The 55,286-nt window shown below is 72.1% G+C and carries 53 protein-coding genes, 1 tRNA gene and 1 riboswitch (1 of these 55 running past the window's edge); of the genes, 14 read left to right on the forward strand and 40 right to left on the reverse strand.

Annotated elements, in window-relative coordinates:
• Positions 1-83: 83 nt before the first annotated feature.
• The 3 genes from AB0C99_RS18575 to AB0C99_RS18585 all read right to left on the reverse strand — a co-directional run bounded on the left by AB0C99_RS18575 (position 84) and on the right by AB0C99_RS18585 (position 1,611).
• Entirely contained in the window at positions 84-467 is a 384-nt protein-coding gene (locus AB0C99_RS18575; RefSeq protein WP_362476106.1) for a hypothetical protein, read from the reverse strand.
• 91 nt (positions 468-558) lie between these two features.
• Entirely contained in the window at positions 559-1,290 is a 732-nt protein-coding gene (gene rph, locus AB0C99_RS18580) for a ribonuclease PH (RefSeq protein ID WP_362476108.1), read from the reverse strand.
• 87 nt (positions 1,291-1,377) lie between these two features.
• On the reverse strand, positions 1,378-1,611 hold the full coding sequence (locus tag AB0C99_RS18585) for a PTS glucose/sucrose transporter subunit IIB (protein ID WP_018517946.1): 234 nt from the start codon (positions 1,609-1,611) through the stop codon (positions 1,378-1,380).
• Positions 1,612-1,858: 247 nt separating this feature from the next.
• On the opposite strand from AB0C99_RS18585, the gene AB0C99_RS18590 reads away from it, so the two are divergent.
• Positions 1,859-3,160, forward strand: coding sequence for a PTS transporter subunit EIIC (locus AB0C99_RS18590; protein ID WP_362476110.1), 1,302 nt, complete (start codon positions 1,859-1,861; stop codon positions 3,158-3,160).
• Positions 3,161-3,410: 250 nt separating this feature from the next.
• Positions 3,411-4,685: a PTS transporter subunit EIIC gene (locus AB0C99_RS18595; protein ID WP_362476112.1), complete on the forward strand. Its 1,275-nt coding sequence runs from the start codon at positions 3,411-3,413 to the stop codon at positions 4,683-4,685.
• 121 nt (positions 4,686-4,806) lie between these two features.
• Here AB0C99_RS18595 and AB0C99_RS18600 read toward each other — a convergent pair whose 3' ends face one another.
• A complete protein-coding gene (locus AB0C99_RS18600; protein WP_362476114.1) occupies positions 4,807-5,559 on the reverse strand; it encodes an MBL fold metallo-hydrolase in 753 nt (250 codons plus the stop codon).
• Positions 5,560-5,757: 198 nt separating this feature from the next.
• On the opposite strand from AB0C99_RS18600, the gene AB0C99_RS18605 reads away from it, so the two are divergent.
• Positions 5,758-6,234 (forward strand): type II toxin-antitoxin system PemK/MazF family toxin, encoded by a 477-nt coding sequence (locus tag AB0C99_RS18605; RefSeq protein WP_362476116.1) that lies wholly within the window; start codon positions 5,758-5,760, stop codon positions 6,232-6,234.
• 72 nt (positions 6,235-6,306) lie between these two features.
• Here AB0C99_RS18605 and AB0C99_RS18610 read toward each other — a convergent pair whose 3' ends face one another.
• From AB0C99_RS18610 to AB0C99_RS18640, 7 genes are all read right to left on the reverse strand, one after another.
• A complete protein-coding gene (locus AB0C99_RS18610; protein ID WP_362476118.1) occupies positions 6,307-7,257 on the reverse strand; it encodes a cysteine synthase in 951 nt (316 codons plus the stop codon).
• A 5-nt stretch (positions 7,258-7,262) separates the two neighbouring features.
• Complete coding sequence (locus tag AB0C99_RS18615; RefSeq protein ID WP_362476120.1) at positions 7,263-7,595, reverse strand: MoaD/ThiS family protein; 333 nt, start codon at positions 7,593-7,595, stop codon at positions 7,263-7,265.
• 111 nt (positions 7,596-7,706) lie between these two features.
• Complete coding sequence (locus tag AB0C99_RS18620) at positions 7,707-7,823, reverse strand: putative leader peptide (RefSeq protein WP_338058663.1); 117 nt, start codon at positions 7,821-7,823, stop codon at positions 7,707-7,709.
• A 44-nt stretch (positions 7,824-7,867) separates the two neighbouring features.
• Positions 7,868-8,644: an ABC transporter ATP-binding protein gene (locus AB0C99_RS18625; protein ID WP_362476279.1), complete on the reverse strand. Its 777-nt coding sequence runs from the start codon at positions 8,642-8,644 to the stop codon at positions 7,868-7,870.
• Positions 8,645-8,673: 29 nt separating this feature from the next.
• Positions 8,674-9,720 carry an iron ABC transporter permease gene (locus AB0C99_RS18630; RefSeq protein ID WP_362476122.1) on the reverse strand — a complete coding sequence of 349 codons (1,047 nt, stop codon included), beginning with the start codon at positions 9,718-9,720 and terminating at the stop codon, positions 8,674-8,676.
• On the reverse strand, positions 9,717-10,697 hold the full coding sequence (locus AB0C99_RS18635; RefSeq protein ID WP_362476124.1) for an ABC transporter substrate-binding protein: 981 nt from the start codon (positions 10,695-10,697) through the stop codon (positions 9,717-9,719). The genes AB0C99_RS18630 and AB0C99_RS18635 overlap by 4 nt, the downstream gene beginning before the upstream one ends.
• Before the next feature lie 56 nt (positions 10,698-10,753).
• A riboswitch (cobalamin riboswitch) is annotated at positions 10,754-10,828 on the reverse strand.
• A gap of 79 nt (positions 10,829-10,907) precedes the next feature.
• Entirely contained in the window at positions 10,908-11,543 is a 636-nt protein-coding gene (locus AB0C99_RS18640) for an HD domain-containing protein (protein ID WP_362476126.1), read from the reverse strand.
• 72 nt (positions 11,544-11,615) lie between these two features.
• Here AB0C99_RS18640 and AB0C99_RS18645 point away from each other — a divergent pair, with 72 nt between their 5' ends.
• Positions 11,616-12,572, forward strand: a complete 957-nt coding sequence (locus AB0C99_RS18645; RefSeq protein ID WP_362476128.1) for a DJ-1/PfpI family protein — start codon at positions 11,616-11,618, stop codon at positions 12,570-12,572.
• Here AB0C99_RS18645 and AB0C99_RS18650 read toward each other — a convergent pair.
• The 4 genes from AB0C99_RS18650 to clpS all read right to left on the reverse strand — a co-directional run bounded on the left by AB0C99_RS18650 (position 12,569) and on the right by clpS (position 15,780).
• Entirely contained in the window at positions 12,569-12,994 is a 426-nt protein-coding gene (locus AB0C99_RS18650) for a M67 family metallopeptidase (RefSeq protein WP_362476130.1), read from the reverse strand. The genes AB0C99_RS18645 and AB0C99_RS18650 overlap by 4 nt on opposite strands.
• A gap of 96 nt (positions 12,995-13,090) precedes the next feature.
• A complete protein-coding gene (locus AB0C99_RS18655; protein WP_362476132.1) occupies positions 13,091-14,548 on the reverse strand; it encodes an amino acid permease in 1,458 nt (485 codons plus the stop codon).
• Positions 14,549-14,890: 342 nt separating this feature from the next.
• A complete protein-coding gene (locus AB0C99_RS18660) occupies positions 14,891-15,475 on the reverse strand; it encodes a DUF2017 domain-containing protein (protein ID WP_362476134.1) in 585 nt (194 codons plus the stop codon).
• Positions 15,475-15,780: an ATP-dependent Clp protease adapter ClpS gene (gene clpS / locus AB0C99_RS18665; protein ID WP_329420925.1), complete on the reverse strand. Its 306-nt coding sequence runs from the start codon at positions 15,778-15,780 to the stop codon at positions 15,475-15,477. Before clpS ends, AB0C99_RS18660 begins: the two co-directional genes overlap by 1 nt.
• A 100-nt stretch (positions 15,781-15,880) precedes the next feature.
• Between clpS and AB0C99_RS18670 the strand changes: the two genes are divergently transcribed.
• Together AB0C99_RS18670 and AB0C99_RS18675 are read left to right on the forward strand one after the other, a co-directional pair.
• On the forward strand, positions 15,881-17,209 hold the full coding sequence (locus AB0C99_RS18670) for a nicotinate phosphoribosyltransferase (protein ID WP_362476136.1): 1,329 nt from the start codon (positions 15,881-15,883) through the stop codon (positions 17,207-17,209).
• 121 nt (positions 17,210-17,330) lie between these two features.
• Complete coding sequence (locus tag AB0C99_RS18675; RefSeq protein ID WP_362476138.1) at positions 17,331-17,939, forward strand: isochorismatase family protein; 609 nt, start codon at positions 17,331-17,333, stop codon at positions 17,937-17,939.
• Here AB0C99_RS18675 and AB0C99_RS18680 read toward each other — a convergent pair.
• Positions 17,936-18,232 carry a hypothetical protein gene (locus AB0C99_RS18680; RefSeq protein WP_046912208.1) on the reverse strand — a complete coding sequence of 99 codons (297 nt, stop codon included), beginning with the start codon at positions 18,230-18,232 and terminating at the stop codon, positions 17,936-17,938. The two genes, AB0C99_RS18675 and AB0C99_RS18680, sit on opposite strands and share 4 nt — an antisense overlap.
• 144 nt (positions 18,233-18,376) lie before the next feature.
• The gene (locus AB0C99_RS18685) at positions 18,377-20,794 is read right to left on the reverse strand and encodes an immune inhibitor A domain-containing protein (RefSeq protein WP_362476140.1); all 2,418 of its coding nucleotides are present in this window, start codon (positions 20,792-20,794) and stop codon (positions 18,377-18,379) included.
• Between the two features lie 351 nt (positions 20,795-21,145).
• Here AB0C99_RS18685 and AB0C99_RS18690 point away from each other — a divergent pair, with 351 nt between their 5' ends.
• On the forward strand, positions 21,146-21,445 hold the full coding sequence (locus tag AB0C99_RS18690; protein ID WP_362476142.1) for a hypothetical protein: 300 nt from the start codon (positions 21,146-21,148) through the stop codon (positions 21,443-21,445).
• A 21-nt stretch (positions 21,446-21,466) separates the two neighbouring features.
• On the opposite strand, the gene AB0C99_RS18695 is transcribed toward AB0C99_RS18690, so the two are convergent.
• Both AB0C99_RS18695 and AB0C99_RS18700 read right to left on the reverse strand, forming a co-directional pair.
• Positions 21,467-22,186, reverse strand: a complete 720-nt coding sequence (locus AB0C99_RS18695; protein WP_362476144.1) for an RDD family protein — start codon at positions 22,184-22,186, stop codon at positions 21,467-21,469.
• Between the two features lie 106 nt (positions 22,187-22,292).
• On the reverse strand, positions 22,293-23,780 hold the full coding sequence (locus AB0C99_RS18700) for an RDD family protein (RefSeq protein WP_362476146.1): 1,488 nt from the start codon (positions 23,778-23,780) through the stop codon (positions 22,293-22,295).
• 299 nt (positions 23,781-24,079) lie between these two features.
• On the opposite strand from AB0C99_RS18700, the gene AB0C99_RS18705 reads away from it, so the two are divergent.
• Complete coding sequence (locus AB0C99_RS18705) at positions 24,080-24,574, forward strand: SsgA family sporulation/cell division regulator (RefSeq protein ID WP_362476148.1); 495 nt, start codon at positions 24,080-24,082, stop codon at positions 24,572-24,574.
• An 80-nt stretch (positions 24,575-24,654) separates the two neighbouring features.
• Here AB0C99_RS18705 and AB0C99_RS18710 read toward each other — a convergent pair whose 3' ends face one another.
• Complete coding sequence (locus AB0C99_RS18710) at positions 24,655-26,049, reverse strand: FAD-linked oxidase C-terminal domain-containing protein (protein ID WP_362476150.1); 1,395 nt, start codon at positions 26,047-26,049, stop codon at positions 24,655-24,657.
• Between the two features lie 97 nt (positions 26,050-26,146).
• Here AB0C99_RS18710 and AB0C99_RS18715 point away from each other — a divergent pair, with 97 nt between their 5' ends.
• Entirely contained in the window at positions 26,147-27,580 is a 1,434-nt protein-coding gene (locus AB0C99_RS18715; protein WP_362476152.1) for a tetratricopeptide repeat protein, read from the forward strand.
• A gap of 94 nt (positions 27,581-27,674) precedes the next feature.
• Here AB0C99_RS18715 and hppD read toward each other — a convergent pair whose 3' ends face one another.
• On the reverse strand, positions 27,675-28,820 hold the full coding sequence (gene hppD, locus AB0C99_RS18720; protein WP_362476154.1) for a 4-hydroxyphenylpyruvate dioxygenase: 1,146 nt from the start codon (positions 28,818-28,820) through the stop codon (positions 27,675-27,677).
• Positions 28,821-28,941: 121 nt separating this feature from the next.
• Here hppD and AB0C99_RS18725 point away from each other — a divergent pair, with 121 nt between their 5' ends.
• From AB0C99_RS18725 to AB0C99_RS18740, 4 genes are all read left to right on the forward strand, one after another.
• Positions 28,942-29,418 carry an Lrp/AsnC family transcriptional regulator gene (locus tag AB0C99_RS18725; protein WP_362476156.1) on the forward strand — a complete coding sequence of 159 codons (477 nt, stop codon included), beginning with the start codon at positions 28,942-28,944 and terminating at the stop codon, positions 29,416-29,418.
• A gap of 106 nt (positions 29,419-29,524) precedes the next feature.
• Positions 29,525-30,178: a winged helix-turn-helix domain-containing protein gene (locus AB0C99_RS18730; RefSeq protein WP_362476157.1), complete on the forward strand. Its 654-nt coding sequence runs from the start codon at positions 29,525-29,527 to the stop codon at positions 30,176-30,178.
• A 26-nt stretch (positions 30,179-30,204) separates the two neighbouring features.
• Positions 30,205-30,381: a hypothetical protein gene (locus tag AB0C99_RS18735; RefSeq protein WP_362476159.1), complete on the forward strand. Its 177-nt coding sequence runs from the start codon at positions 30,205-30,207 to the stop codon at positions 30,379-30,381.
• 54 nt (positions 30,382-30,435) lie between these two features.
• Positions 30,436-31,758, forward strand: coding sequence for an MFS transporter (locus AB0C99_RS18740; protein ID WP_362476161.1), 1,323 nt, complete (start codon positions 30,436-30,438; stop codon positions 31,756-31,758).
• On the opposite strand, the gene AB0C99_RS18745 is transcribed toward AB0C99_RS18740, so the two are convergent.
• The 6 genes from AB0C99_RS18745 to AB0C99_RS18770 form a co-directional block, all read right to left on the reverse strand.
• Complete coding sequence (locus AB0C99_RS18745; RefSeq protein WP_362476163.1) at positions 31,691-32,491, reverse strand: S16 family serine protease; 801 nt, start codon at positions 32,489-32,491, stop codon at positions 31,691-31,693. The genes AB0C99_RS18740 and AB0C99_RS18745 overlap by 68 nt on opposite strands.
• 89 nt (positions 32,492-32,580) lie before the next feature.
• The gene (locus tag AB0C99_RS18750; RefSeq protein WP_046912351.1) at positions 32,581-33,222 is read right to left on the reverse strand and encodes a helix-turn-helix domain-containing protein; all 642 of its coding nucleotides are present in this window, start codon (positions 33,220-33,222) and stop codon (positions 32,581-32,583) included.
• A gap of 456 nt (positions 33,223-33,678) precedes the next feature.
• Positions 33,679-35,469 (reverse strand): DEAD/DEAH box helicase, encoded by a 1,791-nt coding sequence (locus tag AB0C99_RS18755; protein WP_362476165.1) that lies wholly within the window; start codon positions 35,467-35,469, stop codon positions 33,679-33,681.
• A 98-nt stretch (positions 35,470-35,567) separates the two neighbouring features.
• A complete protein-coding gene (locus tag AB0C99_RS18760; RefSeq protein WP_362476167.1) occupies positions 35,568-35,945 on the reverse strand; it encodes a type II toxin-antitoxin system death-on-curing family toxin in 378 nt (125 codons plus the stop codon).
• Positions 35,942-36,130: a hypothetical protein gene (locus AB0C99_RS18765; protein WP_362476169.1), complete on the reverse strand. Its 189-nt coding sequence runs from the start codon at positions 36,128-36,130 to the stop codon at positions 35,942-35,944. Before AB0C99_RS18765 ends, AB0C99_RS18760 begins: the two co-directional genes overlap by 4 nt.
• A 391-nt stretch (positions 36,131-36,521) precedes the next feature.
• Entirely contained in the window at positions 36,522-38,000 is a 1,479-nt protein-coding gene (locus AB0C99_RS18770; protein WP_362476171.1) for an MFS transporter, read from the reverse strand.
• A gap of 180 nt (positions 38,001-38,180) precedes the next feature.
• On the opposite strand from AB0C99_RS18770, the gene AB0C99_RS18775 reads away from it, so the two are divergent.
• A tRNA-Cys gene (locus tag AB0C99_RS18775) sits at positions 38,181-38,255 on the forward strand.
• A gap of 71 nt (positions 38,256-38,326) precedes the next feature.
• Here AB0C99_RS18775 and mycP (AB0C99_RS18780) read toward each other — a convergent pair.
• The 13 genes from mycP (AB0C99_RS18780) to AB0C99_RS18840 form a co-directional block, all read right to left on the reverse strand.
• Entirely contained in the window at positions 38,327-39,595 is a 1,269-nt protein-coding gene (gene mycP, locus AB0C99_RS18780; protein ID WP_362476173.1) for a type VII secretion-associated serine protease mycosin, read from the reverse strand.
• 17 nt (positions 39,596-39,612) lie between these two features.
• The gene (locus AB0C99_RS18785) at positions 39,613-41,202 is read right to left on the reverse strand and encodes a hypothetical protein (RefSeq protein WP_362476175.1); all 1,590 of its coding nucleotides are present in this window, start codon (positions 41,200-41,202) and stop codon (positions 39,613-39,615) included.
• A 57-nt stretch (positions 41,203-41,259) separates the two neighbouring features.
• A complete protein-coding gene (locus tag AB0C99_RS18790) occupies positions 41,260-41,769 on the reverse strand; it encodes a hypothetical protein (protein ID WP_362476177.1) in 510 nt (169 codons plus the stop codon).
• Positions 41,770-41,947: 178 nt separating this feature from the next.
• Positions 41,948-42,646 (reverse strand): hypothetical protein, encoded by a 699-nt coding sequence (locus AB0C99_RS18795; RefSeq protein ID WP_362476179.1) that lies wholly within the window; start codon positions 42,644-42,646, stop codon positions 41,948-41,950.
• Positions 42,643-44,967, reverse strand: a complete 2,325-nt coding sequence (locus AB0C99_RS18800) for a hypothetical protein (RefSeq protein ID WP_362476181.1) — start codon at positions 44,965-44,967, stop codon at positions 42,643-42,645. The genes AB0C99_RS18795 and AB0C99_RS18800 overlap by 4 nt, the downstream gene beginning before the upstream one ends.
• A 6-nt stretch (positions 44,968-44,973) precedes the next feature.
• Entirely contained in the window at positions 44,974-45,390 is a 417-nt protein-coding gene (locus AB0C99_RS18805) for a hypothetical protein (RefSeq protein WP_362476183.1), read from the reverse strand.
• 346 nt (positions 45,391-45,736) lie between these two features.
• Positions 45,737-47,014, reverse strand: a complete 1,278-nt coding sequence (gene mycP, locus AB0C99_RS18810; RefSeq protein ID WP_362476185.1) for a type VII secretion-associated serine protease mycosin — start codon at positions 47,012-47,014, stop codon at positions 45,737-45,739.
• 154 nt (positions 47,015-47,168) lie between these two features.
• Positions 47,169-48,518 (reverse strand): type VII secretion-associated serine protease mycosin, encoded by a 1,350-nt coding sequence (mycP, locus tag AB0C99_RS18815; protein ID WP_362476187.1) that lies wholly within the window; start codon positions 48,516-48,518, stop codon positions 47,169-47,171.
• Positions 48,519-48,559: 41 nt separating this feature from the next.
• Complete coding sequence (locus AB0C99_RS18820; protein WP_362476189.1) at positions 48,560-50,077, reverse strand: hypothetical protein; 1,518 nt, start codon at positions 50,075-50,077, stop codon at positions 48,560-48,562.
• Positions 50,078-50,158: 81 nt separating this feature from the next.
• Positions 50,159-50,701 (reverse strand): hypothetical protein, encoded by a 543-nt coding sequence (locus tag AB0C99_RS18825; protein ID WP_362476191.1) that lies wholly within the window; start codon positions 50,699-50,701, stop codon positions 50,159-50,161.
• A gap of 238 nt (positions 50,702-50,939) precedes the next feature.
• On the reverse strand, positions 50,940-51,593 hold the full coding sequence (locus AB0C99_RS18830) for a hypothetical protein (RefSeq protein ID WP_362476193.1): 654 nt from the start codon (positions 51,591-51,593) through the stop codon (positions 50,940-50,942).
• A gap of 35 nt (positions 51,594-51,628) precedes the next feature.
• Entirely contained in the window at positions 51,629-53,968 is a 2,340-nt protein-coding gene (locus AB0C99_RS18835; protein WP_362476195.1) for a hypothetical protein, read from the reverse strand.
• 187 nt (positions 53,969-54,155) lie between these two features.
• Positions 54,156-55,286: the end of a molybdopterin cofactor-binding domain-containing protein gene (locus tag AB0C99_RS18840; protein ID WP_362476197.1), read on the reverse strand. 1,161 nt of this gene lie beyond the right edge of the window; only the last 1,131 of its 2,292 coding nucleotides appear in the window; the start codon falls outside the window, past its right edge; its stop codon occupies positions 54,156-54,158.

Consider the following 55,286-nt stretch of genomic DNA (forward strand, 5'->3'; position numbering starts at 1 on the left):
TCGGCGCGGGCCTGGTCCTGGGCGGGGCGGTGCTGCGCGGGGGCCGGACCGGGGCCCGTGGGGTCCCGGCCGCGGCGGTCCGGCTAGCCGGGGGTGCAGACCTTGCCGACCTCGGTGGCCGCGTCGGTGATCGGCTTGATGTCGGGGGTGGCGTCGCCGTTCTTGACCGCCGTGCGGACCGTGTCGACGCCCTTGGTGAGGTCGTCGACCGCCTTGGTCAGGTCCGCGTTGTCCGTCGTGTTCTTGAGGTTGCCCAGCTCCGTGTCGATGCTGTTCAGGGCCTCTTCGATCTGGGTCGGGTCGTTGGAGGCGCTGGAGACGGCCTGCGACAGCTTGTCGACCGAGGTGGCGATGGCGTCGGCGGTCTTGACGCAGTCCATGGCCTTGTCGAGCGCACCGCAGCCGACCAGTCCGGTCAGTGCGGCGGCGGTGGCGACGGCGAGCGCTATGGAGCGGCGGCGCTTCAAGAGTTGGGTCCTCCCCCTCGTACCTGCGTGTGTATGGACGGGGCGCACGGTTCGACCCGTGCGCCCGTATCCAGACAGACGCCCGGGATCCTCAGAGAGTTCCTTCGAGCGCCTTGCGCTGGATCTCGGCCAGTTCGGCGCAGCCGCCGGAGGCCAGGTCGAGGAGGGCGTTGAGCTCCTTGCGGTCGAAGGGCTCGGCCTCGGCGGTGCCCTGGACCTCGACGAAGCGGCCGTCGCCGGTGCAGACGACGTTCATGTCGGTGTCGGCGCGGACGTCCTCCTCGTAGCAGAGGTCGAGGAGCGGGGTGCCGTCGACGATGCCGACGGAGACGGCGGCGACGGTGCCGGTCAGCGGCTTGCGGCCGGCCTTGACCAGCTTCTTGCCCTGCGCCCAGGCGACGGCGTCGGCGAGGGCGACGTACGCGCCGGTGATGGCGGCGGTGCGGGTGCCGCCGTCGGCCTGGAGGACGTCGCAGTCGAGGACGATGGTGTTCTCGCCGAGCGCCTTGTAGTCGATGACGGCGCGCAGCGAGCGCCCGATGAGGCGGGAGATCTCGTGGGTCCGGCCGCCGATCTTGCCGCGGACGGACTCGCGGTCGCCGCGGGTGTTGGTGGCGCGGGGCAGCATCGAGTACTCCCCGGTCACCCAGCCCTCGCCGCTGCCCTTGCGCCAGCGGGGGACGCCCTCGGTGACGGAGGCGGTGCAGAAGACCTTGGTGTCGCCGAAGGAGACGAGGACGGAGCCCTCGGCGTGCTTGCTCCATCCGCGTTCGATGGTGACGGGGCGGAGCTGTTCGGGGGTACGGCCGTCGATACGAGACATGGGACGAGCCTAGCGGGAGCGGACGAAGGGCCCGTTCCCCTGCCGGAACGGGCCCTTCGCCGATGTGTCAGTCGCGGAGGCGACGGCTCACATCATGTCTTCGATGTCGGCGGCGATCGGGTCCGCGTCGGTGCCGATGACGACCTGGATGGCGGTGCCCATCTTCACGACACCGTGGGCGCCGGCGGCCTTGAGGGCGGCCTCGTCGACCTTGGACGGGTCGATGACCTCGGTGCGGAGGCGGGTGATGCAGCCCTCGACCTCTTCGATGTTCTCGATGCCACCGAGCCCGGCGACGATCTTCTCAGCCTTGCTGGCCATGTGTTTCTCCCTGTCCGTTCCGTTCAAAGAACGTGAATCTCGGCGCACCGAAGGTCCGCTTTGTCACGGTAACCCACGGTTGGACCAGTCTCGCGAGCGAAGTCCGCCGTTCTGCCGAAAGATGACGATCACCGGCGGCCTGCCCACGATCGGCCCCGGGGAGCCTACCGCAACTGGTCTACACCAGTGTGAACGAGAGCCGGGTCCGGAATGTTCCGGGGTCCGTGTCGGGTCAGGGAGGACGCCGATGAGCAGTACGAGCGCCGCAGCCGCACCGAAGAAGTCGCATTGGGGCGGCTTCTTCCAAGGGCTGCAGAAGATGGGCCGCAGCCTTCAGCTGCCCATCGCCGTCCTCCCCGCGGCCGGCATCATCGGCCGACTGGGCCAGCCGGACGTCTTCGGCGACGACGGCCTGGGCTGGACGGACGTCGCCAAGGTCATGGCGGGAGCCGGCGGCGCCCTGCTCGACGCCGACCTCGGCCTCCCCCTGCTGTTCTGCATCGGCGTCGCCATCGGCATGGCGAAGAAGTCGGACGGCTCCACCGCCCTCGCCGCCGTGGCCGGTTTCCTCGTCTACCGGGGCGTGCTGCACGCCTTCCCGAAGGACTGCCCGACCGGCACCAAGGACATCGGCGGCGGCTGCCTCGGCGTCGACGACTCCTTCGCCGGCTACACGTACCAGAACCCCGGCGTCTTCGGCGGCATCGTGATGGGCCTGCTGGCCGCCTACTTCTGGCAGAAGTACCACCGGGTCAAGCTGGTCGACTGGCTCGGCTTCTTCAACGGGCGCCGGCTCGTCCCCATCATCATGTCCTTCGTCGGCATCGCCTTCGCCGCGCTCTGCCTGTGGATCTGGCCGCCGATCGGCAACGGCCTGGAGAGCTTCTCCGACTGGCTGGTCGGGCTCGGCTCCTGGGGCTCCGGCATCTTCGGCGTGGCCAACCGCGCGCTGCTGGTCATCGGCCTGCACCAGTTCCTCAACGTGCCGGTCTGGTTCCAGTTCGGCTCGTACACCAAGCCGGACGGCACGGTGGTCCACGGTGACATCAGCATGTTCCTGGCGGGCGACCCGAACGCCGGTCAGTTCACCTCGGGCTTCTTCCCGATCATGATGTTCGCGCTGCCGGCCGCCGCGCTGGCGATCACCCACTGCGCCAAGCCGCACCGGCGCAAGCAGGTCGGCGGCCTGATGCTCTCGGTCGGCCTGACCTCGTTCGTCACCGGCATCACCGAGCCGCTGGAGTACTCGTTCCTCTTCATCGCGCCGGTGCTGTACGCGATCCACGCGGTGCTGACCGGTGTGTCGATGGCGGTGACCTGGGCGCTCGGCGTGCACGACGGCTTCAGCTTCTCGGCCGGCCTCATCGACTACGTGATCAACTGGGGGCTCGCGACGAAGCCGTGGATGATCATTCCGATCGGCCTCTGCTTCGCCGTCGTCTACTACGCGCTCTTCCGCTTCGCGATCACCAAGTTCAACCTGCCGACCCCGGGCCGCGAGCCCGAGGAGCTGGAGGAGGAACTGGAGCGGGACAACACGAAGGCGTAACGCCCCGACAGGCTTTCGCCCCGCCTCCCAGGCCCTCGGACCTCACGGTCCGGGGGCCTTATGTCGTCCGTTGTCCGGCTATGGCTCGGACCACAAAATTCGAAGGTTCCTTATCTAAGTCACACGTGCTACAACTGGTCTACACCATTAATTGGTGTAGACCACGCGGTCCAGACCACCGCGTTCCCTGAGACGCCGCCGTCACCCCCTTCACTGTCCTCTGGCGGCGCCTTGCCCACTGGAGGAAGTTGTGTCCACGGCTAGCGCCGCCCCCGCGGCCAAGAAGAAGGGCTCCGGCGCGATGGCTGTCATGCAGCGCATCGGCCGCAGCCTCATGCTGCCGGTCGCCGTGCTGCCCGCCGCCGCGCTCCTGGTCCGGTTCGGTCAGGCAGACATGCTTGGCAGGGAGTCGTTCCCGGACTTCGTCAACAAGCTCGCCAGCTACATGGCCGCCGGTGGTGGCGCCCTGCTGGACAACATGGCGCTGCTGTTCTGCGTCGGTATCGCCATCGGCTTCGCGAAGAAGTCGGACGGCTCCACCGCGCTGGCCGCCGTGACCGGCTACCTGGTCTTCCAGAAGGTGCTCGCCACCTTCACCGACAGCAACCTGCCGAAGGTCGCGGCCGTCGCCGACGGCAAGATCGTCATGAACGACGCCGCGGTCAACGCCGGCGTCCTCGGCGGCGTGATCATGGGCATCGTCGTGGCCCTGCTGTACCAGAAGTTCTACCGCACCAAGCTGCCGGACTGGGCGGGCTTCTTCGGCGGCCGTCGCCTGGTCCCGATCCTCTCCGCCTTCGCGGGTCTGGTCATCGGCATCGTGATGGGTCTCATCTGGCCGGTGCTCGGCTCCGTCATCCACAACTTCGGTGAGTGGCTGGTCGACTCCGGCGCGGTCGGCGCGGGCATCTTCGGTGTCGCCAACCGTGCGCTGATCCCGGTCGGCATGCACCACCTGCTCAACTCCTTCCCGTGGTTCCAGGCCGGCACCTACACCGACGGCGGCGTGGACTACCACGGCGACATCGCGCGCTTCCTGCACGGCGACCCGACCGCGGGCCAGTTCATGACCGGCTTCTTCCCGATCATGATGTTCGCCCTCCCGGCGGCCTGCCTCGCGATCACCCACTGTGCCCGCCCGGAGCGCCGCAAGGTCGTCGGCGGCATGATGTTCTCCCTCGCGCTCACCGCCTTCGTCACCGGTGTGACCGAGCCGATCGAGTTCACCTTCATGTTCATCGCCCCGGTCCTCTACGCGATCCACGCGCTGCTGACCGGTGTCTCCCTGGCGCTCACCTGGGCCCTCGGCATGAAGGACGGCTTCGGCTTCTCCGCCGGCGCGGTCGACTTCCTGCTCAACCTGGGCATCGCGTCCAAGCCGTGGCTGCTGGCCCTGGTCGGCCTCTGCTTCGCCGCCCTGTACTACGTGATCTTCCGCTTCGCGATCACCAAGTTCAACATCCCGACGCCGGGCCGCGAGTCCGACGAGGAGCTGGCCGAGCTGCAGAAGGCCGAGGCCAAGTAAGCCGGTACGGCCGCCCCGGCACCGCCGGACAGCCGACAGCGAAGGGCCCCGGAACCGACAGGTTCCGGGGCCCTTCCCGTATGTCCGGGCACGGATGCGCCAGGCTCGGACCGTGCCCGGCTCAGACCTCGTACACCGCGCCCGCGTACGCCAGCTCCGCCGGGCCCGGGTACACCGCGCGCGCGTCCGACAGGTTCCGTTCGCCGTCCGTCCACGGCGGGATGTGGGTCAGCACCAGCCGGCCCACCTCCGCGCGGGCGGCCTGGGCGCCGGCCTCGCGGCCGTTGAGGTGGAGGGCCGGGATGTCCTCCTTGCCGTGGGTGAAGGACGCCTCGCACAGGAAGAGGTCCGCCCCGCGCGCCAGCTCGTCCAGCGCGTCGCACACCCCGGTGTCCCCCGAGTAGGTCAGCGAACGGCCGCCGTGCTCGACCCGGATCGCGTACGCCTCGACCGGATGGCACACCTTCTCCGTGCGCACCGAGAACGGGCCGATCTCGAACGAGGCCGACTTCAGCGTGCGGAAGTCGAAGACCTCGGCCATCGCGTGCGGCGAGGGCGTGTCCGCGTACGCCGTGGTCAGCCGCTGCTCCGCGCCCTCCGGGGCGTACACGGGGAGCGCGTCGCAGCGGCCCCCCTCGTGGCGGTAGTAACGCGCGACGAAGTACCCGCACATGTCGATGCAGTGGTCGGCGTGCAGATGGCTCAGGAAGATCGCGTCCAGGTCGTACAGACCGATGTGGCGCTGCAGCTCGCCCAGGGCGCCGTTGCCCATGTCGAGGAGCAGCCGGAAGCCGTCGGCCTCTACGAGGTAGCTGGAGCAGGCCGATTCCGCGGACGGGAAGGAACCTGAGCAGCCGACGACGGTGAGCTTCATGGAGCGTGAACCTCCGTGGACGGGTGCGCGGAGCGCGGGGAGGGGAGGTCGTGCGATCTGTCGAGCGTACGGCGCGCTACCGCCCGTCGCTCCTCCGTGGCGGCCCGTTGTGGGCGAACTCACGGGCGCTGTCACCGGTTCGGATGGATGGCGGGGCGCCCGGGCGGTGCGGGGGCGGCGACGGTACGGTCTTGAGGTATGGACACGTCGTGGTGGCCCGCGCTGGTCGCGGTCGTGGTGCTGGCGCTGATCGCGGCGGTCACCGAGGGGCGCCGCCGTTCGGGCCGCCGGCGTCCGCCGGGCCGGACCCGGCCGCCCGCCCGGCCGACCCGTCCGGCACCGCGCGGGAGGGCGCCCTCGGGGCGGCTGCCCCGGCCGGGTGAGATCTGGTGGGCGGAGGTGCCGTTCGAGGACGGCCCGGGTTCGAAGGACCGCCCGTGCCTGGTGCTCGGGGTGCGCGGCGAGCGGGCGCTGGTCGCGAAGATCACCAGCAAGTACCACGACGAGCGGCCCGGGGTGATCGCGCTGCCGCCGGGCTCGGTGGGCGACGCGCAGGGCCGGCCGAGCTTCCTGGAGACGGACGAGCTGCGGGACGTGCCGGTGGTGGACTTCCGCCGCCGGGTGGGGACGGCGGACCCGGTGGTCTGGGACCAGGTCCGCCATCTGGCGCGCTGAGCACGGGCGGTGCGGGTGGGACGGGCGGTACGGGTGGGGCGGGTGTGACGAGGGGGGATCCGTGGTCGGGCCTCAGGCCCAGAGCTGGTCCTGCACCGCCGCGATCGCTTCCTCCGTCGTCGCCGCCGTGTAGAGGCCGGTCGACAGGTACTTCCAGCCGCCGTCGGCCACGATGAAGACGATGTCGGCGCTCTCGCCCGCCTTGACCGCCTTGTTGCCGACGCCGATGGCCGCGTGCAGGGCCGCGCCGGTGGAGACGCCCGCGAAGATGCCCTCCTGCCGGAGCAGGTCGCGGGTGCGGGTGACCGCGTCGGCCGAGCCGACCGAGAAGCGGGTGGTGAGGACGGAGGCGTCGTACAGCTCGGGGACGAAGCCCTCGTCGAGGTTGCGCAGGCCGTAGACCAGGTCGTCGTACCGGGGTTCGGCGGCGACGATCTTCACGTCGGGCTTGTGCTCGCGCAGGTAGCGGCCGACGCCCATGAGGGTGCCGGTGGTGCCGAGGCCCGCCACGAAGTGGGTGATGGACGGCAGGTCGGCGAGGATCTCGGGGCCGGTGCCGGCGTAGTGGGCGCCCGCGTTGTCGGGGTTGCCGTACTGGTAGAGCATCACCCAGTCCGGGTGCTCGGCGGCGAGCTCCTTGGCGACGCGGACCGCCGTGTTGGAACCGCCCGCCGCGGGGGACGAGATGATCTCGGCGCCCCACATGGCGAGCAGCTGGCGGCGCTCCTCGCTGGTGTTCTCCGGCATGACGCAGACGATCCGGTAGCCCTTGAGCTTGGCCGCCATCGCGAGCGAGATGCCGGTGTTGCCGCTGGTGGGCTCCAGGATGGTGCAGCCGGGGGTGAGCCGGCCGTCCTTCTCGGCCTGCTCGATCATGTGGAGCGCGGGGCGGTCCTTGACCGAGCCGGTGGGGTTGCGGTCCTCCAGCTTGGCCCAGATGCGGACCTCGTCCGAGGGGGACAGCCGCGGCAGCCGGACCAGGGGCGTGTGGCCGACCGCCGCCAGCGGGGAGTCGTAGCGCATGTGGATCAGACCATTCCCACCCGTCGCCCGGCCGCCACCCCGACCGGACGCGGCTCCGCCGCGACAGAACCTCCAGCGACCGCGGGCAGGATCGTGACGCTGTCGCCGTCGGTGAGCTTGGTGTCGATGCCGTCGAGGAAGCGGACGTCCTCGTCGTTCAGGTAGACGTTGACGAAGCGGCGCAGCTTGCCCTCGTCCACGATGCGGGCCTCGATCCCGGCGTGGCGGGTCTCCAGGTCGGCGAAGAGCTCGGAGAGGGTGCCGCCGCTGCCCTCGACGGCCTTGGCGCCGTCGGTGTAGGTGCGGAGGATGGTCGGGACGCGGACCTCGATGGCCATGGGGTGGGCTCCTGTCGGAAGGGGCTCGTACGGGCAGGTGGCGTGCTGGGCGCGCGGCTGGGGCCCCCGCGCGGGGGCTCGTGCTGGGCGGGATGCGCTCGGTCCGGGCTGTCAGAGCGCGGCGCGCGGCGTACAGATCGCGCTGGCGAGGCGGCACAGATCGACGTGCAGGCGCGCGACGAGCAGGGGTGTGCCCGGCGTCTCTTCGCTCACGTCGTGGGAAACCATGCGGTCATCGTATCGATTCCCGGTCCGGGTTCCGGAATGTGATCTCACATGACGGACAGATTTTGACCAACGGGCGGACGCGGCAGATAGACGACGAGCGGCGTGCCGGTGGCCGGATGCGGGATGACCTCGGCTTCCACCCCGTAGACCCGCTTCAGCAGGGCCGGGGTGAGCACCTCGGACGGCGCGCCCTCGGCGACGACCCGGCCCCGGTCCAGGACGTAGAGCCGGTCGCAGTGGGCGGCGGCGAGGGTCAGATCGTGCAGGGCGAGGAGGTTGGTGGTGCCCAAATGGCGGACGAGGGAGAGGACTTCCAGCTGGTAGCGGATGTCCAGGTGGTTGGTCGGCTCGTCGAGCACGAGCAGCGCCGGGTCCTGGACCAGCGCCCGCGCGACCAGCGCCCGCTGCCGCTCGCCGCCGGACAGCTCGGGGTACGGGCGCTCGGCCAGGTCGAGGATGCCGACCCGGTCGAGCGCCGCGTCCGCCCGCTCCCGGTCGCTCGCGGTGTCGCCCTCCCAGAAGCGCTTGTGCGGGGAGCGGCCCAGGGCGACCAGCTCGCGGACGGTCAGCTCGAATTCGAGGGCGCTCTCCTGCGGCACGGTCGCCACCCGGCGGGCCCGCGCCCGGGGGCCCATCGCGCGCAGGTCCTCGCCGTCGAGGAGGGCGCGGCCACTGGTGGCGGCGAGGGTGCCGTAGACGCAGCGCAGCAGGGTGGTCTTGCCGCTGCCGTTGGGGCCGACGAGGCCGACGGTCTCGCCGGGGCGGGCGACGAGGTCGGCCTCGTACAGCCGCCCTTCGTATCCGAGGGCCTCGATCCGCAGGTCGGCCGTGCGGGCCGTACGGGGAGGGGTCACAGGGTCGCTCCGTCCGCGCGGCGGCGCATCAGCCAGAGGAAGAAGGGCCCGCCGGTGAGGGCGGTGAGCACGCCGACCGGGATGTCCTGGGGCGCGGCGACGGTGCGCGCGGCGAGGTCGGCGAGGACGAGGGCGAGCGCCCCGCCGAGGGCGGCGACCGGGAGCAGCCGCCGGTGCGGGGCGCCGACGGCCATCCGGGCGGCGTGCGGGACCATCAGGCCGATGAAGCCGACGGCTCCGCTGGCCGCGACCATGACGGCGGTGACGAGCGAGGCGAGGACGAAGACGGCGGCGCGGAAGCGGGCGGTGTCCAGGCCGAGGACGGTGGCGCCCTCCTCACCGACGAGCAGCAGGTCGAGCGGGCGGGCGAGGGTGAGCAGGACGCCGATGCCGAGGGCGAGGACGGCGGCGGGCAGCACGAGGCTGTCCCAGCGGGCGCTGCCGAGGCCGCCGAGGGACCAGTAGAGGGCCTCCTGGAACTGCTCGGGGCGGCCGGCGAGGACGAGCAGCAGGGTGGTGAGGGCGGACAGGATGTACGAGACGGCGACCCCGGCGAGGACGAGCCGGGCGCCGGTCATGGTGCCGCCGCGCCGGGCCAGTCCGTAGACGAGGACGAGGGCGAGCAGGGCGCCCGCGAAGGCCCCGGCGGGCAGGGCGACGGTGGTGGTGATCCCGCCGGCGACCCCGAGGACCAGCACGCACACCGCCCCGGCCGAGGCGCCGGAGGAGATGCCGAGCAGGAAGGGGTCGGCGAGCCGGTTGCGGACGAGGGCCTGGAGCACGGCGCCGACGACGGCGAGCCCGGCGCCGACGACCGCCCCGAGCAGCACCCGGGGCAGCCGCACGTCGAGCACGATCGTGCGGTACGGGGAGGGCCCGGCCCGCCCGGTCAGGATGTCGAGCACCTGGCCGGGCGGGATGCGGACGGAGCCGAGCGCGAGGGCGGCGACGACGGCCGCGGCGAGCGCGACGAGCAGTCCGGCGACGACCGCCGTGTGGCGGAGCCGGGTCGCCGGGCGGTGGGCCGCCGGGCGGTGGGTCATCGAGCGGCGGGGTGGAGCTGCGCGGCGAGCTTCCCGACAGCGGCGGGGGCGCGGACGCCGAGGACCGCGTCGGAGAGCGGCAGCACGGCGAAGCGGCGGTTCTTGACGGCCGGGACCTCGCGCAGGGCCGGGTCGTCGAGGAGGCGCCGCTTCTTCTGCTCGACGGTGGTGGAGCCGTAGTCGTAGATGACGATCACGTCGGGCTTGCGGTCGACGACCTGCTCCCAGGTGGCGTCGCCGAAGGTCTTGTCGAGGTCGGCGAAGACGTTGCGGCCGCCGGCGCGGGTGATGAGCTCGTTGCCGATGCCCTTGCCGCCCGCGGTGAAGGCGGTCTTGTCGCCGCTGTCGTAGACGAAGACGGAGACGGGCGCGACGCCCTTCACCCGCCGCTCGGCGGCGGCGACCCCGGTCTTCGCCTCGCGGGTCCACGCCTCGGCCCGGTCGGGGACGCCGAAGGTGCGGCCGACCTCGGTGACCTCGCGGTAGACGTCGTCGAGGGCGGTGCGGCCGGAGGGGCAGTACTCGGTGTTGAGGCGGGTCGCGATGCCCGAGCGCCCCAGGTCGTCGCGGGAGCGGCCGGACTTTGCGTCGAAGGCGGAGGAGTAGCCCCCGTACACGAAGTCGGGGTTCGCGGCGAGCAGCGCCTCCTTGGAGGGGTACTCCTTGGCGAGCACGGGGACCGCGTCGTACGCCTTCTTGTAGGCGGGGAGGACCGCGTCGTCCAGGTAGGCGGTGCCGACCAGCGACTTCTGCAGGCCGAGGGCGAGCATGACCTCGGTGACGTGCTGGTTCATGGTGACCGCGCGCTTCGGCGGGGCCTGGTAGGTGGTCGTCACACCGCAGTTGACGACGGTGTACGGGAAGCCGGGGGCGGCCTTCGCGCCCTTGTCGGCGCCGGGGGTGCTCGCGGGGGCGGAGCAGGCGGCGAGCAGGGGTATGAGCGCGGCGGCGGTGAGCAGCGGGCGGCGCCAGGACATGGGCAGACCTCCAGACGGGGATCCGCGTCCCCGGTCGGTACTGGCAGGCGGCAGGTCAGTTCCTGGCTTCCGGCCCTGGTCAGGGGCGGGTCACAGTGGCGGGACCGTGCCGGATTCGCACCGGCTTCCTGGGTCCTGCCGCCCTCGTTTGCGACAGTGTCTCACCCGGTCCCCGCCGGGCTCGGGCGGGCTCCGGCGGACCGGGCGGGCTCAGGACGGCCAGGCGGAGGTCCGGATGACGGTCACGAAGTCGCCGGGCTCGAATCCGGGGACGAAGTGGCGCAGCACGTCGGCCTTGACGTTGCCGAAGGAGGTCTCCGGCTTGGGGGCGATGCCCTCGGCGAAGGCGGCCAGGATGCGGTTCTTGAAGTCGGGGCGCGGGTGGGCGGCGACGACCGCGGCCCGCTCCTCGGGCGTGACCAGGGCGGGGTCGTCGTAGCCGATGCCGAGGACGTCGTACTCGACACCGGCGGTGACCAGGGCGATCTCGGGCTCCATGAACTCCGGGACGCCGGGGGTGGTGTGCAGCGCGATGGCGGTCCACACCCGGCGGACGGCGTCCTCGCCGACGCCGTGGGAACGCAGGAAGGCGGCGGCCTCCTCGGCGCCGTCGACCTCGAAGCGGCGGCCGGAGGCGTGGTGCTCCGCGCCGAGGCCGAGGTCGTGGAACATCGCGCCGACGTAGAGGAGTTCGGGGTCGTACGCGAGGCCCCGGGCGCGGCCCTGGAGGGCGCCGAAGAGGTGCACGCGGCGGGAGTGGTGGTAGATCAGCTCGCCGGCGGTGTCGCGGACGAGCTCGGTGGCGGCGGCGAGGGACGTGTCGGGGATCAGCGTCAGCGGGTTCATGGCTCAAGGTTCGCTCCGGCGGCGGCGCCCCCGCCATGTCCCTGGGGACGGGTATCCCACAGAATCGGACACATGACGACGACGCGCGCGGTGTGGGTGTTCGCCTTCGACGGGGTCCGGCTGCTGGACGTGTCCGCGCCGCTGGAGGTCTTCGCGACGGCGGGCGAGCCGTACGCGGTGCGGGTGTGCTCGCCGGACGGGCGGGACGTGCGGACCTCGTGCGGGCTGAGGATCGGCGCGGACCGGGCGGCGGACGCGGTGCGGGGCGCGGACACGCTGATCGTGCCGGGGGCGGTGGACGTGGCCCGCTGCGTGGCGGCCGGCCCGGCGGTGGCGGAGCTCGCGGCGCGCTCGGCGCGGGTGGCGTCGGTGTGCACGGGCGCGTTCGCGCTGGCGGCGGCGGGGCTGCTGGACGGGCGGCGGGCGACGACGCACTGGGAGCACGCGGCGGAGCTGGCCCGGCGGCACCCGGCGGTGGAGGTGCTGGCGGACGCGATCCACGTACGGGACGGGGAGGTGTGGTCGTCGGCGGGGGTGACGGCCGGGATCGACCTGTGCCTGGCGCTGCTGGAGGAGGACCGGGGCGCGGCGGCGGCCCGTGCGGTGGCGCGGGACCTGGTGGTGTTCCTCCAGCGGCCGGGCGGCCAGTCGCAGTTCTCGGCTGTGTCCCGCACGCCCCCGACGGGCCATCCGGTGGTGCGGCCGCTGCTGGACGCGGTGGCGGCGGATCCGGCCGCGGACCACAGCGCGGCGGCGCTGGCGCGGCGGGCGGGGGTGAGCGCCCGGCATCTGGCGCGCCTGTTCCGGGAGCAGACGGGGGCGAGCCCCGGGGCGTACGTGGAGCGGGTGCGGGTGGAGGCGGCGCGGCTGCTGCTGGAGGGCGGGGCGAGCGTGACGGGGGCGGCGGCCCGCAGCGGGCTCGGCAGCGACGAGAGCCTGCGGCGGGCGTTCGCCCGGCACTTCGGGGTCACGCCCTCCGCGTACCTGGCCCGCTTCCGGACCTCGTCGTACGCCGGGGACAGGGCCTAGGCGTACGCCTCCACGACCCGGACCTCTTCCTCCGTCACGACGCCTTCGACGATCGTGTAGGAGCGGAACTGGAAGGGCCCGGCGCCGTCGGTGTCGGCGGTGGAGACGAGGACGTAGTGGGCGCCCGGCTCGTTGGCGTAGGTGATGTCGGTGCGGGACGGGTACGCCTCGGTCGCGGTGTGCGAGTGGTAGACGATCACGGGCTCCTCGTCCCGGTCGTCCATGTCGCGGTAGAGCTTGAGCAGGTCCGCGGAGTCGAACTCGTAGAAGGTGGGCGAGCGCGCCGCGTTCAGCATCGGGATGAAGCGCTCGGGACGGCCGCTGCCGACCGGACCGGCGACCACGCCGCATGCCTCGTCGGGGTGGTCCGCGCGGGAGTGTTCCACGATCTGGTCGTACAGGGCCCGGGTGATGGTCAGCATGCCTAGAGGATAAGCAGACGGGCCGTCCCGTACCGAGAAGTGGTACGGAACGGCCCGCATGCTGAGACCGCGCAGGTCAGGCCGGGCCGACTCCGGTCAGGACTCGACCGACTCCCGGTCGGTCCGCTTCGCGAAGGCGGCGCCCTCGGGGTCGCGGCTCTTGAGGACCAGGTAGGCGACGGCGAGCAGCAGGCCCCAGACCGGCGCGCCGTAGAGCGCGACCCGGTTGCCGGAGTCCATGGCCATGGTCACGACGACCATGGTGATGAAGGCGAGCGAGAAGAGGCTGAACCAGATGCCGCCGGGTGCCTTGAAGGAGGAGTGCGGGAGCTCGCCCCGGTCGGCCTTGAGGCGGTAGCGGATCTGGCAGATCAGGATGACGATCCAGGCCCACATGCCGGAGATGGTGGCGAAGGAGACGACGTAGTTGAACGCCTCGCCGGGCCACTGGTAGTTGACCCAGACGCCGACCATCATCAGCGCGGCGGAGAAGGTGGTGCCGACCAGCGGGGTGCCCGACTTGGTGAGCCTGGTGAAGACCTTCGGGCCCTGCCCGTTGAGCGCGAGGTCGCGCAGCATCCGGCCGGTGGAGTACATGCCCGAGTTGCAGGAGGACAGGGCCGCCGTGAGGACCACGAAGTTGACGATGGCGGCGCCGATGCCGAGGCCCATCTTCTCGAAGGCGGCGACGAACGGGCTGACACCGGGCTGGAACTCGGTCCACGGGACGACCGACAGGATCATGATCAGCGCGCCGACGTAGAAGACGGCGATGCGCCACGGCACGGTGTTGATCGCCTTCGGCAGGACCGTCTTCGGGTCCTTGGACTCGCCCGCGGTGACGCCGACCAGCTCGACGGCGAGGAAGGCGAACATGACCATCTGGAGGGTCATCAGGGTGGAGAAGATGCCGTCCTTGCCGGCGAAGAAGCCGCCGAGGTCCCACAGGTGGGTGACGGAGGCGGTGTCACCGGCGTCGGAGAAGCCGAGGGTGAGGATGCCGGCGCAGATCAGGATCATGCCGACGATCGCGGTGACCTTGACCATCGAGAACCAGAACTCCAGCTCGCCGAAGAGCTTCACGGAGATCAGGTTGGCGCCGTACAGGACGATGGTGAAGACCAGGGCGGAGAGCCACTGCGGGATGTCCCACCAGTACGTCATGTAGGTGGCGGCGGCGGTGACCTCGGTGATGCCGGTGACGACCCAGAAGAGCCAGTACGTCCAGCCGGTCGCGAAGCCCGCGAAGGGGCCGATGAACTCGCGGGCGTACTCCGAGAAGGAGCCCGACACCGGGCGGTACATGAGGAGCTCGCCGAGCGCCCGCATGATGAAGAAGATGACCAGGCCCGCGACGGCGTACGCGAGGATCAGGCTGGGTCCCGCGATGGAGATGCCCTTGCCCGCGCCCAGGAACAGGCCGGTGCCGATGGCGCCGCCGATCGCGATCATCTGGATCTGGCGGGCGCCGAGCGCCCGGTGGTAGCCCTCGCCGGAGGCGGAGTCCTCGGCCTCATTGCCGTCGTGCTGCTTGTCGACCTGCACTGAGGTCATGGTGGTGCGCCTTTCTCCATGCCGATCCGCGCGACTGCGAGTGCGTCTGCCGCGGATCAGGTCCTGATCCCCCCGGATATGGATGGAGTGCTACCGGCGGTCAGCCGGCCAAAGCGCCCCCGGGAACAGGGGTGGCGTCCCCGGGTGGTCGAGAAGATTTATCACGGCCTTAACCGTGATCGACGGGGGGCACTGTGGCACGAACCACACAAAAAGACGGATAAAAAGGACTCAATGGAGCAAAGACGGTCACTTGGGTAACGTATTCGTTATCCGGATTTGAGCGTCCGCTGAGCGAACGCCCCGGACAGACCCCTGAAAGGACCCCGGAAGGTCCCTCCGCTACGACAGGAGCGTCTCCACGAGTGACTCCTGGAGCGCGCCGAGCCACAGATACGCCATCACCATCGGCTTGCGCGGATCGGAGTCGGGCAGCCGGTACAGCTGCTCGCTCTCGTCGTCGTCCGTGACCTCCAGGCGGGTGCCGATGGTCAGGCGCAGGTCGTTGAGGGTGCCCAGCCAGGCCCGGGAGGCGTCGGGCGCGAGCTTGAGGACCGCGCCGCTCTCCCCTGCCGCGTCGGCGGCCAGCGCGTCGAGGCCGCGGACCACCACGAGGGCGTCCTCGCGCTTGCGGGTGCGCAGGTCGTTCTCGGTGTAGCGGCGGAAGTCGGCGGCGGCCTGCCGCAGCTCGTCGGTGCCGTCCCCGTACGCGTCCGGGAAGAGCCGGCGCAGTGCGGGGTCGGAGGGCGGCTCGGTCGGCCCCTCGGCGAACAGCGCGGCCAGCGGGTCCTCGCCCTCCACCGGCTCGTCGCCGGGCCCGATCAGCTCCAGGAGCTGCACGGCCAGCGAGCGGAGGATGGAGATCTCGACCTCGTCGAGCGCGATGGCGGCGCCGCCGCCGGGCAGCACCTCGAAGCGGCCGGACATCAGCCGCGGTCCTGGGTGAGGGTCGCCCACAGGCCGTAGCCGTGCATCGCCTGCACGTCCCGCTCCATCTCCTCGCGGGTGCCGCTGGAGACCACGGCCCGGCCCTTGTTGTGCACGTCGAGCATCAGCTTGTGCGCCTTGTCCTTGGAGTAGCCGAAGTACGCCTGGAACACGTACGTGACGTAGCTCATCAGGTTGACCGGGTCGTTGTGCACGAGGGTCACCCAGGGCACGTCGGGTTCGACGACGGCGGAGACCTCCTCGGCCGATTCGGTCCGTTCGATCTCGATAGGCGCAACGCTCACTTACCCCATGCTGCCACCCCTGCCGGTCCGCCGCACAAACGGGTGCCCTTCCCGGCACAGTATTCGTCAGAGTGACGAATACTGCGGTAGCATCCTCCGTATGAACGCTGCGGACCTTGGGCTGCCGGTGGACGTTCCGTCGACGGCGCTCTTCACCGATCAGTACGAACTGACGATGCTCCAGGCGGCCCTGCGGGCCGGCACCGCGGACCGCCGGTCCGTCTTCGAGGTCTTCACCCGCCGGCTGCCCGAGGGGCGCCGCTACGGGGTCGTCGCCGGCACCGGACGGGTGCTGGACGCCGTCGAGAACTTCCGCTTCGACGCGGACGTGCTCGGCTTCCTGCGCGAGCGCGGGATCGTCGACGAGCCGACCCTGGAGTGGCTGGCGGGCTACCGCTTCTCCGGCGACATCTGGGGCTACCCGGAGGGCGAGGTCTACTTCCCGGGCTCGCCGCTGCTGCGGGTCGAGGGCTCCTTCGCCGAGTGCGTGCTCCTGGAGACCGTGATCCTCTCGATCCTCAACCACGACTCGGCCATCGCCGCCGCCGCCTCCCGGATGTCGGCCGCGGCGGGCGGCCGGCGGCTCATCGAGATGGGCGCCCGGCGCACCCACGAGCTCGCCGCCGTCGCCTCCTCGCGCGCCGCCTACGTGGGCGGCTTCGACTCCACCTCGGACCTGGCGGCGGGCTTCCGCTACGGGATCCCCACCGTCGGCACCTCCGCCCACGCCTTCACCCTGCTGCACGACAGCGAGCGCGACGCCTTCCGGGCCCAGGTCGACTCGCTCGGCAGCGGCACCACCCTGCTCGTCGACACCTACGACGTGGCCGAGGCCGTGCGGACCGCCGTCGAGGTGGCCGGACCCGGGCTCGGCGCGGTCCGGATCGACTCCGGCGACCTGCTGCTCGTCGCCCACCGGGTGCGCGCGCAGCTCGACGAGCTGGGCGCCCGGGACACCCGGATCGTGGTCACCTCCGACCTCGACGAGTACGCCATCGCCTCGCTCGCGGCGGCGCCCGTCGACGCGTACGGGGTCGGCACCCAGCTCGTCACCGGCAGCGGCCACCCGACCTGCTCGATGGTCTACAAGCTGGTCGCCCGCGCCTCCTCGGCCGACCCCAAGGCGCCGCTGGTGCCGGTCGCCAAGAAGTCCGTGGGCGGCAAGGCGTCCGTCGGCGGACGCAAGTGGGCCGCGCGCCGCACCGACGCCGCCGGTGTCGCCGAGGCCGAGGTCGTCGGCACCGGCCCCGTCCCGGCCGCGCTGGCCGACCGGCAGCTCCTGGTGGAGCTGGTGAAGGGCGGGACGGTGGTGGCCCGCGAGCCGCTGGAGGCGGCCCGCTCCCGGCACATCGCGGCCCGCGCCGGGCTGCCGATGTCCGCGATCCAGCTCTCCCGGGGCGAGCCCGTGCTGCCGACGGAGTACGCGTAGCCGAGGCGGCCCGCCGCGCGCCCCGAGGGGCGCCCGAACGCCGGGGGACGCCCCCTCCCCTCCGGAGGGGGAAGTCTCTAGGCTCACAACCCACCCATCCGACGCGCTAAGGACACCCGCCATGCACCGCGCACTGATCGTCGTGGACGTCCAGAACGACTTCTGCGAGGGCGGCAGCCTCGCCGTGGCGGGGGGCGCGGACGTCGCCGCCGCCGTCACCGACCTCATCGGCCAGGCGGCCGGCGCCGCCGCCTACCGGCACGTGGTCGCCACCCGCGACCACCACATCGACCCGGGCGCCCACTTCTCGGACCGCCCGGACTACGTCGACTCCTGGCCCCGGCACTGCGTGGCGGGCACGGAGGGCGTCGGCTTCCACCCGAACTTCGCCCCCGCGGTCGCCTCGGGCGCCGTCGACGCCGTCTTCGACAAGGGCGCGTACGAGGCCGCGTACAGCGGCTTCGAGGGGCGCGACGAGAACGGCGCGACGCTCGCCGAGTGGCTGCGCGAGCGCGGGGTCACCGAGGTCGACGTGGTCGGCATCGCGACCGACCACTGCGTGCGGGCGACGGCCCTGGACGCGGCCCGCGAGGGCTTCCGCACCCAGGTGCTGCTGGACCTGACCGCCGGGGTGGCCCGGGAGACCACCGGGCGGGCCCTGGAGGAGCTGCGGGCGGCGGGTGTGGAGCTGACCGGGAAGCCCGTCACCCCCGGGGACGCGGCGCTCTAGGCCGCCTTCGGGAGCGAGCGTATGGGGTGCCACAGCTCCTGGGCGGTGATCCGCCAGAGCATCCCGTCCGGGTGGTGCAGGACGGCCGTGATCTCGTCCGGCGTCGGCGGCTCGGTGTTGCCCCGCAGGTAGACCGCCCGCAGCCCCAGGTTCCGCAGCCTGGTCAGGGCGCGGGCCCGGTTCGCGGCGTGCACCAGGAAGCGGACGGTGGCCCCGTCGCCGGCCGGGCTGGGCAGTCCTATGGCGACGACGACACTGCCTCCGGGCAGTCTGCAGAAGCCTCCATTGGGCATACGGAACCACTCCCCCGTGGAACGACTGTCAATAAGGTCAGGCGGCCTTGGCCGTAAGACGCACCTAAACACGATCGGCCGCCGCCCGCTAGAGGGCGACGGCCGATCATGCTTTGACCTGCGACGATTCAGAAAAACTCGCCGTTACTTGGTCGAGGGACCCACCTGGACCGTGATCGTGGAGCCGTCCTTGGCCTCCTTGACGACCTGGATCTTGGTGTTGGTGTCAGTTACCTGGACACCGGAGCGCTCGGTCTCCTTGAACCAGTAGACGCCCTTGCGGTCGTCGAAGGTCGGGTTGCCGGCCTGGGACGGGACCCAGGTGCCGACGCCGGCCTTGTGGAGCTGGAAGCCGTCCGTGCGCGAGATGCTGAACGGCGAGTCGTACGCCTGGATGCGCCCGCGCATCAGGGTGCCGTCGCCCCACTTCAGCGGGGACGGGTGGGCGTCGATCGGGAGGACGCGGCCCACACCCGGGTGCTGGGAGGTGTTGTTGTCCTTCTGGGACAGGTCCCACTTCCAGATCAGCAGGCCGTTCTGGTACGGGTAGTGCTCGACCCAGCTGGCCTTGTCGCCGGTGAAGCCGAAGTTGTACGGGCCGACCTTGAGGGTCTGGTCGTACGAGACGTACTGGCGGTTCTCCGCGATGTAGTACTGCTCGTACTCCTTCGCGAAGCCCTTGCCGATGCGCGAGAAGCCCTTGGCGACCCAGCCGTTGTCACCGTTCTCGGCGTTGTCCGAGAAGACGGGGGCACCGTCGGCGGTCAGCGTGATGGCGTCGGCCGTGAAGCCCTTGCCGCCCGCGCCGCCGTCCGTCTGGTAGCGGAAGCGGAGGTCGAACTTCTTGCCCGCGTACGCGTCGAGGCCGTAGACCAGCTTCTGGTGCTTCTCCGAGGCGCCGGTCAGCGCCGGGGCGCCGGAGGCGTCCTTCTGGAGCGGCTTGCCGTCGGCGGTGCCGTCGAGGGCGTGCCAGTTGGCGCCGCCGTCGGTGGAGACCTCGGCGTACAGGTAGTCGTAGTCCTGCTCGATGTCGTACCAGCCCTGGAGCTCCAGGGAGGCGGACGTCTTGCCGGTCAGGTCGACGGGCCGGGTGAGGGTGTTCTTGAGGTCGTCACCCATGTCGCTCCACCACTGCGTGGCGCCCTGGGCGGGGGCCACGACGTCCGTGGTGACGGACTTCTTCGGCAGCTCGACGACGAGCGCCTGCGGGTTCTTGGTGTTGTACTCCGAGACGCCCAGCTTGTGGGTGGTCTTGGTGCCCCGCTGCCAGTCGTTGACCTTGGCGTAGTTCAGCCAGCCGAGCTGGAGCTTGTCCCAGGCGTTCATGTCGCCGGGGAGGTCGCCGATGGAGTCCTTGCCGGTGCCGAGCCAGGAGCCGGAGGACATGAGGGTCCAGAAGCCCGTGGAGTTCTCGCCGCCGGCGGTGTCGTAGTGGTCCGGCAGACCGAGGTCGTGGCCGTACTCGTGGGCGAAGACGCCGAGGCCGCCGTTCTCGGGCTGCATCGTGTAGTCGCCGACCCAGATGCCCGAGTTGCCGATCGGGGTGCCGCCGGACTTGTTGCCGGCCGGGCCGGTCTTGCCCGCGTCGGTGCCGTAGGCGTACCAGCGGTGGGCCCACAGGGCGTTGGTGCCCTCGGCGCCGCCGCCGGCCGACTCGTCCTCGCCCGCGTGGACGATCTGGAAGTGGTCGATGTAGCCGTCGGGCTCGTTGAAGTTGCCGTCGTTGTCGAAGTCGTAGCGGTCCCACTGGTCGTACTGCGCCAGGGTCGCCTTGATCTCGGCGTCGGTCTTGCCCTTGGCCTTCTGGTCCGCGTTCCAGGCCACCAGGCCGTCGCGGACGGTGTCCCACACGTTGGCGCAGTTGGTCTGGCCGCAGTAGTTGGAGCCGTAGCGGGCCTCGTTGTACGGGACCTTGACCCAGTCGGAGACAGCGCCGTCGACCGAGTAGCGGCCGGACGAGGTCTTCTCGTAGTAGGTCTTCAGGGACTGCTTCTGCTGCCCCTTCTTGTCCTTGCCGGTACCGAAGTACAGGTCCTGGAAGTGCTGCTGGTTGTAGTCCGCCTGCCAGGCCGTGGAGTTGTCGTTCTTCCGGTCCGGCTTGGCTATCGCGTTGTGCAGCGGGCCGGGCGTGCCGCCGTACTTCGGCTTCAGCTCGTCCGTGTCGTCGTCCTTGCGGTCGACCAGGGTCGTGTTGTCGACCTGGTCGCCGAACTCGACGAGGATCGTGAAGATCTTGTCGGTCTTCTCGCGGCCGAGCTCGACGTACTTCTTGCTGTCGAGCTTGACGACCTTCGAGCCGCTCCGGTTCTCGACCTTGCTCTCGCCGCTCAGCACCTGCTCCAGGGCAGCCTTGCGCTGCTGCTCCTGCTGCTTGCTGTACGGGCCGTCGAGGTCGTGGTCGACCGTCGTCTTGTCCACGGAGCGCGCCCCGGGCGCGGACGCGGCCGGCACGGTGCTGTGGTTGTCGGCCCACGCGGTGGTGAAGGTCGAGGCGGTGGCGGCGGTGGCCGCGAGCGCCACGACGACTGCGGACGCTCGGATCGCCCGTCGTCTGTTGGTCACTTGGATCTGTCCTCCCCGGCGCCCCTCGCCGCGGACCGGTGTGGGGTATCCGCCGGCGGGTCTGCGCGTCACAAGTGACGACATTCGACCGGAGTTGCCGAAGAAAAGACAGATCTTGACTTGGACACACCAACTGCACTATGCAGGAGCGGACTTCCGATATCCGAACGCACGCCGAACACCGGGCGAGGTCCCGGTGGCCGTCCGTGCGCCCCTGCGCCCCCCGTGCCTCCGTACCGTGGGTTAGGTCACGCTTACTTCCGGTTCCCCTCGGGCATCCACCGTCGTAGAGTCGCCCATTGCCACGCGCACGTCGCCACGCGCACGCTCGCCCGAGGGACGGTACCCGTCATGCAGCGTCCGACCGCCGCACAGTCCGCCTACGGTTCGGCCACCGTCGTGTTCGCGACCGTCGCCCTGCTGCTGCTCTCCGGCACCACCACGACGCTCGGCATCGCGGCGATCTGCGCCGCGGGGCTGATCCTCGGGGTGCTGGTGGCGGTGACGATGCCGGTACGCGGGCGGCCCGTCAAGCCTTCCGTCACCGCCGCCACCGGGCCCGCCGGCTCCCCCGCCGCCCCCTCGGACGAGGAGATCCGGGTGCCGGCCGCGCGCGTGGGCGCGGGCGCCGACACCCGGATCCGTTCGTAGCCACTCGCCCCCCGGCTCCCGTCACGGGGCGACCTGCACCACCACCGTCTTGGCGGCCTTGTCGTGCAGGCCCTGCTTGTAGGGCTTGTCGACCAGGATCAGGATCAGCAGGAGCAGCGGCCACAGGCAGGCGCAGCAGATCAGCGCGGGCACCCACAGCACGATCGCGCGGATCAGCGACGCGTTCATCGAGGGCGTGGAGCCGTCGTTGAGCATCCCGACCCGCAGCTTCAGCCACTTCTTGCCGAGGGTCTGCCCGCGCTTGGCGGTCATCAGGGTGTCGTAGCCGACGTACGCGACGATGGTGATGAGCTGGAAGACGAGCTGCCCGCCGCCGTTGAGGCTGTTGACCGTGTCCCCGAAGTCGTTCCCCTTCTCGGTGGCCCGCTGGTACACGTCGAACGGGATGCCGAGGATCGCGAGCGGCACGGCGATGATCAGCCAGTCGATGATCCGCGCGGCGATGCGCCGCCCCGACTCGGCGAGCGGCGGCATCCCGGCGAGCGGGTCGGCCCCGCCGTAGCCACCGCCGTAACCGGCCCCGTAGGGCGGCGGCGGGCCCCCCGGCGGGGGCGGCGCGGAGTCGTACGGGTTCCCCGGCGGCGGCCCGCCCTGCGGGGGTGGCGGAGGCGGGGGCGGCGGGGGCGGCGGGGGCGGCGGGCCGGAGTCCGGCGGGCGCTTGGCGAACGGGTCGTCCTCCGGCGGCTGACCCGGGGGCGGCGGCGGCTGATCGTTGCTCATGGGGGCAGTGCACCCCGGGTGCCGGGCCCCCGCAATCGTGCGCGGACCGTTCGGGGGACGGGGGCGGGGGCGGGGGGCGCTCTCACCCCGTCCCCGGCCTGCCGGCCTACCGGGCGACGAAGGTGCGGGCCGCCTTGTCGTGCCAGCACTGCCGCCAGGGGCGGTCGAACAGGCACCACAGGACGTTCAGCACCCCGAGCACGAGCAGCCCGAGCACGCTGTAGACCAGCCAGCGGCGCAGCGCGGCGCCGAAGGAGGGCGGCTCGTGCGCCTCGATGTCCCGCACCTGGATCCCGCACAGCTTCTTGCCGAGCGTGCGCCCCCAGCGGGCCGTGGGCAGCGCCTCGTAGAGCACGCCGAGCACGAGCAGCGCGGCGAGGGCGATGCCGAACTGCACCGAGGTCGTCGAGTCGACCAGCCAGACCTGGACGGTGACGCCGGACTGCCTGGCCGCCTCGATCTTCTCCTCGATGTGCGCGAGGGCGGCGGTGACGAAGGGGTACGCGACGGCCCCGGCCATCGCCCCGAGCACGAGCGTGTCGACCAGCCGGGCCACCAGCCGCCGCCCCAGCCCGGCCGGGCGCGCGGATGCCTGCGCCTGCGCGAGGGAGTGGAAGGGATCCTCGACGGGGGGCTTCCAGGGGACTACGGGGTCTTGGGGCTGGGGGTGGGACTGGGCGTGGGACTGGGGCTGGGGGTGGAGCTGGGCCCGGGGCTGGGGCTGGGATTGGGGCTGAGGCGTCCGGGGCGCCGGGGTGGCCGCTGGTTGCGGCTGCGGCTGCTGCTGCTGGGCTTGGGGCGCCCACGAGGGGGATACGGGCATCCCGCCGAGCCTGGCGGCGGTCCCCGCGGCTCCGGCGGCCCCGGCGGCGCTCGCGGGGGCGGCCGGGGCGGGCTGGGCGGGTTGGGCGCCCTGGCCCGGAAGCCCGGCGGCCCGCTCTTCGGCCGCGCCGCCGGCCGTGGGCCAGACGGGGGCGGGGCCCTGCCCGGGCAGCCCGGCGGACTCCCGTACCGGCTCGGCCCGCGGCGGCTCGGCGGCCGGGGCGCCACCCGCCCGCGGCCACACCGGAGCGGCGGCGGCCCGCGGGTCGGCCGGGGCCTGGGCGGCGTCGGAGGAGGCGGGGGCTCCCGGGGTGCCGACGGCCCCGGCGGCCCCTGCGGTGCCGACGGCGCCATCGAGGTCCTCGCGTCCCCACGACACCCGCTGGTCGCGTTCGCCGCCGAAGCCCGTCTGGACCGAGGTCGTCGCGTGCCAGACCGGGGCGGGGTCGGGGTCCGGGGCCGGAGCCGAGGCCGGGGCCGGGTCGGTGTCGAAGAAGACCGGCCCGGTCTCCTCGACCGCCGGGACGGACGGCGCCACGGGTGCGGGCACCGCCGCGGGTACGGCCACGGGCGCGGGCGCCGGGCTCGGGGCCAGTTGGGGGCCGAGCGCGGCCGGCGGGGCCGGCGGGGCCTCGCCGTCGGCGGGGGCGGGCCGGCTCGTCCCGGGCACCCACGCGCCGCCGTTCCAGTACCGGATGTACCCGGGGATCGACGGATCCGGGTAGTAGCCCGCCCGCGGTACCTCTCCGCCGCCTCCAGGAGGAGTAGCCACTGCCCCGACTCCGTTCAGTCACAACGCCCTTGGTCCGCGCGGTCGCGCCCCGACCGCGCCACGCCCAAGGAGGACAGTAACGAAGAACGCCCCCGAGGGGACAAGGAGCCCGACAGAAAGGCCGCGTTCGGGGGGACGGAACCCGATTTCCGTCACGCAGAGTGATATTCGGGCCCCCACTCACCCGCTCCGGAAAAAATCTTCGGAAACTTCTCCGAAGTCGCGTAATGGATCGCTCCGACCGCGCTCTCTCCTCGTGAAGGCCCGCCCACGGGCCCCACCGAGAGAGGCGGCACGCCATGCAGAACACCGAGAAGAACAACGTCGTCGAGCGCGAGCTGGAGCTGAAGCTGGTGCTCTCCCCCGAGCGCTCCGTCCCGGTCCCCGCGCGCCTCGCGTACCGCGTCGACGACCCGTACGCCGTGCACATCACCTTCCACATCGGCTCCGAGCACCCGGTCAACTGGACCTTCGCCCGCGAGCTGCTCGTCGAGGGCGTGTTCCGCGCCTGCGGCCACGGCGACGTGCGGATCTGGCCGACCAAGGTGGACGGCCGCAACGTCGTCCTGATGGCGCTCTCCTCCCCCGACGGCGACGCCCTCCTGGAGGCGCCGTCCGCGCAGGTGTCCGCCTGGCTGGAGCGGACCCTGCGCGCCGTGCCGCCGGGCACCGAGACCGAGCAGCTCGGGATCGACGACGGTCTCGCCGAACTGCTGGCCGCCGGCGCGATCGCGGACGAGCTGTGGCTGCGCGACCCGTGGCCGTCGGACGAGTCCACGGACGGCGAGCTGTGACCCCGGCCCGCGGGTCCCGGGTACGCGAGTCCCCCGTACCGAGGTCAGAGAGGCCAGAGAGGTCAGAGAGGTCGGAGAGGTCAGAAGAGCTTGCCGGGGTTGAGCAGGCCCAGCGGGTCGAAGGTCCGCTTGATGCCCCGCTGCAACTCCAGACCCACCGGCCCCAACTCCCGCGCCAGCCAATCCTTCTTCAGCACGCCCACCCCGTGCTCCCCGGTGATCGTGCCGCCCAGCGCGAGCCCGAGCGCCATGATCTCGTCGAAGGACTCCCGGGCCCGCCGCGACTCGTCCTCGTCGGCGTGGTCGAAGCAGACGACGGGGTGCGTGTTGCCGTCGCCCGCGTGCGCGCAGACCCCGATGGTCAGCCCGTACTTCTCCGCGATCGCCGTCGTCCCGGCGAGCATCGCGGCCAGCTTGGTGCGCGGCACGCACACGTCGTCGATCATGGTCGCGCTCTTGATCGTCTCCAGCGCGGTGAGCGACAGCCTGCGGGCCTGGAGGAGCAGTTCGGACTCGGCCGCGTCCTCGGCCGGCACGACCTCGGTGGCCCCGGCCGCCCGGCAGAGCTCCGCGACGGCGGCCAGGTCGGCCCCCGGGTCCGGGGTGTCGAAGGCGCACAGCAGCAGCGCCTCGGTGGTGTCCGGCAGCCCCATGTGGGCCAGCTTGTTGACGGCCCGGACGGTGGTGCCGTCCATCAGTTCGAGGAGCGACGGCGTGTGGCCGCGCTCCATGATCGCGCAGACGGCCTCGCAGGCGGCGCCCGCGGAGGGGAACTCGGCGGCCAGCGCGAGCTGCACGGGCGGCTGCGGCCGGAGCGCCAGCACCGCCCCGACGACGATGCCGAGGCTGCCCTCGGAGCCGACGAAGAGCCGGGTCAGGTCATAGCCCGCGACGCCCTTGGCGGTGCGCCGGCCGGTCCGCAGCAGCCGCCCGTCGGCGAGCACGACGTCCAGGCCGAGCACGTACTCCGCGGTGACCCCGTACTTCACGCAGCACAGCCCGCCGGACGCGGTGCCGATGTTGCCGCCGATGGTGCAGGTCTCCCAGCTGGAGGGGTCCGGCGGGTAGTACAGGCCCTGTGCGGCGACGGCCCGCGAGAGCACCGCGTTGACCACACCCGGTTCGACGACGGCGATCCGGTCGACCGGGTCGATCTCCAGGATGCGGTCCATCTTGACCAGGGAGAGCACGACGCAGCCGTCGGAGGCGTTGGCGCCGCCGGAGAGGCCGGTACGGGCGCCCTGCGGCACCACCGGCACCCGCAGCGCGGTCGCGGTGCGCATCACGTGCTGGACCTGCTCGACGGTGCGCGGGAGCACGACGGCCGCGGGGGTGCCGGCCGTGCAGAAGCTCGCCATGTCGTGGGCGTACGAGGCGGTGACGTCCGGGTCGGTGAGCAGCGCCTCGGCGGGGAGTCCGGCGCGCAGTTCCCGGTGGAGCCGCGCCTGAAGATCGTCCTGCTGAAGATCGTCCATGGGTCCAGCGTGGCACCCGGGGCCATCGGTGTGAACCCGCCGGGACCGGCGCTCGTGTGCTCTTCGTACAGCGGCCCGCGGGCGCACAGTGAGCGCCATGAGGAGCGAGAACGTGTCGCGGACGGTGCTGGCCTGCGGCGTGGGCGCGGTGCTCGCCGCGACGGCGTTGCTGTACGTGCCGGAGCTGTTCGGCGGCGAGCCGCGGCGCCCGCCCGGTCCCGCCGAGCGGGCGGCGAACGCGGCGCACGCCGGGGCACGGGCGGCGCTGCCCGACCTGGTCGCGCTGATCGGGGACCGCGAGACGTGGCTGACGTCCCATCCGGGTGACGAGGCGTCCTGGGCGGTGCTCGGCGCGGCCTACACGGAGCGGGCGCTGCGCCGCGCGGACCCGGCGGACCTGCCCCGCGCGGAGGAGGCCCTGAAGCGCTCCCTGGCCGTGCGCCCGGCCGCGCGCGGGAACACCGACGCGGAGCTGGGCATGGCGGCGCTGGCGAACGCGCGCGGCGACTTCGCCGCCGGGAAGCGCTGGGGCGAGCAGGCGCGCGCGGCGGGCCCGAAGCGCTGGTCGGCGTATCCGCCGCTGATCGACGCGTACGAGGGCCTGGGCGACTACAAGGCGGCGCAGAAGGCGACGGAGACCCTGGCCGAGCTGCACTCCGGCCCCGCGGTGAGCGCCCTGTCGGCGCGGCTGTACCGCAACCGGGGCTGGCGCGAGGACGCGGGCGTGGCGGCGGCGGACGCGGTGGCGCTCGCGGAGTCGGACGCGGACAAAGCGGCGGCCCTGGCGCGCCTGGGCGACCTCGCGTGGGAGCGCGGCGAGCCCGAGGAGGCGCTGGGCTCGTACGAGACGGCGCTGCGGCTGGTGCCGGACGACCCGCCGTCGCTCGCGGGCCGGGCCAGGAGCCTGGCGGCGCTGGGGCGCACGGACCAGGCGGTGCACGGCTGGCAGACGGCGCTGGCCCGGCAGCCGCTCCCGGACCTGCTCCTGGAGGCGGGCGAGCTGTTCGAGTCGCTGGGCCGGGACGGGGACGCGCGGACGCTGTACGAGCGCCTGCGGACGCAGCGGCTGCCGCGCGCGGAGGTGGCGCGGGGCCTGCTGGAGGCGGACCACGGCGACCCGGCGGAGGCGGTGCGGCTGCTGCGCGCGGAGTGGGCGCGGGGGCACCGGGAGGTGCGGGTGGCGGACGCGCTGGGCTGGGCGCTGTTCCGGTCGGGCGAGCCCAAGGAGGCGCTGGTGTACGCGAAGCGGGCCAATGACGAGGGGCTGCGCAGCGCGCTGTTCGCGTACCACCGGGGCGAGATCGAGCGGGCCCTGGAGGAGGGCGGCCCGGCGCGGCGGCACCTGGCGGAGGCGCTGCGGATCAACCCGTACTTCTCGCCGCTGCTCGCCCCGCGCGCGCGGGAGGCGCTGGACGCGCTGGGCGAGCTGCCGGACGAACTCCCCAAGGACGTACGGCCGGAGGTGCGGCAGGACGTACGGCCTCAGCAGCCGAAGAAGGCGGCACAGGCGCCGGCCAGGAAGCCCGCATAAGGGCCCGCCAGGCCCGACGGACCCGCCCGCGCGCGGGCGCGCGGGCCGGGGTCCCGGGCGGCCCCCCGTGGCCGCCCGGGAGCTGCGGCGGCCTCTAGAGGTTGCCGCGCTTGTCCTGCTCACGCTCGATGGCCTCGAACAGGGCCTTGAAGTTGCCCTTGCCGAAGCCCATGGAGCCGTGGCGCTCGATCATCTCGAAGAAGACGGTCGGGCGGTCCTGGACCGGCTTGGTGAAGATCTGCAGCAGGTAGCCGTCCTCGTCGCGGTCGGCGAGGATCTTCAGCTCGCGCAGCTCGTCGATCGGGACGCGGGTGTCGCCGACCCACTCGCCGAGGGTGTCGTAGTACGTGTCCGGGACGGACAGGAACTCGACGCCGGCGGCGCGCATCGCGCGCACGGTGGCGACGATGTCGTTGGTGGCGAGGGCGATGTGCTGGACGCCGGGGCCGCCGTAGAACTCCAGGTACTCGTCGATCTGCGACTTCTTCTTCGCGATCGCCGGCTCGTTGATCGGGAACTTGACCTTCTTGGTGCCGTCCGCGACCACCTTCGACATCAGCGCCGAGTACTCGGTCGCGATGTCGTCGCCCACGAACTCCTTCATGTTCGTGAAGCCCATGACGTTGTTGTAGAACTCCACCCACTCGTTCATGCGGCCGAGTTCGACGTTGCCGACGCAGTGGTCGATGGCCTGGAAGGTGCGCCTGGCCGGCGGCTCGACGATGGGCTTGGCGGCGACGTAGCCGGGCAGGTAGGGGCCGTCGTAGCCGGAGCGCTCGACGAGGGTGTGGCGGGTCTTGCCGTACGTGGCGATGGCGGCGAGGACGACGGTGCCGTGCTCGTCCTCGAGCTCGTGCGGCTCGACGAGCCCGGTGGCGCCCTGCGCCACGGCGTGGGCGTAGGCGGCGCGCGCGTCCGGCACCTCGATCGCCAGGTCGACGACGCCGTCGCCGTGGGCGGTGACGTGCTCGTCGACGAAGCGGCCCCAGTCGCTGGTGGCCTTGATGACGGAGGTGAACACGAAACGGGCGGAGCCGTTGGTGAGGACGTAACTGGCGGTCTCCCGGCTGCCGTTCTCCGGTCCGGAGTAGGCGACCAGCTTCATGCCGAAGGCCGTGGAGTAGTAGTGCGCGGCCTGCTTGGCGTTGCCGACGGCGAAGACGACCGCGTCCATTCCCTTCACCGGGAAGGGGTCGGCCTCACGCGCGGTGGTCGGGGTGTGATCGAGGGTCTCAGTCATGACAGCAGAGTCCCGCCGTCCGGCAAGCTGCGCAATAGTTTCTTGTTCCCCTGGTCAATCTGCACAGCGATGGGCCACCATCGGCGTGCGACTTGTACATGATGACCATCGGGAGAGCGGCATGGCGATCGATCATCTGGACGGACGGCTCATCGCGCTCCTCGCCGAGGAGCCCCGGATCGGCGTCCTGGAGGCTTCGCGCCGCCTCGGCGTGGCGCGCGGCACGGTCCAGGCGCGGCTCGACCGGCTCCAGTCCCAGGGCGTGATCCGGGGCTTCGGCCCCCAGGTGGACCCGGCGGCGCTCGGCTATCCGGTGACCGCCTTCGCGACCCTGGAGATCAAGCAGGGCCAGGGCGCGGACGTGCGGGGCCACCTGGCGACCGTCCCGGAGGTCCTGGAGCTGCACACGACCACGGGCCACGGCGACATGCTCTGCCGGCTGGTGGCGCGGTCCAACGCGGACCTCCAGCGGGTGATCGACCGGGTCGTGGGCTTCGACGGCATCGTCCGGGCGTCGACGGCGATCGTCATGGAGAACCCGGTCCCGCTGCGGATCATCCCGCTGGTGGAGCAGGCGGCGGGGGACGGCGAGCGGTAGGCCCCGAGCGGCCCGCCGCACCCCTGCGGCCTCCGACCGTAGAGTTGCAAAGAACTCTCTGCAAAAAACCCTTGCAGAGATCCCTTTGCAACTCTACGGTGGAGTCATGCCCGAGAAGCCCGAGCCGGAGCCCGACACCTCCGCGCCCACTCCAGCCTCCGCCGAAGCCCCCGCCCCGGCCCCCACCGCCGAGCGCGCGGCCAAGGTGCTCGACCCGCGCTCCCTGCGCGGCCTCGCCCACCCCCTGCGCATCCAGCTGCTCCGGGCGCTGCGCCACCACGGCCCCGCGACCGCCTCCCAGCTCGCCGAGCGCCTCGGCGAGTCCAGCGGCGCCACCAGCTACCACCTGCGCCAGCTCGCCGCCCACGGCTTCGTCGAGGACGACCCCGAGCGCGGCAAGGGACGGGAGCGCTGGTGGAAGGCGGCCGTCCAGGGCACCACCTTCGACGAGGCGCTGTACGAGAACACGGACCCGGAGGTCCAGGGCGCCGTCGAGATCTACCTCCACGAGATAGCGACCATCCACACCCAGGAGCTCAGCACCTACCTGGGCACCCGGCACGAGTGGGCCGACGTCTGGCTCGGCGCCTCCGACATGAGCGACTTCACGCTCCACCTCTCCCCCGACCGGCTGCGCGAGCTCGACGGGCGCCTGCACGCCCTGATCAACGAGTACCGGGACACCGAGGACCGCGAGGCCCCCGACTCCCAGCGCGTCCGGATGCACCTGCACGCCTTCCCCCAGCACGGCGAGAACTGACACACCGCGACCCGAAGGGCCACGCCATGCACTCCGACGTCCACCACGTCCTGCACACCCTGACCGCCGCCGAACTCCACGGGGCCGCCGCCACCGCCCCGGCCACCCCGGCCGCCCCGAAGGCCGCCGGCTCCGTGCGCGAGCAACTCGGCTGGAAGCTGGTCGAGTTCGGCCTGAAGCTGGCCGTCGCGCCCGCGCACTGACCGCGCGGCCGGGAGCCGCCGCGCAGCACCGTCATTCGTCAACGGGGGGAAACCGTGCGAGCCCGCACACCACTGGTCACCGTCCTGGCCGCCAACGCCATCTCCATCAGCGGCAATTCACTCACCCTCATCGGCGTCCCGTGGTTCGCCCTGGAAACCACCGGAAGCCCCGGCAAGGCGGGCCTCGTCGCCTTCTTCGCCGCCGTGCCCGTCGTCCTCTCCGCGATCTGCGGCGGCCCCGTCATCGACCGGATCGGCCGCCGCCGCGTCTCCGTCGCCTCCGACCTCGTCTGCGCCCTGGCCCTCGCCGCCATCCCGCTGCTCAACCGGGCCGGGCTGCTCCAGTTCTGGATGCTGTGCGCGCTGATGGCCGTCACCGGCCTCTTCCACGCCCCCGGCGAGACCGCCCGGCACGTCCTCATCCCCGACCTCGCCCGGCACGCCGGCACCCCGCTCACCCGGGCCACCAGCCTGTACGAGGCCGTCTCCCGGGGCGCCCGGATGACCGGCGCCGCCCTCGCCGGCCTCCTCGTCGCCGTCATCGGCGCGGACACCGTGCTGTACGTGGACGCCGTCACCTTCGGCGCCTCCGCCCTGCTCGTCCTCGCCGGACTGCGCGGCATACCGGCCGCCGAACCGCTGCGCGGGGCGCCCCCGCTCTCCCTCGCCGCCTACCGCACCGATCTGCGCGAGGGCTACTCCTTCCTGCTTCGCACCCCGCTGCTGCTCGGGATCAACCTGATGGTGATGGTCACCAACGGCCTCGGCCAGAGCTGGAACGCGGTGCTGCTCCCCGTGCACGCCCGCGAGGAGCTCGGCGGCTCGGCGGCCATCGGCCTGCTCGTCGCCGTCTTCGGCGGCTGCGCCCTGATCGGCGCGCTGCTGTACGGGGCGGTGGGCCACCGCTTCCCGCGCCGCCCGGTCTTCGCCGTCGGCTTCCTGCTCGCCGGCGCCCCCTCGTACGTGGTGGCGGCGTTCACGGACACCACGCCGCCGCTGCTCGTCACGATGGCGCTCGGCGGGCTCGGCGCCGGAGTGCTCAACCCGATCCTGTCCACGGTCTTCTACGAGACCGTCCCCGAACAGCTCCGCACCCGCGTCGGCGGCGCCAGCACCGCCGGGGTGCTGCTGACCACCCCGCTCGGCGGCCTGGCCGCGGGCTATCTGGTCGAGCGGGACGGCATCACCACGGCCCTGCTCTCCTTCGCCGCGGTCTACTTCCTGGCCACGCTCTCCCCGCTGGTCTTCCCCGCCTGGAAGACGATGGAGCGCCCGGCGGGGCCCGCCGGCCCCGCCGACGCCTCCGGGCTCAGCAGCCCGGGACCTTCGACTCCTGCCCCTGTCCCAGGGCCCGCAGGGACGACACCGCGTCGCTGAGGGTGGTCACCGGCACCAGGCGCAGCCCCTTGGGCAGTTCGGCCCGCGCCTGGGAGCACTCGTCCTTCGGCACCAGGAAGACGGTGGCCCCGTCGCGCGCGGCGGCCTGCGTCTTCAGCGAGACGCCGCCGACCGCGCCGACCTTGCCGTCGGGCGTGATCGTGCCCGTACCGGCGATCGTCCGGCCGCCGGTGAGGTCGCCGCCGTCCCCGTTCCCGTCGATCTTGTCGACGATGCCGAGGGAGAACAGCAGCCCGGCGCTGGGGCCGCCGACGTCGGCGAGGTGGAGCTGGACCTTCACCTTCGCCGGGTCGAGCTTCAGATAGCCGAGGGCGGCGAGGGAGGCCGCGTCCTGCGACTCCTTCATCTGCCCGAGGTTGCGCTGCTCGATCTCCTTGTCCGACTTGCCCGAGGGGTAGACCGACTCACGGGGCAGCACCGCCCGGTCCGTGCGGAACCAGGCGTCGGCCACCTCCGCGAGGTCGATGTCCTCGGAGGGGCCGGTCGCCAGGATCGTCGTCATCCGCAGCTGTCCCTCGGTCTGCCGGACCGGGACGCCGCTGACGGTGATCACCTCGCGTCCCTTGTCCGCGCCGAGCACGTCCGCGGTCGTCCCCGGCTGCGCGATCGAGAAGGGCAGCGGCGCGAGCCCGGCGACGGCGAAGAGCGCGACGACGGGAACGGCGCACAGGGCGAGCGCGCGGGGACGCGAGAGGCTGGAGAGGGAGAACACGCCCCCCAATCTACTGGGCCGGGCCCGCCCGGCGGACGCGTACGGCCCCGGGGCGGGGCCGCCGGCCCCGCCCTCGCCCACGGCAGGTCCTACCGCAGGGCGTCGGCGACCTCCCGCGCCGCGTCCACGACCCGCGGCCCGACCCGCTCCGGCACCGCGTCCGAGAGCATCACGACACCGACGCTGCCCTCGATCCCGGTGACCCCGACCAGCGGCGCCGCGGCCCCGCTCGCGCCGGCCTCCAGCTCGCCGTGGGTGAGGGTGAAGCCCGGTTCGATGAGCTCGCCGAGGCGGGCGGCGAGTATCGCGCGGCCGGCCGCCCCGCGGTCCAGCGGATGCCGGAAACCGGCCCGGTAGGCCACGTGGTAGTCGGTCCAGGTCGGCTCGACGACGGCGACGGCGAGCGCCTCCGCCCCGTCGACCAGCGTCAGATGGGCCGTCGCGCCGATGTCCTCGGCGAGCGAGCGCAGCGCGGGCAGCGCGGCCTCCCGCACCAGCGGATGCACCTGGCGGCCGAGCCGGAGCACGCCGAGCCCGACCCGGGCGCGGCCACCCAGGTCGCGGCGGACGAGGGCGTGCTGTTCGAGCGTGGCGAGCAGACGGTAGACGACGGTCCGGTTGACACCGAGTCGGTTGGACAACTCGGTGACGGTCAGGCCGTGGTCGGTGTCGGCGAGCAGTTTGAGGACTCTGAGTCCTCGGTCGAGCGTCTGGGAGGTCTCCGCGGTCACGACGCCCTCTCCTTCGGAGTGAGTGACAGCGGACTCGTACGAGAGCTGCGGCACCGGTCCCATCGGCGACGCACGTCAGAGGCCGCCGGCAGGACGGGGCACACCGGCTGCGCTCCGCGGCGGCGCTGCCACGGGGCGAATGCTTGAGCCGGGACAGTAGCGACCTGCTCCGCTCAGCGGAAGACCTCGTCCAGAATCCGGGCGCGCGCGACCGGATCCGGGCGGTTCGGGACCTAAGTCGGCCGAACAGGGGACTTTGGCGGACAAGACCACCCAACGGTCGCCCTTAGCGTGGAGGTGCAGGAGGCCCGACCGTGGGGGCCGGTCCTCGCTGCGCGTCCCGTTCCCCCGGGACGACCGAGGGGCCCGTACACCGCCTGTGTACGGGCCCCTCGTCCTTGCCGTCCGGGCGGGTCACCTCATCCGGGTCAACGCGACCGGGTCACCGCATCCGGGTCACCGCATCCGGGTGGCCCACTCCTGCACCTTCTTGATCCGCTCGCGGAGCTGGCCGGCGGTCGCCTCGGCGCTCGGCGGCCCGCCGCACACCCGGCGCAGCTCCGTGTGGATCACGCCGTGCGGCTTGCCGCTCTGGTGAACGTACGCGCCGACCATCGTGTTGAGCTGTTTCCTCAGCTCAAGGAGCTCCTTGTGGGAAACCACGGGCCGCCGCTCGGCCGGCAGCTCCAGCAGGTCCGCCTCGCTGTCCGGCCGCTTGCGGCTGTGCGCGATCTGCCGCGCCTGCCGCTTCTGCAGCAGCAGCTGCACCTGGTCCGGCTCCAGCAGCCCCGGAATGCCCAGGTAGTCCTGCTCCTCCTCGCTGCCGGGGTGCGCCTGCATCCCGAACTCGGCGGCGTTGTAGAGCACCCGGTCGAAGACCGCGTCGGACTCCAGCGCCTCGAAGGGCAGCATGTCCTGCTCGCCGGTGTCCTCGTCCTGCTGCTTCTCGGCCTCGGCGAGCTCCTTCTCGGACTCCGCGTACGGGTCCTCCTCGCCCTCCTTCTTCGGCCGGTCGAGGACGTGGTCGCGCTCGACCTCCATCTCGGTGGCGAAGCCCAGCAGGCTGGGAATGGTGGGAAGGAACACCGAGGCGGTCTCGCCCCGCCTGCGGGATCGCACGAAGCGCCCGACGGCCTGCGCGAAGAACAGGGGTGTCGAGATGGTCGTCGCGTACACCCCGACGGCGAGCCGCGGCACGTCGACGCCCTCGGACACCATCCGGACGGCGACCATCCACCGGTCGGTGCTCTCGCTGTACTCGTCGATCCGCCCGGAGGCCCCGGCGTCGTCGGAGAGGACGACGGTGGCCTTGGTCCCGGTGATCTCGCGGATCAGCTTGGCGTAGGACCGCGCCGAGTCCTGGTCGGAGGCGATCACCAGCCCGCCGGCGTCCGGAATGGACTTCCGGACCTCGGTGAGCCGCTGGTCGGCGGCGCGCAGCACGTTGGGCATCCAGTCGCCGCGTGGGTCGAGCGCGGTGCGCCACGCCTGCGAGACGGCGTCCTTGGTCATCGGCTCGCCGAGCCGCGCGGCGACCTCGTCGCCGGCCTTGGTCCGCCACCGCATGTTGCCGCTGTAGCTGAGGAAGATGACGGGCCGGACGACGCCGTCGCCCAGCGCGTTCCCGTACCCGTAGGTGTAGTCGGCGGAGGACCGCCGGATCCCGTCGTTCCCCTCCTCGTACGCGACGAAGGGGATGGGGTTGGTGTCGGACCGGAAGGGCGTACCGGTCAGGGCGAGCCGCCGGGTGGCGGGCTCGAAGGCTTCCAGGCATGCCTCGCCCCAGGACTTGGAGTCGCCGGCATGGTGGATCTCGTCCAGGATCACCAGCGTCTTGCGCTGCTCGCAGCGATTGCGGTGCAGCATGGGCCGCACCCCGACACCGGCGTAGGTGATGGCGACCCCGTCGTACTCCTTGCTGAGCGGCCCGGCGCTGTAGTCCGGGTCGAGCTTGATCCCTATCCGCGCGGCGGCGGCGGCCCACTGCTTCTTCAGGTGCTCGGTGGGCGCGACGACGGTGATCTGCTGCACCACGTGGTGGTGCAGCAGCCAGGACGCGAGGGTCAGCGCGAAGGTGGTCTTGCCGGCGCCCGGCGTGGCGACCGCGAGGAAGTCACGGGGCTGCTCCTGGATGTACTTCTCCATCGCGCCCTGCTGCCAGGCTCGCAGTTTGCCGGCGGTGCCCCACGGGGCACGGCCGGGGAAGGCGGGAGAAAGGTGATGGGAGGAGGTGGCGGTAGTAGTCACGGTCTCCGGTTCGACGCTCGTCCAGATATGACAACCGGGCCACCTTACCGGTGCGCTCCCTCACGACGCCCCCGCGGCACCCCCGCGTGAGACGGTCCTCACAGCCCCCGCAGCCGCTCCGCGATGACCGAAATATCCCCCTCCATGCCCCCGGCGACATCGATGACCAGCGCATACGCCCGATCAAGATCGACATCGTCGAGATCGATCCCGTTGACACCGAGAAAAACGGCGGCGGACAGCCAGGCGGCCCGCTTGTTGCCGTCGACGAAGGGATGGTTGGCGGCGATCCCGTGGAGCAGCGCGGCGGCCTGCTCGTACACCTCGCGGTAGGCGCTCTCGCCGAACATCCGGGCCCGCGGCCGGTGCACGGCGGACTCCAGCAGCCCCGGCGCCCGCAGCTCGGGCGCCCCGCCCCCGAAGGCGACGGCGGCGATCCCGAGGACCTCGCGCACGCCGAGAAATCGCGTACTCACTCCCCCAGCCTCCTCAGCAACACGGCATGCCGCCCGGCAAGCCGCACCGCCACCTCCCGCACGGCCTCCCCCTCGGCGTCCACATACCGCCGCAGGGCCTCGCCGACGAGCTCCTCGACACCGACACCGCGGGCGTCGGCGAGGTCGAGGACGTCATCGCCGACGGAAAGGGTCACGCGTTCCATACGGCGACCCTAGGAAACCGCCCGCGTCTGGGGCGACCCGTTTTCCCGCGTGGCAGCCGAAAACGGCGGGAGGCCCCCGGGCCCGGAGGGTGGGGGTGTCCGGACGTGACAGCGCCCGCAGCGAGCGAAGCGAAGCGAAGGACGCAGTCCGGACACCCCCACCCTCCGGGCCCGGGGGCCGTTGGGGGGACGGGGCGGAAGGGAACGGGGCCGGAACGGACCCGGAACGGGGCCGGACGGGCCGGAACGGAACGGGGCCGGAGGAACCAGACCTGGCCGGGCGGGCCGGGCGGGCCGGACCTGGCCTTACCTGGCCGTACCGGGCCGGGCCCAGCCGGTCCGCCCCGGCCCGGGCCTGCCCGACCAGCCCGGGGCACCCGTACGGGCCCCCCTACCCACCAACCGCCGCGCCCCCCGCCACCCCCCGCACCCCGAGCCGCGTGGCGACCCAGGCCCCCGCCCCCGCGACGACGGCCATCGGCAGGAAGACCGCGGCGAAGGCGACGGGATGCGAGCCTCCGGTGGCGGCGCCGGTGGCGGCGTGTCCCACGGCGCCACCGCCGAGCGCGGCGAAGGCGGCGCCGCCCGCGGCGAGGAGCAGCACGTTGGAGAGCCCGTCGGAGATCTGGAGCGCGGCGGAGTTCGCGCCCGCCTCCTCCGGCGCGGAGAGCTTGAGCAGCAGCACGCTGGTCAGGGCGATCACGATGCCCATGCCGAAGCACCCGAACGCCCAGGCCACGGCGACCGCCCAGGCGGGCACGGAGTGGATCAGCACGCTGGGCGCGGCGGCGATGGAGAGGGCGACGAGCACCATGCCGCCGACCATGAGCCGCTCGCGGTACGGCTCGGTCCAGGGCCGTGCCTGGATGTAGGAGCCGAGCGCCCAGGTCAGCCCGCCGACGGCGAGCGAGAGCCCGGCGAGCGTCGGGCTCAGCCCGCGCTCGGTGACGAGCATGAGCGGTACGAAGGACTCGGCGGCGATGAACGCGCCGGCGGCGATCCCGCGCAGCAGCACCACCGAGGGCAGCCCGCGGGCGGCCCGGTACGTCCCGCGGGGCAGCAGCCCGCGCACGGCGGGCACGAGCAGGGCGGCGCCGACGGCGGCGGGCAGCAGGGAGAGCCAGCGCAGCTCCTGCCCGGCGTACTGGAGCAGCGCGGCGCCGAAGGAGATGCCGAGGGCGAGCCGGATCCGGCGCCGGTCGAAGGGCGGAACGGGGGCGCCGGGGTCGGCGGGCCCGGAGGCGGTCCGGCGTATCGCGGGCAGGGCGAGGGCGAGCGGGAAGACGACGAGGACGGGAATCCCGACGAAGACCCACCGCCACCCGAGGTGCTCGGTGATCGTGCCGGAGGCGAGCGGCCCGACGACGGAGGGGACGACCCAACTGGCGGCGAACGCGGCCATGATCGCGGGCCGGAGGTGTTCGGCGTAGGCACGGCTGATCACCACGTACAGGGCGACGATGACGAGCCCGCCGCCGAGCCCCTGGACGGCCCGGCCGAGGATGAACAGCCACATGGTCCCGGCGGTGCCGGAGAGCAGCAGCCCGACGACGAAGGCGCTCATGCCGGCGGCGAGCGGGCCGAGCGGCCCGCTGCGGTCGGACCACTGCCCGGAGAGGACCATGGCGAAGAGGCTGGTGGTGAAGTACGCGGAGAAGGCGAAGGCGTAGAGCGGCACGCCGTCGAGCTCGCGGGCGGCGACGGGCATGGCGGTGCCGACGGCGGTGGCCTCGAAGGCGATGAGCAGGACCACGGAGACGATCCCGACGCTGAGCGCCCGGTGCGCGCGGTCGAGCACGCTTCCGCCGCCTACGGGAGGTGCCGGGGCGGCGGGAGGGGCGGCTGTTTCGCGGGGTTCGAGGACGCTCATCCCCCCAGAGTAAGGGCCGTCGCCGGAGGTGACCCCTGTCGCGAGGAGGAGAGGAACCGGTCCCTTGGTCGTAGGCCCGTGAACGCCTTGTGGCTGCCGTATGGCAGTCGTGTTGCACGCCGCCCGAAACCATTGAGCACCCGGACCACGGGCCCCTAACGTCGTACCCATCACCACCACGACCGTGTGCCCGAGTGGTTGAGGGGCTCGCCTGCAAAGCGAGTTACGTCGGTTCGATTCCGATCACGGTCTCCAGACGAAGGGGCGCCCCGAACGGGGCGCCCCTTCCGCACGCCGGGCCCCGGCGGCCGGCCCCCTCGCCCGGCTCAGCCCCGCCGCGCCCGAAGCACCCCGACCACGACGGCGGCCCCGACCAGCACGGCCGCGCCGACGCCGAGCCCGATCCACAGCCCGGTCCGGCCGCCGCCGTCGGCCTGGGCGGCGGGAGCGGGCGCGGCGGAGGCGGACGCGGATCCGGAGGCGGACGCGGATCCGGAGGCGGATCCGGACGGTGCCGTGGACGGGGTGACGGACGAGGTGCCGCCCCCCGGCCCGGCCGGGTCCGCGAGGTCCGCGAGGGGCCGCACGTCGGCGGGCCCGGGGTCCCCCGGCGTCTTGAGCGCGCGGAGCGGGCGGATGGCCCCGTACCCGATGTAGTCGTTGCGCCCGGCGCCGTCGTCGGGGGCGGCGAGGGTGTTGAGCATGACCTTGAGGACCTGGTAGTTGGTCCAGTCGGGGTGCTTGGACCAGATGAGCGCGGCGGAGGCGGAGGCGAGGGCGGTGGCGTCGCTGGTGCCGTGGGACTTGCAGAGGCCGGTCCCGCCGCCACAGGCGTGCACCATCTCCTCGCCGGGCGCCACGATGTCCACCTGGGGCCCGTGCTGGGACTCCTTGGTCCGGGTCAGCTTCTTGTCGATGGCGCCGACGCCGACGACCCCGGGGGTCGCTCCGGGATACTCGACCTCGTTGCCCAGCTCGGCGCTGTTGCCCACGGCGGCGAAGACGAGCGCCCCCTTGCCGAGCGCGTACGCCACCGCGTCGGTGAGCTGCTGGGACCCCCGGTCCGAGCCCAGCGACACGTTGATGACCTTCGCCCCGGCGTCGGCGGCGTAGCGGATGGCCTCGGGGACCTCCCGGTTGAACTCGAGCTCGCCGTCGACCTTGTTCAGGTTGCCCGCCTTCACACCGCGGACCCGGACCGGAAGGATCTTCGCGCCCGGGGCGAGGCCGAACGCGCCGTCGCCCCCGCCGCTGCGCCCGGTGCCCGCGATCAGGCCGGCCATGCCGGTGCCGTGGCCCGCGTAGTCCGTGTGCTCGTCGCCGGACTCGCCGGAGGCCAGGTCCTTGCCGTCGAGCACCCGCCCGGCCAGATCCGGATTCCGGTCGTCCACGCCGCTGTCGATGACGGCGACCGTCACACCCTCGCCCTTGCTGATCTGCCAGATCTCCTCCGCGTGGAGGGTGTCCAGGTGCCACTGCCGGGAGCGGATGGTCTCCGCGCTCGCGGGCACGGACGCGATGCCCACCAGCAGCATCCCCAAGGCCGCCGAGACGCCCGCCCGGGCACCGTTCCATCGCCTACCGCTGGTACGCATCTGCTTCCTCGCGCCGATCAGTCGATGACGGGCGGTGCCACGCGGCGCCTGCCCTGCTGCCAGGTCTCCTCGTCCTCGACCAGGTAGTCGGGACGCTCGCCGCGCTCCTCCTCGCGACGGCCGGCGGCGGGGACGGACCCGCCGCGGCCCACCGGCCCGGCGCCCCGGGCCGCCGGCTCGCCCGGGGCGCCGCCCCGGACCAGGCCGGAGCCGCCGGGTGTGAAGGGACGCCCGCTCGCGGACCCCGGCCGCTGCGGCCGGCCGCCCACCACGCCACCGGTCTCACCGGCCAGGCGCCGGCCGCCGCTGATGCCGCTCTGGGCGGCACCCGTGCCACCGCCGCTCATCGGACCGCCCATGCCGTGACCGGCCATGGGGCCGCGGCCCGTGGCGTTGCCGCCGCCGCGCCCGGTGGGCTCGTTCCCGATCACCGTGCCGCGCGGGAGACCGGCGGCGGGCCGGCCGGGCGTCCCGGGGGACCCGGGAGTCCCCGGGACCGCCCGGCCGCCGCTGATGCCGTCACGCGGCATCGTGGGCAGCGCTCCGGTGGTGCCCCGCCCGGCGCCCGGCCCGACCGACCCGCCCGGCGTACGGATGCCGCCGGCGGGCGGAGCCGTAACCGGCCCGCCGCCGCCCTTGCCGTACGGGGGCACGATCCCCGGTCCGCCGGGAACCGTGACCGGCGGCGGCGTCACACCCGTGTCCGGCCGGGTGACCGGCGGCTGGCCGCCCGTCGTCGGCGGCGTGCCGGTGGTGGGCGGCGGCGCCGTACCCACGCCGCCGTCGATCCCGAGGTCGACCGGGACCTCCGGGCGCACCACGCGCACGGGGCCGGTCGAGTCGCCGGAGGGCGGCACCGTACCGAAGTCGACCGGGCCCGGCCCGTCCCCGGAGGCACGCGAGCCGCGCCTGCCGGAGTCGGCGGCGCCCGTCGTGCCCGGCCCGCCCCCCGAGGACCGCTCCAGGTACTGGGAGTCGTTGCGCCCGCCGTCCTCGGGTACGAACGCGTCCGGCGGCGGCTGGAACGACGGCTGCTTGAAGTTCGCCATCTGCAGGCTCGACCACTGGTACGCCCCGGAGAGCCGCTCCATCTCGTCGGCCGCAGCCTGCCGGTTGGCCTCCTCCTTGGCCTTGACGGCGGCGGCGTCACTGCCCTCCGGCGCCATCTGGGAACGCGCGTCGCGCGCGATCTGCTGGGAGTCGGGGTCGTTGTGGTACTTCCGCGCGGCCTCCAGGTTCTCCTTGGCGGACGCGCTGCTCGTGTAGCGCGGGATGGCGCTCTTGGCGACGGAGATCGCGCCGGCCGCCTGCCCCAGCCAGTTCGCGGAGTGCTCGCTGTAGTCGGCGAGGCTGTGCGTGGTGCTCGCGAGGCTGTTCGCCCACTCCATGAACGCCTTCTCGGCCTCGCCCCGCCACTCCACCCGCCCCGGCCGGTTCTGCAGCGCCTTGGCGATCTCCCGCATCTTCGCGGCGGCCTTGTTCAGGCGGTCGCCGGCGTCACTCACGTAGAAACTGCTGGCCTCGTCCAGCCAGTCCAGCATCTGCTGGTGCGGCATGGCACGGAAGTTCGTCCCCCCGCCGCCTCCGGCGTTGTCGTTCTGCTCCATGAGCCGCCTCTTCCCCGTATCCCCGTACGCCTAAGATCCCCGCGACGCCACTAGCCACTAGCCGAGATCGCCACTCCCACTACCACTACCGCCGGCCGTCTCGGTGGCCTGCGGCTGCCCGTCGGGACGCGCGGGCTGCTGCTGCCCGGTCCCGGTGGCGTCCGGCTTGCCGGAAGGCGTCGTGTCGTAGCCGGCCTGCTTGTCGGCCTTGGTCTTCGCCTCGGTGGTCCGGCGGCTGATCTCCAGCATCCGGTACCGGATGTCGTCGTCGGTCCGCTGCATCCCGTCCTTGGACATGCCGACGGCGATCCCCATGCCCTCAAGGCAGTCGGACAGCAGCCCGGAGAGCCTCGTCAGCTCGTCGAGCACGCTCTTGTACGACGCGAACAGATCGTTCGCCTCCAGCCAGGCGGAACCACCGCCGCCGAACTGGGCGCGGGACACCGGCTCCGCCGCCATGTTCGCCTTGCCCGCCGGGGACTTCAGGAGATCAGCGATCATCTCGTCGATGCCCGTCTTGAACTCCAGCATGGACTCGGAGTTGTAACTGACGGCTTCCCTGCTCATGCCCCGCATGCCGTACCCGCCACCGGAACCGTCCACATAGGCTTCCACGCCCGGCACTCCTCCCCCGTGAGAATGGCCCACCCCGAGTCTAGGGCCCGACCGAGAACGACAGCAGCCCCTATACCGCGCCTGCCGAGATACCGCGCCCGCTGAGCCGGACGCGGGACCACGACCTCTCTCACGCCGTCAGCTCATCCGGTACGGCCACCGTGTTCTGACAGTCGAGGAGTTCGCGGGTGTACGCCAGCAGCCCCGACACGGACCGCCCGGTCAGACCGGGGTCGGTGGCGCTCAGACCTTCTTCGGTCACCGAGACCTCCAGGGGCAGAAGGCGCTCCTGTCCCTTCGCCGTACCGGTGAGCCGGCACGGCGACAGGACGGCCAGACCGTTCTGCCGCTTGAGCCGCTGCACGTACACCCCGTCCCCGGCCCGGCGCCAGTCCTTCGCGGAGGGCCCGGTGGTGACCGAATCCATGGTCAGCGTGGACCACGTCACCCGTCCGGCCAGCCAGCCCCGGGACCCGACTCCCGGAGCGCCCAGGAAGCACAGGTCGTGGCCGTCCCTGCGCAGCTTGTCCGTCTCGGCCGACCAGGCGCGGGCCTGCTGGCTCATGCGCGTCCTGATCCGGTCGGGCGAACCGCTCTCCGCCGGCGCGCCGTCGGCGGTCAGGAGCGTTCGTACGGCCGCCACGTTCGCCTCGCCGAAAACCTCTCGGCAGAGGGCGAGTTCCGCCCCGTCCTCGCCGCCGCCGCCCGCTTCGGCACCCCCTCCCGAGCAGGCGGAAAGGAACGCCAGGACGGAGACCACCAGGGCCGCCCGCCGACGCCGGCCGCGGTCCCGGGCCCTGCCCGCCGGGCCACTCGGTGACCCGCTCATGAGACCTCCCGCTTTCCCTTGGCCGCGATGACACCGGCGTTGTAGGAGTTCTCGGCCTCCCTGAGCATCGTGCGCCGCTCCTCCACGCTCATGCCCACCGCCTCCGCATAGCCGAGCAGCGGGACAGCCGCGCTGTTCCTGCCGGCCTGCCGGGCCTTCTCGATCGCTTCGAGGGCCTCGTCGTCGTTGTCGTACTCGTTGTCCTTGAGGTACCCCAGAGTGTCCGCGGCATAGGCGGTGCTGATCGACGAGCCCGCCGCCTCCATGACGAGGGGAACCGCGGTGACGGCGACGAGTCCCGCCGCCGGGCCGAGCACCACGGCCGAGCCGACTCCCACGACCACCGCCACGCCCGAACTGACACCCGTCTTGCGCCACTCCGCCTGCTGCTCCATCTCCAGGTTCCGTTTGTCCTCGTCGTCCTTGTAGTCCTGGGTGATCTCATTGATACGGGCCTCATCGAAGATCCCGTGGACCTTGGTGGCGTTGTGGGCGAACTCGAGCCCATCGGCCTTGTCACCGACCATGACTTTGAGCCCGCTCGCCTCGTAAACCTGCTGGGCCGCGGACAGGCTCCGGTAGGCACCCTCGTCACCGGCCACCGCGGTCATGAAACGCAGGCTCGCCACCTGGCCGAAGTCCGTGTGCCCCTTCCCGTCGCTGCTCACCCGGAACAGCTCGTCGCGCCGGGTCTCCTCGCCGGTTTCGCCGAACCCGTACGTGGAGTAGTTGAGGTCGTCGATGTAGGCCGCTCCCATGGATCCGAGGCTGTCCATCATCGACTCGTGGCGCTTCCTGAGCTCCGAGTCCGTCCCGTAGTCGTTGATGACTTCCCGCATGATCTCGGCCGATTCGGCGTCCCTGCGGAGAACCGGATTCGGGTCGTCCCACGCGTGCCCCGTGGTCGCCGCCTCCAAGGCGCGACCGAGGGCGTCCGGCATGTTCGCGGCCGTCTTCCGGGCCTCGTCCGGGTCGTGCCCGTCGAGGTCGGGGAAGAAGTCGTACTCCGCACTCTGGAAGTAGTCGAGGTAGCCGGTGAACTGCGCCCCGTCCTTGTCCGGATCGAGGTCGACCAGCCCTTTGGGCACGCCGTGCTCGTCGTAGGCGGTGGGGGCGTCCGTGAAGTAGCGCTTGGCCGCGTCCGGGCTGTGCCCCAGCGCCTCGAGCATCGACACCATCGGGTCGTAGCCGGCCCCGTTCACGCCGCAAGGGTTGAACGGATTCTTCGGCCCTCCCCCTCCGATACTCCGGTTGTACGCGAACGTATACGGATCCTTCGCATGCAACTGGGTGACGTGTTCGGCAATCGGCACCAGGAATTTCGGATCGTAGGTTCCATAGCGCATGATGCCGCCGAGCAGTTGGTATCCGAACGCCGGATTGTTGTCGTACTTGGCGAGTGGAATACGCTCGGTGCCCAGCCTCCGCATCTCGGCGGACCAGCCCTCGGTCCACTTGTCGCCTCCCTGCGTGGCTGTGGCCAGATTGAGGCCCAGGTTCCTCTGCAATGCCTGGACGTCCTCAAGGCGCTGCGTGTCCACCTTCGAGTAGTCGTAGGTATCGGTTGAAAGCCGACCGAAGAATTCGAGCGCGCCTTTCGGGCCGAGTCCGTCGTAGAAGCCTCTGGCGAACGTCTTCGATCCGCTGTTGTCGCCCAAGAGCTCGTTCAGCTGGACGAGCTCTGTGTGGGTGAGATCCCGGCCCTTCCTGGCCAGCTCGACCGCCCTCGCCGCCTCCTCCGCGTCGAGGCTGTCGTACTTCGGGGCGCTGAAGTCGTGCTTGTCGCCGCTGATGTTGGCCCGCAAGGCGTTGGAGCAGGCAGTGTCGGCGTCGTCGCAGTCTTCGAGGATCGCGTCGATCCGGCGCCGCATCGCCTCGATCGACTCGTTCTGCTTCTTCAACGCCCGCGAAAAGTCGGGATCGTGCCGTACCGCCGGGTCCTTCTCCAGGGGATGCGCGGCCTCCACGGTCCCGTCGCTCCTGACCACCAGCCCTTGCGCGGGCGCCTCGGAATCGACGATCTTCGCCAGGTCGTCCTTGGCCTTCTTGAAGGCGTCGTAACCGTTCTGAAGGATCTTGTGGACTCCCTCGGCGGCCTTCGCCGCGTCCTGGAACTCCTTCGCCGTCTTGTCCACGAAAGGCTTCGTGACCTCGGCGTTCACTCCCCGCCAGTACTCGTCCCGGGCCTTGGCTGCCATGGTGGTACGGGCGTCCTCGGCGAGGGTCTCCAGCTTGCCCTTCATCCGGAACCAGGCGTCGGCGGCGGCCTTCAGCTTGTCCAACGGAGCGTGGGCGAGATCGTCAAAGGTCAGCACGGCCACTCCCGCCTACTTCAGGTACTCGTTGATCTTCGACGTGGCGAGAGCCGCCTTGATGTCCGCCTCTTCCCTCGCGTGCGAGGCCGCGCTGTAGTCGAGGTGGTTGGAGATGTTGGCGCAGGCGTCGAGCAGGGTGCGGAGCTGGGACGACCAGGTGTCGTGCACCTCCGCCATCGCGGCGCCGGTCCGAAAGCCGTTCGCCTTGAGCCCGGTCGCGGCTTCGGCGGTCTGCGTACGGGCGTGGTCGCCGTCCTTCGCGAGCCGCCCGTGCAGGACGTACGCGGCGCTGCCGATGGCCCCGAGCCTGTCCTGGTCGACGCTCAGGTCCGCGTTGCCGCCGCCAGGCCCGGCGGTGACCTGATTGAGGCGCGTACCGACAGGGGCGGAAGCCCCCCGGGCCATGGCCCATTCCTGATCGAACGACATGCTCTCCCCCGAGCCGACAGACCAACTCCGAACGCGTGCGGGCGGGAACAGCCGCCCAAACCACGGAGAGGCTATGGGTCCTGCCGGGCCCCGCCCGGCGCCCGCTACCGGTCTCCGCCACCCTTCCGAGGCCGAGCTACCTCACCCCTGGGGCCCCACAGGGCTCCGACGTGCCGACGAGCACCTCGGCCACCTTCCGCACCCGGCCTCGACAACGGCGGGAATTCGTCCCCTCCGCCGACTGGTTTGCGGTTGCTTGGTGTTGACCCCAAGGCTTCCCATCACCTGAAGGGCACTCACGCTACCCGCCGCGCCTCATCACTGCGCGATTGCAACGCGCAATCTGTCAGCTTCCGAACGGCGGCTGCTGCGCGTACCCGCCGACGGGCACCGCGGCCCGGCGGCGTGCGCGCAGGACGACGGCTGTCACCGCTCCGCCGACCAGGACGGCCGCGCCGATGCCCAGGGCGATCCACAGGCCGCCGCTGCCGCCGTCCTTCTCGGCGGGTGCGGCGGCGGGCGGCGGAGTGCTCTCCGCCGGAGCCGGGGTCCCCGAAGCCGAGGCCGAGGGCGAGGCGGACGCCTCTGCGGCGGCGATGTCTGGCAGCGGGTAGACGTCAGCGGGGCCAGGGTCGCCCGGGGTGGTCAGCGCGATCCGGGGGCGGACGGCGCCGTAGCCGATGGAATCGGTGCGTTCCTGGCCGTTCTGCGGCTTGCCGGCCGTGTTGAGCATGACGCGCAGGACCTGGTTGTTGGTCCAGTCCGGGTACTTGGACCAGATGAGGGCCGCGGAGGCGGACATGAGGGCGGTGGCCGAACTGGTCCCGCTGCCCTCGCACAGCTGGGTTCCCCCGGTGCACGCGTTGGTGATGTTCTCGGCGGGTGCGGCGAGGTCCACTTGCGGCCCCGTCTGGGACTTGGCCCACCAGGACGCCTTCTTGTTCAGGCCCCCGACGCCGACGACGCCGGGGGTGGCCGCCGGGTATTCGACGGCATTGCCCTCGTCGGCGGTGTTGCCCACACCGGCGAAGACGAGCTTGTTCTTCGACAGCGCGTAGCGGACGGCCTCGGCGAGTTCGGGGCCCGGCTTCCTGGCGTTGGCCACGGAGATGTTGATGATCTTCGCCTCGGAGTCGGCGGCGAACCGGATCGCCTTCGCCATGCTCTGCGAGAAGGTGTCCTTGACCCCGTTCTTCGCCGACCACCGCTCCTCGCTGTACGGAACGCGGATGGGCAGGATCTTCGCCTTGGGAGCGAGCCCGAACGACCCCTGCTCGGCCCCGCGTGCGCCGGTCCCCGCGATCAGGGCCGCCATGCCCGTACCGTGGTTGTCGATGTCGTCGTTCTCGTCGCCTTCGAGGAGCGAGAAGTCCTTGCCGGGGAGGACCTGGCCCCTCAGGTCCGCGATGGACTTGTCGACCCCCGAGTCGATGACGGCGACGACGACGCCCTCGCCCTTGCTCACCTTCCACATCTCGTCGGCCTTCATGGCGTCCAGGTGCCACTGCTGATCCCGTACGGACTCCGCGTGGGCCGGCGCGGAGCCGATGCCCAGCAGTGTCAGGGCCGTGGCCGCCGCCACGAGAGAGCCGGGACCGACGGCCCGTCCACTGCTGGTTCGCATGCGCTTCTCCGAGTCCTTGGCTGGTGGTGGTGGAGGGCGGGATCAGTCGACTACGGGCGGGACGACCCGGCAGCTGCCTGCGCCCCGCTTCGCGCCTCTCTCGGCAAAGGCGCGAAATCGCCCCCCTCGCCCCCCGGCTGCGACGCGCGATCTGTCAGCTTCCGAAAGGCGGTTGCTGCTGGGGCGGCTGCTGCGGGTACCCGCCGTTCTGCGGCGGCCCGTACGGGGCGTAGGGCGGCGCTGCGGGCGCGGACGGAGGCGTGGGGGGCGCTGCGGCCCGGCGGCGGGCGCGCAGGGCGACGGCCGTCGCCGCTCCGCCGACCAGGACGGCCGCGCCGACGCCCAGGGCGATCCACAGGCCGCCGCTGCCGCCGTCCTTCTCGGCCGGTGCGGCGGCGGGCGGCAGAGAGCTCTCCGCCGGAGCGGGGGTCCCCGAGGCGGAGGCCGAGGGCGCGGCGGACGCCTCGGCGGCAGCCAGGTCCGGCAGTGGGTAGACGTCGGCGGGGCCGGGGTCGCCGGGGGTGGTCAGGGCGCGTAGGGGGCGGATCGTGCCGTAGCCGATGTAGTCGGTGCGGTCCTTGCCGCTCTTCGGCTTGCCGGCCGTGTTGAGCATGACGCGCAGGACCTGGTTGTTGGTCCAGTCCGGGTGCTTGGCCCAGATCAGGGCGGCTGACGCGGAGGCGAGGGCGGTCGCGTCGCTGGTGCCGCTGCTGTCGCAGAGCTGGGTGTTCTTGGTGCAGGCGTGCACCAGGTTCTCGGCCGGGGCGGCGAGGTCGACCTGGGGGCCGGTCTGGGACTTGGGCCACCAGGCGGCCGTCTTCGTCGTGCCCCCGACGCCGACCACACCGGGCGTCGCGGCCGGGTACTTGACGGCGTTGTCCGTGTCCCCGGTGTTTCCCACACCGGCGAAGATCAGCTTGCCCTTGGAGAGCGCGTACCGCACGGCCTCCTCCAGTTCGGGACCGATCCGGTCCGCGCTGGAGGCGACGGAGATGTTGATGACCTTGGCGCGGGAGTCCGCGGCGAAGCGGATGGCCTTGGCCATGCCCTCCGAGAACGAGTCGATCTGCCCCTTCTCCGTCCACCGCTCCTGGCTGTAGACGATCCGGATCGGCAGGATCTTGGCCTTGGGAGCGAGCCCGTACGACCCCTGCTCGGCCCCGCGCGCGCCGGTGGCGGCGATCAGGCTCGCGATCCCCGTGCCGTGGTTGTCGACGTCGTTGTTCTCGTCGCCCGGCAGGCGCGAGTAGTTCGTCCCGGGCAGGACCTGTCCCCGGAGGTCGGCGACGGTGTCGTCGACGCCGGAGTCGATGACGGCGACGACGACGTCCTCGCCCTCGCTGACCTTCCAGATCTTGTCCACGCCCATGGCGTCCAAGTGCCATTGCATGTCGCGCACGGACTCGGCGTGGGCCGGCGTCGCACCGATGCCCAGCAGTGTCAGGGCCATGACGGCAGCCGTCAGGGAGCCGGACCGCACGGCCCGTCCACTGCTGGTTCGCATCAGTCTCTCCGCGTCCTTCTGTCTACGGGCTGTCTACGGGTTCAGTCGACGACCGGCGGGACTACCCGGCGCCTGCCCTGCTGCCAGGTCTCCTCGTCCTCGACGAGGTAGTCGGGCCGCTCGCCGCCGCGCTCCTCACAGCGGTCCTCACCCGTTCGGTTCCCCGCACCGCGCACGCCGGCGCCGCGTCCGGCCGGCTGGCCCGCCCCGGGGCCCGACTGGCCGCCCCGAACGAGCCCGGTGCCGCCGGGGGTGAAGGGACGGGAGCCTGCCTGGCCCGTCCTCTGCGGGCGGCCGCCGACCACCCCGCCCTGCTCGCCCGCGAGCCGGCGACCTGCGGCGGCGCCGCCACCGACGCCACCGACGCCACCCGCGTGCGGGCTCATGCCACCGGCCGCGCCACCGCGCCCGTACGCCTGCTCGTTGCCGATCACCGTGCTGCGCGGGATGCCCGTGGCGGACCGGCCGCCCGCCGTCGGCGACACGGGCCGGCCACCGACGATGCCGGGCTCACGCGGCGGACGCGCGGCCGCGGTCCCACCGGGGCCGAAGGGCCCCGGACGCATCCCGGCGGTCCCGCCGCCCTTCCCGCCGCCGCCACCGGTCGGCAGCGCACCGGACCCGCCGCCCGGGACCGTGACGAACGGCGGCGGAGTCGTCTGGGTGCCGCCGGGGTACGTCGGCACCTCCGGCCGCACCGCGCCGGGCACCGACGGCGTGCCGGGGCCCGGCCGGGTGTCGGGCGGCGAGGTCACATGGTCGATCCCCAGGTCGACGGGGACCTCGGGCACGACCGGCACGGGCCTCGGCCGGACGGTGCCGCCACCGCTGTCGGCCGGCCCTCCGTCCGTACCGGGCACGACGGCGCGGTCGGGGACCGTGGACGTGGTCGTACGCTCTCCCCGGTCGCCGCCGCCCTGGTAGGAGGAGGTCGACGACGTACGGGAGGTGCGCGAGCCGCCGCCCGGGAGCGGGATGTGCCGGCTGCTGTCGACCCAGGTCGGGTCCATCCCCGACGGCGGCGGGAACTCCGGCCGCTGCGCCGCGTTCACCCGCTGCCCCGTGAACGTGTACGTCTGCCCCAGCGAACGCAGCTTCATCAGCGCCTCGATGCGGGCCTTCTCCCGCGCCCCGGCCGCCGCGTTCATGTCGTCGGTCGCCGACTTGACCTCGGTCTTGCCGGCACCCGGGTCGTGGCGGGCCGCGTTCAGGACGCGCTGCGCCGACGCGTAGTCCGTCTTCGCCGAGGCGCTCGTCCTGGCCAGGTCCTCGACTCCGCTCCGGGCCTGGGCCATCGCCTGCGCCGAGTCCTCCAGGGCCACACCCGCGACCCTCGTGTACTCGGCGAGACGGAACGTGGCACTCGCCGTGTTCGCGGTCCACTCGACGAAGGAGTCCGCCGCCATGCCCTTCCAACTGAGGCCGCCGGAGGCGCGGTTGTGCAGATACTCGGCGATCTTGGTGATCTCGGTCGCCGCGCTCTTGAGCTTGACCGACAGCGCGGCGGCACGCGCGTGCTGGACGGGAGTCAGCATCGCCAGCAGCTGCTCGTTCGTCATGCCTTCGAGCGATGTCGCCTTCGGTTCCGGCTTCTTGGGCCCCTTACCCATGCGTCACTTCCCCCGTTTCCGTGCGGTGCTTCACTGGTAGTCGCCGCCCTGCGCGTCGCCGCCGGCCGCGGGCACGTCGGTCCGCGGGGTCTCCGCGGAGGTGCCGTGCGCGGTCTGCTGGACGCCCTGCTTCCGGTCGTCGCCCTGCAGCGCGGTGATCTGCGTGTTGAGCGCCCTCATCCGCCTGCGGATGTCGTCGTCGACTTCGGCGTACCCCTTCTTGGAGAAGTCGATCGCGATCTTCATGCTCTCCATCTGGAGCCCCAGCACCTTGGAGAAGGTGAGCAGTTCGTCCCGGACGACGTTGTAGCTGGCGAAGAGGAAGTCCGCCTCGTGGAACCCGGGACCGGCGAGGGACGCCTCCTCCAGCCAGTCCTCGCCGATCTTGCCCGGCCCGGCCTCCGAGCCCTCGAAGGTCGTGAGCAGCGCGTCCACGCGGTCCTTGAGGTGCGCCAGCTCGTTCACCTCGACGGCCAGGCTCGCCGCCGCGCCGATGCCGCCGCCCAGCAGGGGGAGCAGGGAGAGCGCGGTGTCCATCGCTCCGCCGCCGCCACTGTCCGTCGCCTCCGCCATAACCGCCTCCCCGTTCGACAAGTCAGGAGTTCATGGTAGTCAGGACGACGGACAGCGTGCACCTCCGGGTTGCACAAGCAACGCAGATCGTATGGTTACGACTTGGGCACGACCGGGCATCGCTCAGGCCGCTCCGGGCCACGGTCCCGCGCCCGCCGGAGGCCGGTTTCGCGGTGCGAATGCCAGTGGCACAGGCCGTTCCCGGCGCGGGCTCAGGACGGACGTTCCCGGTACGGGCTCAGGACGGCCGGGCCTGGGGCCAGGTGGGGGCCGGCTGTACCGCCTTGAACACCGGCCGCTCCGGAAGCCCCGCGTTGTTCGCGCAGCCCAGCTCCTTCACCGTCGCGAGCGTGATCGAGTGCAGGACGGCGAGGTTGGCCTCGCGGGTGGCGGGCGTGTCGGGAGCCTTCCCGCCCGTCACCGTGAGGTTCCCCCTGATACGAACCGGGTCCCGTTCCGATCCCTTCAGGCGGGGGCTGACGCACTGGGTGAAGAGATAGACCTGCCGGTAGCTGGCATACGCCGCCACACCCATCTCGTACGGGTACGTGAAGGGAACACTGGCGATTCCCGGCGGCTCCTGGTCGTGGTAGAGACCGAATTCGACGGACAGCACTCTCCGAGCCCCCTTCTCCGCCTTGATATCGCACCGGAGCGCGCGAGCACTGCGGCGGACGCCGTCCTCGTAGTCCGTACGCAACTGCCCGGTCGCCTCGGCGAGCCAGCCGATCGTCGCGTCGGTGAACGTCTCCGTGTCGAGGACCCGGCGCAGGGCGGGTGCCGCGGTGGCGGAGACGGTCCCGTCGCACTGCTGCTCCGCCGCCGTCCGCTTGGGGCGTTCCTCCGCGGCGCACGCGGTCAGCAGGAGGGACATCGCCAGGAGGGGGCCCACGGCCCGTATCGCACGCCTCATCCGCTCATCGCCCGTCATTCCTGCTCGTCCTCTGTCTGCGGCAGGTTCCCCATCGGCCTGCCGAGCGCGTTCCCGTAGATGTATCCGTTGTTCCGGGACTCGATCAGCCGCTGTTGGACGTCTTCGTCCACGAGGCCCCCGTGGTGGGTGAGGAAGCGGGTCAGCGGCGCGTCGGCGCTGGCCTTCCCCTGGATGTAGTGGGTTCGCACGTCGTCGTGGGTCTTCTTCTCCCCCGCGTCCTTGTGGTCCTCGACCGACTTGTCCGACCAGTCGCCGATGACCTGTCCCGCCAGGGTCTCGATCGCACCGCTTCCCGTGTCCACGGCGAGCGGTACGAGGATGGCCGCGGCGCCCGCGGCGGCGGCTGTCGCGGGCAGGAGGGCGACACCGGCCGCGACGGCGGACGTGGTCCCGAACTCGATCCAGGCTGCTTTCGCCTCCTGTGCCTTCTCGTAGTCCTCCTGCGTCTTCTGCCCTTCGGCTTCGATCTGGTCGCCACGTGCCCGGTCCAGCACGCCCTGCATCACGCCGCCCGTCTGGGCCGCCGCGCTTCCCCGCCCCTCCGGGATCCCCTTGCCCTCGTCGAACTCGGCTTCCAGCACGCTGGTCACGTAGACCCGCTCCGCCGCGGACACCGTCGCGTAGGCGTCGGGGTGCTGCCCCAACGCGGTGAGGAACGACATGACCGGCGCCGCCATGAAGTCCCGGTGGGCCATGATCTCCTCCATGGAAGTCCCCTTCGGGCCGAAGACGGTCTTACCGACACCTTCGGACAGCGACCAGTTCAGGTCGTCGATATAGCCCGCCGCCATGGCCCCCAGGCTGTCCGCCAGCGCCGAGTGATGCTTCTTGAGGAACTCGGCGTCCCCATAGCGGGTGACGACACGTTCCATGATTTCGACCGTCACGCCGTCCCGCCCCAGCTTCGGTTCGGGGTCGTCCCAGGCGTGCCCGAGGGTCGCGGCTTCCAGGGCGTGGCCCAGGGCGTCCGGCATGAAGTCGCGTGCCTTCTTGGCCTCCTCCGGGGTCCGCCCGTCGACGTCCGCGAAGGAGGCGTACTTCTCGTCGGTGAAGAACTCCAGGTAGTCCTCGTAGTCCGGGCTAAGCGCGGAGGTTCCCCCCGGCCTTCCGTCCTCCATGTACGCCGTGGGGTCCTTGGTGAAGAACTCCTTCGCCGCCTGCGGGCTGTGCCCGAGCGCCTCCAGCACCGGCACCATCGGGTCGTAGCCGGCTCCGTTGGCTCCGGACGGGTTGAACGGGTTGCTGCGGAGCCCGCCGAAGCCCTTGTTCGCCGCGAACATCTCCGGGTCCTTGGCGTGGAGCTGGGCCACATGCTCGGCGACCGGCACCAGGAACCGGGGGCTGTAGTCCCCGTACCGCAGAATCCCGCCGAGCAGCTGGTACCCGAAGGGGGCGCCGTAGTCGTTCCTGGCCAGCGGGATCCGTTCGGTGCCCAGTCTGCGCAGCTCCGCCGACCACCGGTCGGCCCACGCGTCGTCGCCGCGGGTCGCCTGCGCGAGGTTGAGCCCCAGGTTCCTCTGCAGCTCCTGGACGGCGGCGAGCCGTGCCTCGTCCACCTTGCCCTGGTCGAACGTGTCGGCGGAGAGCCGGCCGAAGAACTCCAGCGCCCCCTTGGCCCCCAGGCCGTCGTAGAAGGCGCGGGCGAAGACGCCGGAGGAGCTGTTGTCGGCCAGCAGCTCGTTGAGCCCGGCCAGTTCGTCAGGGGTGAGGTCCCGGCCCTTCCGGGCCAGGTCGACGGCCCGCTGGGCCTCTTCCGCGTCCAGGCTGGAGTACTTCGGCGCCGAGAAGTCGTGGGCGCCCGGGTTGACGTTGGACCGCAGCGCGTTCGCGCAGGCCACATCGGCTTCGTCACAGGTGTCCAGGATGGCGGTGATGCGCTCCTGTAACGCCCCGATCGCCTCCTCTTCCTTGCGGATCAGGGCGAGATAGTCCGGGTCGCGGCGCAGCTCCATGTCCGGGGCGGCGATGGGCCGCTCCGCCACCACGACACCGGAAGCGGTCACGGTCAGCCCCTGCGCCTTGGCTTCCGTGTCGGCGATGCTCCTGAGGTCGTCCTGCGCCTTCTTGAAGGCGGCGTAGCCTTCCCGCAGGATCTTCCAGACCCCTTCCGCCGCCTTCGCCGCGTCCGCGAACTCCTTGGCGGTCTTGTCCACGAACGGCTTGGTGACCTCGGCGTTCACCCCGCGCCAGTACTCGTCCTTGGCCTTCGCCGCCATGTCGGTCCGCGCGTCCTCGGCGAGCCGGCCGAGTCTGGTCCTCGTCTCGGACCAGTGGTCCACCGCGGTCTTCATCCTGTCCAGCGGCGCATGGACCACGTTGTCGTACGTCAGCATCAACAGCCCCCAGTCACCTTGCCCGTCGGCGCTCAGCCCTTCGCGGAAGCCTCTTCGCGGAAGCCCCCTCGCGGAAGCCCTCGCGCGGAGAGCCCCCAGGCGGAGAGCCCCCGGACGGAGCCCCCGGCGGAGAGACCTCCGCCCAGGCCCCGCGCCCGGACACCACACCCGTACAACGCCCCCGGCTTCAGCCGGTGACGACCGCCGCCTGCGGTCTGATCGGGAGCCGGTTGACGGGGCGGCCCGTGGCGGCGCGGACCGCCGAGGCGACGGCCGCCGGGGAGGTGACGACCGGGACCGCGCTCGCGGGCTTGGCGCCGAAGGGGGCGACCACGTCGCGTTCCTCGACGAGCTTGACGATACGGATGTCCGGGGCGTCCAGCGACGTGGGAAGGGCGTACCCCGTCAGGTCGGGGTGGCGGACCAGGCCGCGGCTGGTGCGGAGGTTCTCCGTGAGGGCCGCGCCGACGCCCTGGGTGACACCCGCCTCGATACGGGTGGCCAGCTGGGCCGGGTTCAGGATGCGGCCGACGTCCTGGGCGACGGCCATCTCGACCACCCGGACCGTGCCGATCTCCACGTCCACGTCCACCACCGCGCGGATCGCGCAGAACGCCAGGCCCACGAAGGCGTCGCCCTGCCCGTTCTCGTCCAGCGGCTCGGTGGGGTGCGGGCGGCACTGGGCGGTGGCCCAGAGCTCCTTGCCGTCCATCGCCTCGGTGACCGTCGTCGACAGCACACCGTCATACGAGGTGATCTTGCCGTCGGTGATCTGGAGCAGCTCCGTCGACATGCCGAACTTGTGCGCCAGGGGCTGGAGGAGCTGGGTGCGAACCATCTTCGCCGCGCGCTCCACCGCGCCGCCCGACACCCAGGTGTGCCGGCCGTGCGTCGCCGGGCCCGACGGGGGCTGGTCCGTGTCGACGGGGGCCACGTGGACCTCTTCGATGCCCAGCGTCTCCTGGACGATCTGCCGGGCCAGCGTCGTGAAGCCCGAGCCCGTGTCCACGGCCGCGCAGATGACCGTGGCCACCCCGTCGTGCACCCGGACCGTCGCCGTCGACACCTCGTCCGTGCCCTCGGCGCCCAGCATGTGCACCATGCCCAGCGCGTAGCCGACACCCCGCCGCACCGCGCCCGGCTCGCCCGCGCCGTCCGGGCCGCCGGGCAGCAGCCAGTCCTCCTCCGGGGAGTCCATCGGGAGCGGCGGGAGGGGGAAGTCGCGGACCGAGGAGAGGAGTTCGGCCACCGGGGCCGGGCAGGTCACCGTCTGGCCGGTCGGCAGGATGTCGCCGGTCGCCAGGACGTTGCGCATCCG

This window comes from Streptomyces sp. NPDC048659, from assembly GCF_040650575.1.
GTDB lineage: Bacteria > Actinomycetota > Actinomycetes > Streptomycetales > Streptomycetaceae > Streptomyces.

Bases quoted from the DNA above. Each gene is read 5' to 3' on its own strand.
- rph (WP_362476108.1), bottom strand. From the start codon at position 1,290: ATGTCTCGTATCGACGGCCGTACCCCCGAACAGCTCCGCCCCGTCACC.
- AB0C99_RS18585 (WP_018517946.1), bottom strand. From the start codon at position 1,611: ATGGCCAGCAAGGCTGAGAAGATCGTCGCCGGGCTCGGTGGCATCGAG.
- AB0C99_RS18590 (WP_362476110.1), top strand. From the start codon at position 1,859: ATGAGCAGTACGAGCGCCGCAGCCGCACCGAAGAAGTCGCATTGGGGC.
- AB0C99_RS18600 (WP_362476114.1), bottom strand. From the start codon at position 5,559: ATGAAGCTCACCGTCGTCGGCTGCTCAGGTTCCTTCCCGTCCGCGGAA.
- AB0C99_RS18605 (WP_362476116.1), top strand. From the start codon at position 5,758: ATGGACACGTCGTGGTGGCCCGCGCTGGTCGCGGTCGTGGTGCTGGCG.
- AB0C99_RS18610 (WP_362476118.1), bottom strand. From the start codon at position 7,257: ATGCGCTACGACTCCCCGCTGGCGGCGGTCGGCCACACGCCCCTGGTC.
- AB0C99_RS18615 (WP_362476120.1), bottom strand. From the start codon at position 7,595: ATGGCCATCGAGGTCCGCGTCCCGACCATCCTCCGCACCTACACCGAC.
- AB0C99_RS18620 (WP_338058663.1), bottom strand. From the start codon at position 7,823: ATGGTTTCCCACGACGTGAGCGAAGAGACGCCGGGCACACCCCTGCTC.
- AB0C99_RS18630 (WP_362476122.1), bottom strand. From the start codon at position 9,720: ATGACCCACCGCCCGGCGGCCCACCGCCCGGCGACCCGGCTCCGCCAC.
- AB0C99_RS18635 (WP_362476124.1), bottom strand. From the start codon at position 10,697: ATGTCCTGGCGCCGCCCGCTGCTCACCGCCGCCGCGCTCATACCCCTG.
- AB0C99_RS18640 (WP_362476126.1), bottom strand. From the start codon at position 11,543: ATGAACCCGCTGACGCTGATCCCCGACACGTCCCTCGCCGCCGCCACC.
- AB0C99_RS18645 (WP_362476128.1), top strand. From the start codon at position 11,616: ATGACGACGACGCGCGCGGTGTGGGTGTTCGCCTTCGACGGGGTCCGG.
- AB0C99_RS18650 (WP_362476130.1), bottom strand. From the start codon at position 12,994: ATGCTGACCATCACCCGGGCCCTGTACGACCAGATCGTGGAACACTCC.
- AB0C99_RS18655 (WP_362476132.1), bottom strand. From the start codon at position 14,548: ATGACCTCAGTGCAGGTCGACAAGCAGCACGACGGCAATGAGGCCGAG.
- AB0C99_RS18660 (WP_362476134.1), bottom strand. From the start codon at position 15,475: ATGTCCGGCCGCTTCGAGGTGCTGCCCGGCGGCGGCGCCGCCATCGCG.
- AB0C99_RS18670 (WP_362476136.1), top strand. From the start codon at position 15,881: ATGAACGCTGCGGACCTTGGGCTGCCGGTGGACGTTCCGTCGACGGCG.
- AB0C99_RS18675 (WP_362476138.1), top strand. From the start codon at position 17,331: ATGCACCGCGCACTGATCGTCGTGGACGTCCAGAACGACTTCTGCGAG.
- AB0C99_RS18680 (WP_046912208.1), bottom strand. From the start codon at position 18,232: ATGCCCAATGGAGGCTTCTGCAGACTGCCCGGAGGCAGTGTCGTCGTC.
- AB0C99_RS18690 (WP_362476142.1), top strand. From the start codon at position 21,146: ATGCAGCGTCCGACCGCCGCACAGTCCGCCTACGGTTCGGCCACCGTC.
- AB0C99_RS18695 (WP_362476144.1), bottom strand. From the start codon at position 22,186: ATGAGCAACGATCAGCCGCCGCCGCCCCCGGGTCAGCCGCCGGAGGAC.
- AB0C99_RS18705 (WP_362476148.1), top strand. From the start codon at position 24,080: ATGCAGAACACCGAGAAGAACAACGTCGTCGAGCGCGAGCTGGAGCTG.
- AB0C99_RS18710 (WP_362476150.1), bottom strand. From the start codon at position 26,049: ATGGACGATCTTCAGCAGGACGATCTTCAGGCGCGGCTCCACCGGGAA.
- AB0C99_RS18715 (WP_362476152.1), top strand. From the start codon at position 26,147: ATGAGGAGCGAGAACGTGTCGCGGACGGTGCTGGCCTGCGGCGTGGGC.
- hppD (WP_362476154.1), bottom strand. From the start codon at position 28,820: ATGACTGAGACCCTCGATCACACCCCGACCACCGCGCGTGAGGCCGAC.
- AB0C99_RS18725 (WP_362476156.1), top strand. From the start codon at position 28,942: ATGGCGATCGATCATCTGGACGGACGGCTCATCGCGCTCCTCGCCGAG.
- AB0C99_RS18730 (WP_362476157.1), top strand. From the start codon at position 29,525: ATGCCCGAGAAGCCCGAGCCGGAGCCCGACACCTCCGCGCCCACTCCA.
- AB0C99_RS18735 (WP_362476159.1), top strand. From the start codon at position 30,205: ATGCACTCCGACGTCCACCACGTCCTGCACACCCTGACCGCCGCCGAA.
- AB0C99_RS18765 (WP_362476169.1), bottom strand. From the start codon at position 36,130: ATGGAACGCGTGACCCTTTCCGTCGGCGATGACGTCCTCGACCTCGCC.
- AB0C99_RS18770 (WP_362476171.1), bottom strand. From the start codon at position 38,000: ATGAGCGTCCTCGAACCCCGCGAAACAGCCGCCCCTCCCGCCGCCCCG.
- mycP (WP_362476173.1), bottom strand. From the start codon at position 39,595: ATGCGTACCAGCGGTAGGCGATGGAACGGTGCCCGGGCGGGCGTCTCG.
- AB0C99_RS18785 (WP_362476175.1), bottom strand. From the start codon at position 41,202: ATGGAGCAGAACGACAACGCCGGAGGCGGCGGGGGGACGAACTTCCGT.
- AB0C99_RS18790 (WP_362476177.1), bottom strand. From the start codon at position 41,769: ATGAGCAGGGAAGCCGTCAGTTACAACTCCGAGTCCATGCTGGAGTTC.
- AB0C99_RS18795 (WP_362476179.1), bottom strand. From the start codon at position 42,646: ATGAGCGGGTCACCGAGTGGCCCGGCGGGCAGGGCCCGGGACCGCGGC.
- AB0C99_RS18805 (WP_362476183.1), bottom strand. From the start codon at position 45,390: ATGTCGTTCGATCAGGAATGGGCCATGGCCCGGGGGGCTTCCGCCCCT.
- mycP (WP_362476185.1), bottom strand. From the start codon at position 47,014: ATGCGAACCAGCAGTGGACGGGCCGTCGGTCCCGGCTCTCTCGTGGCG.
- mycP (WP_362476187.1), bottom strand. From the start codon at position 48,518: ATGCGAACCAGCAGTGGACGGGCCGTGCGGTCCGGCTCCCTGACGGCT.
- AB0C99_RS18820 (WP_362476189.1), bottom strand. From the start codon at position 50,077: ATGACGAACGAGCAGCTGCTGGCGATGCTGACTCCCGTCCAGCACGCG.
- AB0C99_RS18825 (WP_362476191.1), bottom strand. From the start codon at position 50,701: ATGGCGGAGGCGACGGACAGTGGCGGCGGCGGAGCGATGGACACCGCG.
- AB0C99_RS18835 (WP_362476195.1), bottom strand. From the start codon at position 53,968: ATGCTGACGTACGACAACGTGGTCCATGCGCCGCTGGACAGGATGAAG.